The sequence below is a fragment of the Portibacter marinus genome, from assembly GCF_021533195.1.
GTDB lineage: Bacteria > Bacteroidota > Bacteroidia > Chitinophagales > Saprospiraceae > Portibacter > Portibacter marinus.
The window spans coordinates 807401-865071 of sequence record NZ_JAJNKB010000001.1 but is presented as its reverse complement, the minus strand read 5'-3'; the positions used below and the strand labels follow the sequence as shown (position 1 = coordinate 865071).

Sequence of the window (57671 nt, the reverse complement as noted above, 5' to 3'; positions counted from 1 at the left end):
TAGAAAAACATATACGACATTGAATATTGAGTATACTCAATCATTGATAAAGTATCCTGATGCTCCTCTTCTGTTTCTGTACAAAATCCTGTAATCACATCGGAAGAAATAGCACAATCCGGTATAATTTCGTAAATTCTGTCCACTTTGTTTTTGTACCATTCGCGATCGTAAGTTCGATTCATCAACTCCAGAATACGGGAGTTGCCTGACTGCACGGGTAAGTGAATATACTTACATATATTTTTATATTTCGCCATGGTATAAAGCACATCATCTGTGATATCTTTAGGGTGAGAAGTGCTGAATCTCACTCTTAACAAAGGATCAACTTGCGCTACCATTTCCAACAATTGAGCGAAAATGGTCACAGCTTCAGTTTCCGGATTGGTCCATTTGAATGAATCAACATTTTGTCCAAGAAGCGTCACTTCCCTGTATCCCCTGTCAAATAAATCCTGAGCTTCAGCTACAATAGTAAAGGGATTTCTTGATCGCTCTCTGCCCCTGGTAAAGGGAACAACACAGAAAGAGCACATGTTATCGCAACCTCTCATAATGGAAATGAAGCCACTAACTCCATTGGAATCCAATCGCAGGGGAGAAATATCTGCATAGGTTTCTTCGCGGCTCAACAACACATTAACCCCTTTCTGACCATCCTCCGCTCCTGAAATCAACTTTGGCAGATCACGATATGCATCCGGTCCTACGACAATATCTACCAATTTCTCTTCATCCAGAAACTTAGCTTTTAACCTTTCTGCCATGCAACCTAGTACTCCTACGAGCATTTCAGGCTTTTGCTCTTTCAGTTTGTCAAAAATTCTCAACCGTCTTCTTACGGTATCTTCGGCCTTCTCGCGAATTGAACAGGTATTGATCAGAATGAGATTCGCTTCCTCCATATTGCGAGTCGCAGAAAATCCCTCCTCAGCGAGAATGGATGCGACGATTTCAGAATCAGAAAAATTCATCTGACAGCCATAGCTTTCTATATAAAAAGACTTCCCATTGGCCTCCAATGGCTCCACACCCGTTAAAGCTTCACCTTGTTTTGACTCATCGATGATCTTAGTGAGTCCTACCAACGTTGGATTATCATTATACATTTCTGTTCATTATCTATTTAAAAAGGAATGCAAAACTACTCAAAATGTTTCTATTTATGACAAAATGACAGGAGGTTGTTTTGCATGAAATATTGATTATTAAATAATTGATTTATCAATATTTTAAAAAATTGTGTAAAGTAAGAGTGGATTTGAACGCAGCAGATCAAACTAAATATCGTTATAGTCACTTGAAATAAAACTCAATCATGAAAGGTCAATTAATTCTAATAGTAATACTTTTAACAGTAATAGTTAAACTATCATCCCAAAATTTATTACAGAAATCAATTCAAAACCATAGGCATGGCTTTTTACTTACTACCAATACAGCACTTTCCGGTAGTGCTATCAAATTTCGACCTGGTTTAGGAATAGGTTATGGTTACTTTAAAGACAAATATAATTTGAAATCACTTATCGAATACAGCCGGTGGAGTGAACAGAAGGAAGAGTATTCAATAAATGAGTTTAGATTTAATTTCCGTTATGAGTACGAAAGATATCTAAGTAATTGGTTTAGTATCACAACATTTTTGACTCCAGACTTTCGCTATAATGATCAATTTTATCCGGATAACGATCCCAGGAATGTTTCAGAAGTCACCTTTGCTCTTGGTTTAGGCATCTGTCCAAGAATTTATCAGGTGAGCGATCATTTTTATTACTCATTTGGTCTTGATTTACCACTTTTAGAAACCGGTTATTTTCAGGGCGATGGTCCAGATCCTGATCTGGATGACCTTGATACTTTCAGACAGGGCATAGATACAAGACTATTATCTAGAGAAGTCAGAGCACACGCCACTTTCGGATATAGGTTCTAGTCAATTTAATAAGTAGGGCAGGCAATTTACTTAACTATTGGACAAATTTCAATCCTTATTTTATATTAAGTACAGAATTTATACCGTCGGATCATTAGAAACTAGCAAGACTGATTTCCCTCCTTACCTATTCATAGCAGGTACTTAAAGACTATCATTATAAGTTCCTGTCTTTATTGATTTCAATCTACTTTATCCATTAGAATCTGTGTCAATCGAGATTTTAAAACCAGCTCAGGTTTATTTTTCTATACCTGTGTATTTAGGATAGATTGCCCTATACCCAAAGGCCCGTGCAGTGGGTGCCAGAACGGAAGCTAAGCCTTTTTGAAACCCTCTCGGTAAGTTTGCTAAAAGGGAAGGACTTTCTAAGTATTTCAAAGTAACCATAGCTTGCAGGAAAGGAAGCTTACCATTCTTTACCTTTCCATCATTGATCATTCCAAAAAAGTTTTCAAGAAAATAATCTACATCAAGAGCAGGTGATATGGTTTGGATATATGTAGCTGGTTTATCATCAATATTGTAGTGGTTATGGGGTACATTTTTAGGTAAGGTTATCTCTTCGCCTTCATTGAGAAAACCTTGATCACCATTAATAAAGTAGACCATTCGACCTGAAAGCATTTTAAAATTTTCTTCTTGAACAATGTGGATATGATCATCGATCGTTTGTCCCTTACTTTTAAGTGTAACTCTTATAGATACGCGTTCGCCATTGGTGTCCTTAGCTGTTTCCAGAAATTCAATGGTGTCTCCTGAAAATTTATCAATTAATACTTGACCTTTAGTTGGCATGACATAAGTTTTAAAAAATTATATATTAAGGTTTAATGTTGCTGATTTGTAAAATGGATGGCCTTCGCCAAATTCGAAATCGCAATCCAAATTTGGCGAATGATGCCAACCATGATCTCTTTTAATCACATATTAATTCTCCTATTGAATAAGACGTAAAAGTAGCTTTGATCGGACCACTTGTCTCATCAAATACAAAATTGGTAGTGAAACAAATTCTGCCAGGGAATTCCCGTAAGTAATTATCAATGACTTCGACAACTCCATATTGCTCTACCTGTAATGAAGCATCTATTATTTCATATTGGCAATTGTCGACACCGAATTGCCTTGTATCTAAGCAAACCTCGATAATTGGGCTAGGGCAAAATCTAATGAAAGTAGGAATACCAACGGTCTCTGTAACATCTACTTCTGTACATTCTCCTACTGGGCCATTATATATAGCAGTTGGCAATAATTCGCACTCTTCATCGCCATTGACACAATCATTGTCTATACCATCACCGCAAATTTCTATAGCGCCGGGATTTATTTCTGATGCGTTGGCACTATCCTCATCACAATCACCCATTCCGTTTAGGCCAGTGAAACCACAACCATTTTCCGGAACATAGCCGTCGCCATCCGGATCGTCTAGTCTAACGTCTCCATGACTCTGGTGATCTGGCCAGGCATTTAAATTGATATATAAAATTTTGTAGGTGCCATCATCTGGACTGAAATGACAAATATCAATTTTTGGAACTTCTTTATACTGCATTTCGAACGAATTTTTCTCAGCAGGTAAGAGGTCTAGACTTCCTTTTTCGCAACTTATGGCGAAAAGCAAAGCGAATAATGGAATAAATAATCTTTTCATTTTAAATTTTTTGAAGTCAATAATATTTCAGCAAGTATGACGGTTCACACCAGTTTAGCAAAGGGATATAGGATGAAACAGGTGAAATATTGAGTGAGTGGCGGATATTTTGAGTGAGTGCAAAAGCTAATCTCACGTAGAATGATAAATAGAATGTATTGAATCTATGGACTATGTATAATGAAGCTATTATTATCAATTTAAGTTTCAACCACTAAATAGTCTGTAGTCGTCTCATTAACCCGGATCGTAGGGATTTACTAATTGGTAATGCTTTTCTGGCGATGACCAAGTGAGTTTCAGCCACTTCATCGATTTGTTTAAGATTGACAATGTAGGAGCGATGAATTCTAAAGAAATGTGAATCAGGAAGTTTAGCTTCCATGGTTTTTAATGTCGTGGCTAAAAGGTAGGATTTTTCTTTGGAGAAGATCCTACTGTAGTTGCTATCGGCTTCGATGTAAAGAATGTGTTCTATTTCAAGCTTTACCATTCTCTCTTTGTGCCTTACGAAGATTCGATCTTTTATTTTAAGCGGTTCATCCTTGACAAGGATAGAAATATCTTTTGGAGCGCTCGATCTTTTTTCCGTCAATGCTACTGAATCAATGGCAAACTTTAGACTTTGTTTGGTAAAAGGATAGCAGATTACATTATGATTATTCTTTTGTTTCATCGCTTCTTCATGTTGCTCCGAATCCATTAAATAACAGATCGGTATGGTCATTTCAGAAATGACCTTTTTGGTTTTGGTGGGCTGAGCGTGATTTTTTTCTCCATCTGCCTCGGCGAGGATATCTTGTAGAAATCCTGTTCTGAAATCAAAAATGACCAATTCTGCTTCAGTATTAGTAATCAGAGCATTGATATTACTTATTGATTCTTCGATACCTGTAATTGAATAACCCATCTGAACCAACCATAGAGATAGCTCTGCAGCTATCTTTTTGTCAATGGTTACTATAATTACTTTTAGTCTATCAGTCAAATTTTTGATCTTTGTAATACAGAAATGACCTTCGAAATACTTCGTTAGGTATAGGTTAGTTTAGTACTTAACTTGATCGTTCTTTTTCTTCCATTTCCTTAATGAGCTCTTCAAATCCTTCGTGCCCATCTAACAATTTAAATTTAACACTTTCCTTGATGGATGTAGATAATTTTCCAATAAGCCATAAAGATTTTAGATTATTCAAACATTCTTCAACCCTTCCTAATCCAGCATTGGCATTAGCCAAACCAAGAAAATCTTCTTCAGTGTTACCTTGCTGGGTCAAGATAAACGATTCCACCTCTTCCGTATAACCTAGTTTACCTTTACAGTAAATCAAACTGCGTTTCACAGAATGCAGATCGGGATTAAGCAGATCAGCTTTTTCATAATGTGCTTGAGCACTATCAAAATCTTCCAACATTAGATAATAATAGCCCCAAACCCAGTGATATGAAAAGAAATCATCAAACAGCACCCTTCCTTTGTCTAATACCGTTTTCGCTAAGTCCGTTCTACCTGCTAAGAGACAAGTTAATGCATGTCCAGAGTGTATTACTGGGTAGAGAGGATCTAACTCCGCAGCAAGAGAACCATATTTTATGGCTTCATTATATCTTTTAAGTTCCCTTAATAATAAACTATACCAATAATTGACTATTGCATTGTTTGGGTTCAGTTGTAATGCGATTTTGAACGCAGATTCTGATTGCACCCATTTTCGTTGCTCATCATACAAACTTGCCAAAACTGCATAGGCAACTTCATTTTTTGAATCTAACTGGATCGCTGCCAAAGCATTTTTTTCGGAAAGTGTAGCGGCTTGTTTTTCATCCATGAAATTAAAGTTGCTCATTAACATATAGATAGTTGCTTTTTCAGCCAGAGCATCCGCATATCCTGGGTCAAATGACAAAGACTCATTCAATCGATTTAAGCCCTCTTCTAAAGCGTCCTTGGTGCGTAAGCCAATTAGATTTCTTCCTTCAAGCAAAGCATTGTATGCTTCATGACTTTTTGTTGGCTTTTTATCTAAATTTGACGAAATCTCAGGGCCGATATTTTCATTCAATGCACTAGCAATCTTTTTAGACACTTCGGATTGAATTTCAAAGATATCTTCAATATTTCTTTCATAGGTTTGAGCCCAAACATGACTATCTTCCTGTGCATCAATTAATTGCACAGTTATCTTCACAATTTCTCCTTGTTGCCTTATACTGCCTTCCAACAAATAGTTCACTCCTAGTTCTTTAGCAATAAAAGGTAGAGATTTTTTCGTGTTTTGATATTGCATGGATGATGTTCTCGAGATGACTTTCATTCCACTATACTTGGCTAAGCTTGTCAAGATATCTTCCATTACACCGTCTGCAAAGTAAGTGGTCGCTTCTTCACTTAGATTCTGGAAAGGTAGTACAGCAATAGAATGTTTTGCATCGTTTTGCGTTACATTAACTTGTGAGGATAATTTCTGTTGGGACGAGAAGTAGTTATAATTCTTTGTTAATAGAAAAAGGCATGAAAGTAAAGCGAAAGATATACCTATGATTGAAAGCCACTTAATTGTCTCTTGTCTCAGTGTAGTCACTTTTCTTGTGCCTAGTGTGCCAAGACTTCTTTCGTTGATTTTAAATAATGTAAAATCTGTGGTTTTTTGTTGATCTTTCTCGTTTTCAACGGGCTCAAAATTGAAAAAGTCAGTGTTAACTAAAATATTTTGCACCCGTGTGCTCAAATAAATCCCTTCTGTGTTTGCTGCACTTACAATAGTATCGCTAAGTATTTTATATCTATTGGATGAAACTCTTTTCTCCTCTTTTTGAATACTATCTACAATCATGGGTAATTGCAAATTTGAATCTTCCTGAAAATCTTTTTGGAGATCTAATGCGAAACTAATTGCCCGTTTAATTTCTGAAAATGTAGCTAGATAACCCTTCTCAAAATATCCATGCGCTATTTGACCGCCATATCGAATTAAATTTTTATCCGTGTGATTTTGATATTTTTGTAGTGTATGCAAAGCAAGCTGTTTATCTTCTCGCATCAATTCTTCGAAGTCTACTATATCGCCTAGCAGCACTATGAATTGATCAAAATTACTTTGCATCTTTAATTATGAATTGCAACCAGCGCATGAATATTAGCGACTGAAAATTCTAATTCTGTTTTGCTGGTTTTGGTCTTGCTCCTTAAATTTAAGAAATTTAAATATAATTGAAGAATTACAACCTTTCTACAACAATCGCACTGGCACCGCCACCTCCATTACATAAAGTGGCACACCCGTATTTCCCATTCTGTGCATGTAAGGCATGAATTAAAGTCGTAGTAATTCTAGACCCGGAGGACCCAAGTGGATGACCCAAAGCTACGGCACCACCATTCACATTGACCTTTGATGGATCGATATCCAATTCTTTGTTAAAAGCCAGGGTCACTACTGCAAAGGCTTCATTGACCTCATACAAATCCATGTCATTTTTAGACAATCCAGCTCTTTTAAGTGCTTTAGGAGCAGCTAATGTTGGTGCTGTTGTGAACCAGGTTGGCTCGTGAGAAGCATCTGCGTATGAAAGTATTTTAGCAATAGGCTTCAAACCAAATTTCTTGACGGCCTCTTCACTTGCCAAAACCAAGGCAGAAGCGCCATCATTAATCGTACTGGCATTAGCTGCTGTGACAGTGCCATCTTTAGAAAAGACAGGTCTCAATGAAGGAATTTTCTCAAATTTCACATTTTTATATTCCTCGTCTTCGCTCATGACGATTGGTTCGCCTCTTCTATGAGGTATCTGTACTGGAGTTATTTCTTCTTTAAAATTTCCATTTTCAGTCGCCGAAGCTGCTTTTTTATAAGAATCAATGGCAAACTCATCCTGCGTTTCCCTTGAAATATCATATTTTTTAGCCGTGTTGTCTGCACTCACGCCCATTGCCTGGTGGTCATAGGCATCTGACAAACCATCCTTCTGCAATCCATCGATCATTTCAGAATGCCCGTACTTCAAACCCCATCTCACTTTAGGTAAGTAGTAAGGAATATTACTCATGCTTTCCATGCCCCCGGCCACGATGATATCGGCATGTCCCAATTGTATGCTTTGCGCACCGAACATAATGGACTTCATTCCTGACGAACAAACCTTATTGACCGTAGTACACGGGACAGTATTGGGAATTCCTGATCCTAAACTGGCTTGCTTAGCAGGAGCTTGCCCAAGATTAGCGCTGCAAACATTTCCCATAAAGACCTCATCTACTTGTTCAGCAGCCACACCTGCTCTTTCTAAAGCTGCTTTGATGGCTGTGGAACCTAAGCTTGTCGCAGAAATACCCGCTAACATTCCTCCAAAACTTCCCATAGGAGTTCTCGTAGCAGAAACTATATATACTTCTTTCATTGATTTTAATTTCTAATGCAAAGATATGATTTTACCTTAATTGCCTTCACTGATTTCAATTTGTCTTTCTTTCACGAGCATTTGACCATCGTTATAATTAGCTACAAAATTGATGATTTCTTCACGAAGTGCAACTTCATGATCCCACGCTGTACCGGGATCTTTTCCGTGAATAAGAATTCTGATTTCGACAGATCTAGGATCTACAGAGGTAACTTCAATTTTTGGTTCATGCTCCATTTCGTAATCCCCTTTTTCTTTCATGATTTCAATGACTTTTTCTCTTACTTTACCAACATCAGTTCTAGGGTCAGCATAAACGGTGATGGTCTTGACAGTGTGAGCAGATCCTTTAGACCAATTTTCAAAAGGCTGTGAAATAAAATATTGCAATGGTACGATCACTCTCTTATCATCCCAGGTTTTAATGACTACATAAGTAAATCTTATATTTTCAATGACACCAAAATGATCTTCAAATTCAATGGTATCCCCGATATTAATGGGATTAGAAAAAGCTATCTGAAGCCCAGCAAACAAATTTCCTAAAGTACCTTGCGCTGCAATTCCCAAAATGATGGTCGCAGCCCCAGCTGATGCAAGCATAGAAAATCCTATCGTTTGTAATGCATCAAATTGTGTTAAAACCATTCCCATTCCGACAATAATGAGAACAAATGTTAAAACCTTTCGACCTACCGATATGTAGGTCAACAACTCTCTGGAAGACTGATTTTCTTCATCAGAAATATCATCAATTCGATACTCTGAGATGAGATTAAAAACGTAATCGACGGTCGTGATGATTGTCCATATCAAAGTTGCTATGATTAACACCGTCATTAAAGAGTAGATGATCGGTGACCAGGAGCCGGATAAAGAAATAACATTTTCAAATACAAAAGAAAACAGGATAAAGCTGGTCAAAAAAGCAATGGGTGTTGCAATCTTTTTTGAAATATTGGAAATCCAGAAGTGATCGAATTTTTTGCCAGCATACTTTAAAAATCCTCTAATTAATAAAAATGTGACAACGCAAAGAATAATGAGTATGATCAAGCCAAGGATTCTCCACAATTGAATTCCCATCACCACCACTTTTGACCAGTCCGGCATCTCCTGACTTAATGGACTTGGTCCAAATTCTTTGTAGAGTTCCTCAATGTGTTCAACCGTTTGGGCTGATATGACCCAGTATGGAGCGGTGTCTTTAACCTTAACTCTTTGTAAGCCAATTTTGACATCCCTCTCTTCAGATTTTAGCGTTCCTATATTAACGTTTCTTCTAGGCTTTCCTGCAATATTATCTTGTCCTGCTCCAGCAATATCTATTTGGCCATCAGGTCTGTCAGGAATATCGTTCCATGAAATCTGTAATCGCCTATTGATGATATAATAAAGTTTTTCGGCTAAAATTTCAGCTTCATTAATTTGAGCAACCTCAGGGAGTAGATTAAGATTAAGAACATGGGCTGCTCTGTCGAATTCACCGGATCGACATGATACAAAAAAAGTTTCCATGGCTGCCTGTGGAGTAAATCGATTCATGGGAACAGGAACATCGCCCAGACCTCTATTAATGTAATCAATTTTGTAATAAGCTTGATCGTACTCATTGAGATAATCGGGAATAATCTCTTTATCGGCAGAGGTATCGATTACCGCCTCTTTGTCGGGCAAATTGTCATCCACCTGTGCCACCAAAAGTGAAGTGAATGTCAGAAGGAGGAATAGGATGGCTTGTATTTTAGACATTATTGTTTTATTAATCTAATTTATTTAGGTGTACGATGTTCGGAAAGAGAGAAAGTCAAAAATTTATATTTTTTTTATTTCTATAGAGCTGTATAATAGATTGCAAGTCATTCCACTACATATATACAAGATAAAAATGTAGAAATTAGTGCTATTTTTTCTTACTTGGAATAGGGGGGAAAGAAGAAAGTGTAGTCTTATATCCAAAGGGTGTTTTATAAAAATTAGTTTTAGGGTAATAAGCGCGTCAAGGTGAGGATCTTGGGCGCTTTTTTTTTGTACCTATGTCATCATCTCCAGACCATATCTATTTTTTCCTTATATCCTCTAGCACTAAAAGTGATATCTTAGCTTCTTTACCATAATTTTTCCTCCTATGAATTTTAGACGTTTACTGGGCACTTTGATTCTTGTTTTGATGGTCAATGTTGCTTTCTCTCAAAATGAAGCCCTATTATTTACCGATCAGAAGGTTCATGCCAATGGCATCATTGAAGAACGATTGGCATTATTAGATCAACACATTATGAACTTCATAGATGATGGCCATCTCCCTGGTGGTGTATTTATGATTTCTAAAAATGGCGAAATCGTTTATTCTAAATCATTTGGAAAGAGAGCCACTAACGAAGCGTATGCCGAGAATGATATTTTCAGATTAGCATCTATGACCAAAGCGATCACTACTGTTGCCATCTTGCAACTCTATGAAAATGGTCGGATATTATTAGATGATCCTCTGCATTACTATTTTCCTGAATTCAAAAATGCGCAGATTGCAACGAGCATTAACAATGAGGATTCAACTTATACCTTAAAACCATCATCTAAACCAATTACTATTCGTCATTTATTAACGCATACTTCAGGAATCACTTACGGCGTGTTCAAGGGTGGAGCCATTCAAGCCATGTATGATGAATTTGGTGCCAATGGCTTTGGTCTGTCTCATGACGAGTTAAGTACTACTGAGATGATTCAATCATTGGCCAAGGTGCCATTGATTTTTGAACCAGGTGATCGCTATAGTTATGGTCTAAACATGGAAGTATTGGGTGGCGTCATAGAAAAGGTGACAGCAATGTCTCTGGAAGCTTATGTACAGAAGAACATCCTTGAGCCACTTGAAATGTATGATACTGGTTACATTATTGCAGAAGAAAAGCATGAAAGAATTGTACCTGTTTATACATTTGATGATCAAGGTCAACTGATTCTGTCAGAAGATGAATCTCTCAATTATCCAATGGCCATTGGCAGAAACCACTTTGCAGGAGGGGGAGGAATGTCTGGTACAGCAGCAGATTATATGAAACTGACTTTAGCCCTTTTAAATAATGGTGAGTGGAATGGAAAAAGGATTTTATCCAGAAAAGCAATTGAGGTCATGACTTCAGACCAAATGATCATGCTAAATATGGAAGGAAAAGGATTTTCTAAGACTCCTGGAATAACTTATGGCTTAGGTTTTCAGCTCAAAACAGAGGCAGGCCAGGCCGCTTCCATGAAATCACCTGGGACTTTTGAATGGGGAGGCTACTTCAATACTAAGTTCTTTATTGATCCAGAAGAGCAGCTTACTTTCGTCGGGATGACGCAAGTAGTCCCATTTCCCAGAGGAGATTTTTGGGAAAAAGCTTATTCAATAGTCTATAGTTCTTTAAAATAGGGAGTTTGCAAAACAGTATTATTGACATAAAGGAGTACTGCAGAAAAAATGTGATTTTTTTTGCAAGTGAATAGGGGGGATTTGATTTAAAGGTTTCTTGTATTCAAAGGGTGTTTTATAAAAATTAGTTTTAGGGTAATAAGCGCGTCAAGATGAGGATCTTGAGCGCTTTTTTTTTGCACTAAAATGTCCCATTGACCAGCCCCAGAAAATCTATCTCCATGACAAGTTACTGCAGAGTTCACCAATGATAAGACGATCTGTAATTATTTATTCTACCTCACAGAAAGTTTATATTGCTGATTATCAATAAGGTATATTGCTGAATAAAGTTTTTCAAAAAAAAATTGCACATTGGATAGGGGGGGCTTATTTAAATAGGTTCTTATATCCAAAGGGTGTTTTATAAAAATTAGTTTTAGGGTAATAAGCGCGTCAAGGTGAGGATCTTGGGCGCTTTTTTTTTGTACATACTAAAATCGCAGTTTAAAATGTTAAACCTTATTTAAGGTAAGATGAAATAGAAACTTAGCTTTCTTTACTTTCGTCTAAAGGTTACAAACAAAGATTGCAAGTATGAAGACCCAAACAATATTATTCGCACTTTCTCTCATCCTTTCATTAATCACGTCAGTACACGCTCAAAGTGTAGAGGAGGAAACAGGTTTCAAATATGTGAAGGGTAATTATCTTTTTGATAGCGGAAGATTTGATGAAGCCATTCAGATTTATAATGATATCGTTAAAGGGGATCCTGCCTTTGAAGAGGTATTGATTTACAGAGCTCGTGCAAAGTATGCACTTGGAGCTTATAAAGGTGCCAAGAAGGATGGACTGGCATATATTGAATTTCACGGTTTAAATGAAGAAGTTTGCCTGATTTTAGGTCAAGCTGAACTTCAATTGGGGAACCCATTGATTGCCATTAGCTATTTGGATTATAGTATCATGAAAAATCCTGCTAATTCTGAAGCTTTACTTTTTAGAGGAAATGCGTACTTTGAAATAGAGGATGATGTGGCAGCTTGTACAGACTGGCACAAAGCCAAAAGACTAGGGTCGGATAGAGCTTCTCAGAATACCTCTACTTATTGCAGTCGAGTCGCAATCCCTATAGAAGACGAACCTGTTAAAAAACCTGAAGTTGTAGCTGAAGATGATGGAGAAGAACTCGGGGAGGATGAGGAAGTAATATCAGCAGGATCACGGGAGGAAGAAGATGACAACATCTTATCTGGAGATGAGGTACTGTCCACAGAGGATATGGATGAACAAGATGATATGAACGATAGTGCTGGAGATGAAATGACTTCTGCTTCGGAAGATGATTATATTTATGAAAACAGTGATGATGATTTAGATAGTCAATTTCCGGATGAAGATCCGGTTTTTGGCGAGCCGCTGGATATTGTTGTTGAGATCATTGAAATCGATGAAGACCTGGATATTAAATTATATGATGGAATCGGCAGTCGCGAAGTTCGAGAGGTACCTGACATATTGATTTTATCAGATAAGGCTGGGCAGGTTGTGGTCAATGTTTGTGTGGATGAAAGTGGAAATGTTTCCAGTGCTACATTAAATAAAAAGAAATCGACAGTGGGATCTGCAGGTTTGATTTCTTTAGCATTGCGTAAATCAAGAGAATTCAAATTTTCGAGGACCAGAAATGGAGAGCAGTGCGGAAAAATTGCTTTTTTAATAAAGAACTAAGGGTCTTCTCGTAGATATTTTTATTGTAGTGGACGTGGAGTATTGCTGGTTTGCATTCTCAATCCTGATGCGAAAAGAAGAGATGGTATTAATATTTAGGTGCACATTGGCAAATGAATTATACCAAGATGGTAGGGAGATGTAAACAGTTCAATATGATTATGTACACCCATTCAGTTCTTAACTTCATCTAAGTTAAGAACGCTAACAATTACTAAAGACCATAATGAGTTATACAGAAATACTGATTCTGATACTTGCTTTTCTCTTACCATTCTCACTTAGTTCAGATGCAATCAAACGTAATCGAAAGGTAATAGCAGTTTTTTTGATTACACTACTAATCGTACAATATGTTTTCGAGGGAGTTAGGTGGCAGTTAATACCTATCTACCTTGTATATCTAACATGTATTTTTCTTGTGGTTAAAGGTCAATCCTTTTTTAATAGTGGTCGTGTACTGAAAATTTTGAAAGGTGGATTTTTAATTTTGATTCTTGTATTAGGGTTTTTGCTAGCCTTTGCTCTTCCTGTTTTTGAATTACCCACGCCAGCAGGTCAGTATCGAGTAGGTGCTCAGTACTTTGTCGTTGACACTAATGAGGAGGAATATATGACAAAGGAAGAAGGAGACAATAGACAACTAATAATGAAAATCTGGTATCCTACGACTGACTCAGAAGGAAAGGTTGAACCATACCTTGATGAAGCGGGGCGAAAAGGATTTGCCAAAAAATACAATCTTCCAGAGAACACATTCAATTATCTCAACAAAGTCAAAACAAACACAATACAAGAAGCAGAGATTGCTAGTGGTAATTTTCCAATATTAATATTTTCTCACGGTTACTACTCAAATGCCTTTGGATATTATGCTTTAATCGAAGAAATTGTGAGCCAAGGGTTTATAGTGTTAAATATTAATCATACTTATGAGAGCGTTGGTTCAAAGTTCCCTCCCAATGACGTGAAATTCTTTAATAAAGTATATGAAGAAGAACACAACAACGAAGAAATGGCAGTCATGGCCTGGGAAGCGACAGAGAAATTTAATATTGCATCAGACCATACGGAAAAACGTGAAGCCATTGACAATCTTCTAAAAAATTACTATGCATCTGAGATATCCGATCGATGGGAAAAAGACATACATGAAATTGTTCGCCAAATTCCTATATGGTCTGAAACCACCTTTTTGACTGGGCATGCTGACATATCTAAAATTGGTGTATTTGGTCATTCACAGGGTGGTTCAGCAATAGGTAAGGCTCTACTTAACAATCCAAAATTATCTGCAGGCATAAACATCGACGGAGTGCAATGGGGGGGAATGGCTGATACAACTCTCAATAAACCTTTTCTAATATTATCCTCGGATTGGGCTGATGATCACCCCGATTTTAATGATATCGCCTATCACAACAGCGGTTCAAAAGATTTCTATTTGGCAGAGATTAAGGGTTCGGGTCATTCAAGTTTTATGGATATACCTTTTATGATTAATTTACCGGTTTTCAATGAAGCAGGTAACATTGACCCAACAAGGGCCATAAAGATAACTTCAGATTTAGTTGTAAAGTTTTTTAATAGATACTTGAATGGTATTGAGGCAGATTTAATTGAATTGCCTAATTTGTACCCTGAGTTGGAAATACATTTAAAACTAAAGCTTGACCTATAGTGTCTTGATATGATTAGATTATTATAAACTACCACTACTGCAATGGATAGGCACAAAACTGTTAAAAGCTTTTTGCAGTGAGGTTAATGCGGAGTTCTATTTATTGCAGATGAACGCTGGCAAATCAATTGTGCCAGGTTAGTAGGCGGGTATCAACGGTCTTGCACGATTTAACCTGAAGAGGTTGAGGAAAGATAATAGAGTGATTCTGGTTTTTGCAGATGAAGGCAGTGCTGAGTTGCGAAGCTTCGTGCTGGCAAATCAATTTTGCCAGACCTAAAAATAGATGAAAATCATTTTAATTTAGCGATTCGTGCGGATAGTTAACCTCAATTATTCGACAAAATAGCTTCTTCCCATACCATCACCACATTTTGAAGCACAGCATCGTTGATTTCGTCAATTTCTATTCCCGCAACCATTTTTCTTCCCCTATCTTTACGAAATTCAAAGCTTTCCTTGAGCACCTTCCCATTTAAAAAAACCAATTCTACAGCATTGGACTTCTTGAGTGGATTAATATAACACACCCATTTTCTGTAGTCGTAAAAAGGAATGTTATATCGAATGAAACACTTCACATTAGGGTAGGAGAGAAACAGATCATGGAGTACACTACAAATTTCAGCAACAGACTCAGATTGACCTTCTACAAACTGAGTAATATTATAAACTTTCCTTTTTGGCACGTGGTCTAAATATGGCTCTGATATTTATAATGAAGAGCAAAACTACGATGGTTAACCAAATGTATTTCCAGACCGTAGCCGGCAAAATAATCATAGTGTCTGCATAGGCAGCAAGATCTGAACTAGGTCCTACGTTGAAATCCTGGATGATGTATAGAATACTTGCTAAGCCAATAAACATAAGAACTTCCCTACCGTATTTAGTCTTTAGACCAATGAAACCAAGCACTATCGCGAAAAGTATTAATATGCCAGTGGTGAAGAATGAATTGAACCAAAAGAAAGCTGTAAACATCATCGCAGCCGAAAGTAAATAAAGCATGGGTTTGATGAGCTTCTGAGATTTTGTCCCTATGTAAAAAAGCAGGTTTCCCAAAATGGCGGATCCAATATATCCTCCCATAATGATGATTGACCTGATACCTCCTCTCGACACGGTATATCCACTTCCATTGGGATTAATTTGGACCTGTTCCACACTGCCACCGGTTAAGACTGCTCCGAGCGCATGACCAAATTCGTGGAGGAATGTAACCAATAAGGTGATCGGATATAGCAATTTTGCTCCAATCGATCCTCCTAAATACTTTAATCCCAAATATATTCCCAGTATCAGAAGAACTCTACCGATAGTGTTTCTCATATTAAAACATTTGCATACATTAATGACCAATTTAATAATAACGTTCCCATTTTCATATTCTTCTCGATACATTGATATATTTGCTCGATAAATTTTTAACAATGAGGTTACTACTTTTATTTTTCATCTTCGCACTAGCTGCCTGTTCCAGTGGCAAGCTGATCAATTATGACTTTCCAAATCCCATTGATACCTCCACCAAGCCCATTGAAGTACAAGAAAAGAGTTCATGGACGATAGATGGTGTCACCGTTTCCAATGATTTCGAAGGTGCTAGAATGAATCAATTCTCGCAAGACAATGATTCTACGTTCAGGGTGCTCATTCTACCGGAGAACAGACCGATCAATAGTAGTCCGTGGTATGCATTTACTATGTCCTCCGAAGAACCCAGGACGGTGCATCTGGTCATGGATTACGGCGAAAACCAACATCGTTACTGGCCTAAATTAAGTTCTGATTTGATCAAATGGACACCCATTGATAGTTCAGCTGCAGACTTTCAAGACGGAAGGGCCGTTTTTACAGTCGATTTAACCACTCAGCCCATTTACTTTTCGGGGCAAGAACTAAGTAACTCAGAAATAGTCAAGGCATGGTTCGATCAGGTGTGCGAAAATACTGCACTAGAGCAATTTGAGGTGGGTAAATCCAAGTTAGGCAGATCACTTTTTGGAGCTGTTTCTGAACCTCTCGATGAGAAAGCTGAAACGGTTGTCTTTATAAGTCGCCAACATCCTCCTGAAGTGACCGGATACAAGGCTTTACAGAGTTATTTAGATGAAGTCATGGGCAACTCAACACTAGCAACAGATTTTAGGAAGAAGTACAGAATATTGGTCTATCCATTGCTCAATCCAGATGGTGTGGATATGGGACATTGGCGACACAATGCAGGTGGAATTGATCTGAATCGTGATTGGCAATACTATCGTCAACCGGAGACAAAGCAGATTGCCCAGCATATCGTGGAATACGTCAGTGATAGAAGATCAGATGTTATTCTTGGCATCGATTTTCACTCTACCCAGGAAGATGTCTACTATACCTATCCGGACGAGCATGAACACCTGATGGATTTTAGAAATTATTGGGTAGAGGCCATCGAAGAGCGGTTAGGCGAAGGCAATGCATATGAAGACCCTGACCCACTGGAAAGCCCGGTCTCTAAGGGTTGGTTTATCGTTCAATTTGGAGCAGAAGCAGTGACTTACGAAGTTGGAGATGAAACCCCTAGGGATTTTATAGACCGAAAAGCTCGAGTTTCAGCTCAGGAGATGATGAAATTACTCATTATGAGATAGCCTTACTATCTTATAATCGCAAGACTTCCGCTTTTGCGATGCCTTGTAGTTCCTGATTTTCCTGTTATCAGACAATTGAGAACATATATGTATTCACCGGTCCCCAGCGCTGATGATAGCATTCGACCATTCCAGGAATCTTCGATATGCTTGCTTTTGAACACTTGATTACCCCATCGATCAAAGATCTGTAGGTCAAATTCATCAATGGCTATTTCTGGAGACGGATATAGTGTAAATCGATCATTTATTCCATCATCGTTTGGTGAGAATGCAGATGGGATATAAATCGGCAACGCTCCATCTTCTCGCAACACCTCTAAATGTAATTCTATGCTTCCACACGCTAAGACCGCTTGAATAATATAGTTGCCTTCAGTGGAAATAGATCTATTGCTGCCCACAAATCCATCTGTCCACTTATATTCGACATCTTTCAGATATTCAATCTCAAAAAATTCAGGAAGATAGACGTCAAGAGGTGCGTTGTCGTTCAAATAGGTGATGGTGTCCAGTCGTTTTGGTAGTTTAATAATTTGGACCTCATCCATTTCGAAATAAAAAGAATAAAAAGTGCCTTGTGTATCGTCTGCGGCACAAGGTGGAAAGGTGCCAAAATTACCGATGGGCATACTCAACGAGAAATATTGGGAAGTAACATCTGGCTTTATGCAAGTGCCAATTGTGGTCCACTCTTCTAATACCTGGTCTGTGGTCAAAACCTCGGATCTTAAAACCCCAATCAAGTCACCATTGCTTGTCGATGTGCCATTGGAAAAGTCGTTTTCAACCTTGATTGAATCGGTGTGGGTATAAATTTCTATTTTCTTATCTGGTTTAAGGGGACATGAAATGACACTAGTGGGAAAACCTTGATAAAACCCTTTACTTCTCACTTTCAATAATACGAAATAAGCCGTGTTGGATTCCAGAGGTTCTGAGAGCTCTGTGGCCAAGCCTTCACTGACATAGGTCTGATTGGCATTGACCCTGCATCGGAGTCCAACAAAATTAGAGCCCTCACCCGCTTGTGATCCATCCGTCCAGAAAACCTCGTTGGTTACCGGTAGGGGACAATCGGATGTAAATAAATCTGGAGTGCCCTGAATAGCATACCAAAAAACAGTTTCATTGAATCCATTTTTAGGATTGATACAATTATCGTTGACAATCGTCTCGAATCCCCCATCAGGAAGAAATTCTTGTGCCAGTCCACTTTGTGTGTGAAAAACAACAAATATTAATATTGTCTTTAACCAATTCAATTATCCTTTAACTGCCTGGATGGTAACATTCCCACTCTCTGAAATCAATCTGAAGTAGTAAACTCCCATTGGTAAATCCGGTGAAATGGTGGTTTGAAATACACCAATTTTGCCTTGCGCCTGATTCACTAAAGTCTCAATCAACCTCCCATCAGCACTGTACAGATTGACAGTAGCAGATTGGGATTCAGGAAGTTCATAAGTAATGGTCACTTGACTTCGAAATGCGGTGGGAGTCACATTAAATGAAACCTCCATTTCCGGATCTATGCCGGTTTCAGTATCTTCTGTTATTTTAATGCGTTGATTGGCATCTACATTTGAGAGCTGTTGTAATGCTCCACCAATCCAATGAACGGTGACACTGCTTACCTCTTCATGATCGCCCAGTCCAAAGTGGGCAATAGTGGTGTTCTGAGATAAATGGCTGGAACCTCCATCGATCTCTCTGATCAAAACCAGATCATCTACTACTACTTCGATTCTTGCTCCAAGACCATTTTTATCAGTATGCATTCCCTCTAATTCTACTTGTAACCAATTGCCATCTGCGGCATCATTTCGTAAGAGCAAACATCTGGCTTCCAATAATTTTCCATTGAGAGTAGTAGGTTGTCTTGGTGCCTGATTGACAACCAGTAAATCTAAATCTCCGTCTTTGTCATAATCGAAAACGACTGATCCTCTTCCTATTCTAAAATCAAAGAGTCCATATTCTTTGGCCACCTCTTGAAATCGACCTCCGTCATTTCTGAAAAACAGATTAGGATTAAGTCGGATGGTAGGATTTAAAGCACCATTACAGACGAATAAATCCTCATCCATATCGTGATCAAAATCGAAAAAATTGGCTCCCCAACTGATGGGTGGTCCCGAATATTCTTCATCCGTAATAGTTGGTATAGCCACATTGGCCTGAACTGTCATATCCTCAAAACCTTCTCCATTTCTTTTATTGTAGACCAGAACACTGGTGGATAAGTTGGTCACAAAATAATCCATCCAACCATCTAAATTAACATCTGCGAAGGCTATTCCCATCGCATTCATGCCATAATTCAGCCTAAGACTATTGCTTCTCTCTAAAAGTTTCTTTCTAGGATATTCATTTCTATACATCCTGTTAGGTGTCTTCTTGAAACCAAAATCATTAACGACATGTAGATCTAAGTCTCTGTCATTATCAAAATCACTGAAAACTCCCTGAAAACCAAATCCTTGGTGATTGACCCCATAGGCTTCACTGACTTCAATAAAGCTTTCTCCTCCCGTATTCAGAAATAGGAAATCGTATGCTGGGACAAATGAGTTGGTGATGGTCGATTCATTATAAATATTGATTCCTATCGGTGATGAAGAATAATAATTAGACACATATAAATCGGGATAGCCGTCCTTGTTGATGTCCCCAAAACTGGCCCCTGTGCTGTTACTGGTGTATTGATCAAGACCCCATTCCTTCGTTTGATCAGAAAATGTACCATCGCCATTGTTGATGAATAAAAAGTTGGGTGCTGAATTTCTTTCGGTTGATAAAAAATTCATGGTCGTAACCAAAAGATCCTTAAAGCCATCTCTGTTTACATCTGCCGCAGTGACGCCTTGGGTGTTGGTTTCAAAAACATTTTCAAAGCCCATTTTGTCAATCACATTCGTAAAACTACCATCTCCATTGTTTTTATAGAGCGCATCTTTAATGAGTCCTCCTGTAATGTATACATCTTCCCAACCGTCATTGTCAAAATCAATCACACACGCTCCACCCCCAAAAGTCGCTTGATCCACAACGAAAGCATGATTAATACCTGCTTCCTTCGAAACTTCCGTAAAGCTGCTCTGGCCAAAAAGGCTATGGGTAACCAATAAGATGAGTATAATAGGATAATGCTTTTTCATTACTTAAAGATTAATTACAATCCAGGTCCATCCTGGACTGTTCGTCATTATTGGGAAAACACAGACCTGAGGGTAAAGACTCAGGTACATATCTTTCCAAATTTGGATCGTACAATGCGTTTTCAACAAAAGCTGTGATCTGATCTACTTCTTCGTCAGTTAGGTTTTTAGGAACAAAACCGGAATACAATTTTTCTGAGGGTACTGCGGGATTTTCTGCTATGGCCTCGTTCTTATAGTTTATAACATCTTCTATACTAGTAAAGCTGCCTCCATGGCCATAAAAAGGAGAATCGGTAAGATTATACAATTGAGGCACCTTAAACTTATACAAATCATTATCATCTCCTGTGAATCCACCTCTACCTTGTGCACTTGTAAAGAAGTCCTGAGCAATGGTAGGGGAGATATGTTCACCACTAAAGTCTTTCATACCCAGTGCGTAAAACTCAGTGGTACTCAAGCTCGGTCCTGTATGACACTGCACACAATTCGCTTTTCCAAAAAATAGGATGGCTCCTTTTTTCTCTTGCTCAGTCATGGCATCAGCATCGCCATCTAACCATAACTGAAATGGAGCTTCGTCAGCTAGTACAATTCGTTCGTAAGCAGCAATAGCCAGACCGGCAATGGTATCATTATATCTCTCCTCAGCTGGAATGTCAGGGAATGCGGTATCGAAATGCTCCTTATAGCCGAGTTCTTCCACGATCCATTCGGTCACTTTTAGTCGATGAATCTTCAGCGCAGCAATGGCCTGGCTTTCTAATCCTTCAAATCCCAGGTAATTAATTTCCTTCGGACTTCGTAATGCCCATTGATCTTCTGTGCCAATGTTGACATCAGTAGCGCCGAATTGTCCATTCCACAACATAACGGTTTGGTAAGCTGTATTTAAGATAGAGGGTGAACGGATAGGTTGAATATCCAGAAAGTCGAATCCATAAGCCTCGTCAACAACTCTGGCTTCCCCATTATTGCCAAATCCAATTCCACCTTCGCCAATACCTTGTTTGATACCTGCTTGAAAACCGGCTTTTGAATGGTGACATGAAGCACATGAATAAGTGCCTGCACTATTTTGATTTTTCGGAATGATCCCGATTCCTGTTTCATGAAACAGCATCTTCCCGAGGTTGATCTTTGCCGACGTCAGATTGTTTTTTGGATCCGCTGGTATATTCTGTAAATCCGTACTCTGTGGTAAACTGAAGTAGTCAACAGAGCCATTTGGTGCTTTCTCTTTCAAATAACTAATGAGCTCCTCATCTAATGTTTCAAATTCATCCGTTGGATCCATAGGCCCAATAATATCTTCCTTACAAGACATCAATATAAAGATGATCGAAACGCAGATAAAAGGTGATTTGTAAGAGAACTTCATTTTCTGAAAATAAGTCTATATTAATGAACAAAATGGAACACTAATTTAATAGTGTTCCACTTTAATATCTTAATTTTTATGAATCTCTGTAATTTTAATAACCTGGATTCTGTGACAAATTTGGATTTAAGTCAATTTCCTTCTGTGGCACAGGCCATAAATAATGCTTAGGTGTAATAAATTGTCTATCATCTAATGATTCACCAAAGAGCGTCACAGTAGGAATCGTTTCAGCTGCTTTTCTCCATCTGATTAAGTCATGATATCTGGTTCCTTCCCAAGGAAATTCGACATGCCTTTCGTGATGAATGACCTCCCTCATTTCATCCTGAGAATGACCTGGCTCATAAGCTGGCATTCCAGCTCTAGTTACCACAGCATTTAAGGCTTCATACACCTCATCAGTGGGCCCGTTCAGTTCATTCATGGATTCTGCATAAATCATTAAAATGTCAGCATATCTGTATAGGATAACATTGGTTTCATTACAAGAACAACCATTTTCACCAATTGTAGCTTCTGGATCTACCCATTTTCTAATGGCGAAGTATGGAGAAAATCCTGCCAATGACGCGTCGAATGTTTCGCCTCTCCATGTACTGATTCCAGGTACAAAAAGATTGTCGTACAACCTTGGATCTCTGTTCATGTAGGGATTATCCGCATCGAAGAGCGGTGATTCATCAGCTGGCAGACCATCACGCATGTAAAATGCATTGGCCAACTGATCTGTAGGCGTAATCGAACCCCAACCATTACCAGGTGTACCTTCTGGTCCCGGAGCCAATGCAACTTGCATGAAATTACCTTCCCCTTGAGTTCCTCCGGTATATTGTATATCAAAAAGAACCTCTTTGTTATTCTCATTGGTAGGACTAAATACATCTATATAATTGTCTACCAATCCGATCAAGTTAGGATTTGCAGCAGAAAGATCCATAATCTTCTTGGCCTCAGCAGCTGCTCCAGCCCAATCTCCATTGTACATTTTAAGTCTTGCCTTTACAGCAATGGCAGACTGCTTAGTAGGTCTTCCTATGTCTCCATTGTTAGGAGTCAAATCCAAGTTAGCTTCAGCAAAATCTAAATCTTCATAAATCTGAGCAAGCACTTGAGCTTTAGGAGCTCTGGTAGCTTCCAGCCCTTCATCTCTGGTTAGGACCGTGGTAATCAAAGGAAGATCACCAAATAGCGTGGTCATCTCCTGGTAAATCAATCCTCTCAGAAATCGCACCTCTGCTTCATATTGAGTCAATGTCCCTTGATCTAAGCCAACATTTCCCATATTTTCCAGAACTGAATTAGCCCTGAAGATTCCCTCATATCCGAAATCCCACTTGAAGTTGATGATTCCACCTGTACCAGGATTATGTTGACCTTCTGCGATCGTAGTATATTGTGCTTCCCAAGGGCAGCATCCCACGCCATTATCAGTTAGAATATCAAAGTTTTGGTGCATCCAATAAAAAGAACCACCCCATATGGATCCCTGAAAAACATCGTAAATACCATTGATGGCTCTAATGACGTCTTCCTGAGTCTCAAAAAATCCTTCGACACTACCCTGGTCTAAAGGTGTTCTCTGTAAAAAATCTTTATCACAGCTCGAAAAGCCAATCAGCACAACGAGCCCTGTGAGTATATATTTATTAAAAATTTTCATTTGAATTATTTTATGTTTTAATTACGATTGATCTTAGAATCTTAGATTTATACCTCCTGTGATGATGCGCAATTGAGGATAAATCGCTGTTCCATTCGTTGTTCTTGGCTCTTGCTCGGGATCAAAACCGATGAAATTCGTCCAGGTCAATAGGTTTGTTCCATTGACGTAAATGCGCAAACTCTCCATGAAATTGTTATCTAACATGCTTTGAGGCAAATTATAGCCTATTTGTAAGTTCTTTAACCTAAAATAAGACCTTTCATTGATAAACCAAGAATGATTCACATTGTTGTTAACACCCCCTTGTGCAATTCTAATTTTTGGTAGGGAGGCATCTGTATTTTCTGGTGTCCAACGATCTCTCCAGATAACAGAAGCTCCACCACTGTTAGCGAATGGCGCATAAAATCTACCTGTTTCGAAGGTCTGTGCATCAGCAATTCCCTGAAAAATCGCTGCAATATCAAAATTGGCAAAATTGGCACCCATATTAATTCCATATAACCAAGTAGGATTATCTTGTCCAAGCACATGTCTGTCGTCTGCCGTAATGACACCATCATTATTGAAATCTTCATACTGAAGATCACCGGGGGTAGGTGTACCAAATGCGCTTTGATCAGGTGCGGCTTCAATTTCAGCTTGTGTATTGAAAATTCCGACTGCATTTAATCCATAAAGAGCATTAATAGGAGCTCCTCTTTGAATAATAAATTGTCCTTGAATTACTCTGTCAGCATCTCCAGCCAGAGACGGATCTATACTTAAAACTTCACTTCGTACATTGGTGACGTTTCCTCCGATATTAAATCCGAATTTGTTGATATTCTCTCTATAGTTGACAGATGCTTCCCAACCTGTATTTCTTACTTCAGCAATATTCACAGTAGTTGGTGATCGCACACCTGTAACTCCTGGATTATTCTGGTTGAATAAGATATCGGAAGCATTTCTGATGAAGTAATCTCCTTCAATACTCACTTTACCATTCAATAAAGACATGTTTACACCTAAATCAGACTGAGTGGTGGTTTCCCATCTTATATCTGGATTACCCAGGGAAGTCTGCGCTGCTGCACCTACAATTTGTCCTCCAAAGCTATAGGCAGGACTGAAAGAAATAGCCGAAGCAAAAGGATAGTTACCGATGTTCTGGTTACCTAACTGTCCCCATGAAGCTCTGATTTTAAAGAAATCAATTACTGTAGAATTAAAAAATGGCTCTTCTGAAATAACCCATCCAGCTGAGAATGAAGGAAAAGTGGCCCATCTGTTATTAGATCCGAACCTCGATGATCCATCTCTTCTGACATTGACTTCAAATAAGTACTTGTTCAAAAAATCGTAATTAATTCGACCAAAAATGGATCTCATGGCCCATTGTCCAACGAAATCACCATTTGTGGAAGTTTCTGGATTACCCGTATCCAACGCAGCTAATGAATTACTCGGTAACTCACTTCTACTGGCCTGAAACTGCTGATCATTGTAGCTTTCCTGATTTGCTCCAAGTATTACTTTAAAGTTGTTGGCACCAATGGATTTTTCATAGGTAGCCTGTAACCAGGAAGTCAATTGTAGTCGCTCACGACTTTGAAGTGTAAGATTTCTATTTTCAAGCCAAATTAGGCCCAAATCACCCGTTTCGTGGTCAAATGTTTCGATTCGGCGATTGAAAAACCGATTGTTGTTCTGGATGTAATTAGCAGCAAATGTGCCTCGAACTGTCAAGTTCTGAATAGGCTCATATTCTGCATAAAAATTACCCAAGAATGTGTTTTCTTTTAGTAGTCTATTTAAAGCCAAGACTTCAGCAAGGATATTAGGAGTCGATAATTCGATGGCATCCAGATCTCTGGCTCTATCAGCTATTCGTCCATCATCCGTGTATGCAGGAAAATTCGGTCCTAAACGAGTTGCTCGTGCAAGAACACCTCCATCCTGGCCCACATTGTCCAAATCGGAAACTTGTCTGCTGATGTAAAAACTACCACCCATACCAAACTTGTCGGTAACATCAGTGTCGAGATTTAACCTGGCATTATATCTTTCTGTTCCTTGTACTCCAGTAACAACACCTTGGTTTTCAAGGTATCCAATCGAAATGTTAAAGTTCGTATTTTCACTTCCTCCTCTGGCAGAAAGGCTATGTTGTTGAATTCTGCCTGGTTTTAAGATAGCATCAAACCAATTGGTATTGGGAGCATTTGAACCAGAGTATTTATTGATGATCTCCTGAGGATATAAAGGTTGATTTCCTGAGTTGACATCTGCTTCATTTCTCAGCTCCATAAATTCCTGAGTGTCCCAAATATAACCTGGAGTTGAATTGACTTCAGAGGTTCCACCATAACCTGTATAATTAAAGACAGGCTTTGAGTTTTTCTTTCCTCTTTTAGTAGTGACCAATACCACACCATTAGCTGCCCGAGAACCGTAGATAGCAGCAGAAGCTGCATCTTTCAAAACAGTAATAGAAGCGATATCATTGGGGTCAACACTATCAAAAGGCGCTTCAATACCATCCACCAAAACCAATGGATTAGGATTATTCAGTGTTCCAATTCCTCTGATCCTGATGGTTGCACCATCCTGACCTGGTTCTCCAGAAGCCTGATTAATCCAGACTCCACTCACCTGACCTTGTAAAGCTTGTGAAGCACTTGTGATCGGCCTGGCCTCAATGGTCGCGGCATCTACGACACCTACAGAACCGGTTAAATTAGATTTTTTCTGACTGCCATAGCCTGTAACGACAACTTCTGCAAGTTGTGCTGCATCGAGTGTAAGACTAACATTAATGTTGCTTTGCCCATCAACGGCGATCTCCTGTTCTCGATAACCAACATAGGTGAAAACCAGAGTCGCATTATTTCCAACGGAAATGGAATAGGTACCGTCAATATCAGTAACGGTTCCATTGTTTGTGTTTTGTTCCAACACAGTGGCACCGATGAGTGGTTCTCCGGAATTATCCGTAACCACACCTGAAACGGTCGTCTGTGCATGCATAAAATGGCATGATAAACACAGAAAAAGTAAGTAGAGTGTGTAATGAAATTTTCGTGAGAGTTTAGCTCTAAACATAAGTAATAAAATTTAAGTGTTCAAAAGAATTAACCAAATCTATTGTATGCTAATGGTTTTCATATCGAAATATTACTAACACTTATACGGTCATTGGACAATAGAATTCTAATGTATCTTAAAATTTTATTTTAAAGTAATCTTAAACCAAATATTTTTGAGTTATTATACAGAAATAGAATATATAAGTAGCAAATATGGACTATCTGACTATTATCATGGATAAAGCTCGCCACATTAGCAAATATATAGCCTATTGCTCAGGAATGAATTTCATACTGATAGAGTTTACGCAATGTCTGGTGTTCTTTTGCGTCAACCGCTCTCCTTCAAAAACATGACCTAAATGTCCTCCACAATTCTCACATATAATTTCTACCCGCCTTCCATCAGCATCTTTCACTCTTTTTACAGCCCCTGGTATTTCATCATCAAAGGATGGCCACCCACAGCCTGAATCAAACTTGTCTTCTGATTTATACAACGGTGCTTCACACCTTCTACAGATGTACGTTCCTTTCTCAGTGTGCTTATCGTACTCTCCTGTAAAGGGTCTCTCTGTTCCTTTATGAATGATAACTCTTTCTTCCTCTGGTGTCAGGTCATTGTATTCTGCCATTATGCTGCTTTTATTTTGTTTGCAAATTTTTGTCGGGCTTTAGCCACCTTGGGAGCGACCACTACAGCGCAATAACCTACATGTGAATTACGCTTGTAATAATTTTGATGATAAGGTTCTGCCGGATAAAAGATTTTAGCGGGTTTTATTTCAGTGACGATTGGATCATCCCATATTTGAGTGGCCACCTCCTTTTTAGATTTTTCAGCAATATTTTGCTGTTCATCAGAATGTGTATATATTCCAGACCTGTACTGAGTACCCACATCATTTCCCTGTCGGTTTAAAGTAGTGGGGTCATGAGTAGTCCAGAAAATTTCCAATAGCTCTTCGTATGTAATGACTTCGGGATCATAGGTGATTTCAATGGCCTCTGTATGTCCGGTCGTGCCACTGCATACTTCACGATAACCAGGTTCTTTAACATGTCCATCAATATAACCTGATACCACCTTTTCTACTCCTATGATATCCTGAAAAACGGCCTCGGTGCACCAAAAACAACCTCCTGCCAATATAGCTTTTTCCATAAATCAAATTTTATTCTAAACGGATGGTGGTCAGATAAGTTCAATCACCCTGTGATTCCAACCATTGGCAAGATGATGCTTTGGTGAAAAAGGTATTACTGCTAAGTGAGAGATTCAGTATTGATTTGAAATCCAAAAGGTCCTTATAGGTATTCCCTAATATCTATGAGTTTAAAGCCACCTTCTTTTGCAGCCTTGATACCTGCAGCACCATCTTCAAGGACCATGCATTCTTCTGGTTGAAAACCAAAATACTGGGCACTCCGCATAAAAGTTTCTGGATGAGGCTTAGGATTTTGAACATCCGATGCAGTAACGATGATATCAAATAAATCAACGGCCTCAATATCTTCCAATGATTTTAAAGCCCCAGACCTGGTCGAGCCAGTACCTACTCCCATAGGCAACTTTCCTCGATATTGATGAGCTATTTTGAGAATGGGTTGAATAGGTTGCACCTTGCCATGCTTTATTTTGATTCTCTTATAGTTGGCCAGCTTTGCTTCCGTAATAGTTTCAGGGTCAATGGTCCAATGGTACTCTTTACCTAAAATTTCTGCCACTTTGATGGTTGGTGTTCCCGAATGATCAAGGATCATTTCTTTAGTAACGTGAAATCCAAGCTGAGAGCCAGCCTCTTGCCAGGCCTGGAGATGCAAGGGGATAGTATCTGCCAGAGTTCCATCCAGATCAAAAATCAAGGCTTTGATATCAGGTGTGATTTGTTTAATTATCTCTTCGATCATGCAAATATGGTTTGAAAGCTATTAGAACTGCCATATGCGATAAATGTTGCAGATTGGAAACGGCTATTCCCAAAATTTTGGAGAAATCGAAGGTCTGCGCTTATATCGATTGGCTTGTTTAGAATAATCTTTGCTCAATTCCTGACCGACATCACCATTGTGAATGGCATCGCAAGCATCTTTTACCGTAAGAAAGAAATTTTCCTCTCCCAATTTCTCAGTGAAGCCGACCCTTTTAAAGTGGTCCCTGACAGGTCCTGTGAGGTCAGTGAAGATGAGACGTAAGTCATTCGAACGGCAATATGCTTCAAGCCTGAAAAAATAGAAAGTGGCCGTTGCATCCGGCACCGCAAATGTTGGAAATGAAATAATCACGTATTCAATTTCTTGGTAAACTCCTCTTTCCTTTTGCAATGCATCGATCATCATGCTTGCATTGGCAAAATATAAAGATTGGGAAAACCTAAAAATCAAGATGTCCCGGTGTGGAATGGCTTCAGGATAACGGTTGATATTTCTATAAACTGAAGTGTTTTCAAGTTTGCCCAATATGGCATATGATGGCTTGCGAGTTCTAAACATAATATCAGTAAAAGATGACAAAACACCCATGATCACTCCCGTTGTGATTCCGAAGAGTAATGTAGAAATAAAGGTGATAAAAAATACGATGAAATCTCTGCGATCAATCAGATACAGTCGACGAGCCTGATTGATATCGATCAGGCTGAAAACAGAAGTGATCACTATTCCTGCCAAAATGGGTTCCGGCAAATAATAAAAGGCATTATTGAAATAAAGCAATGTAACGACCAATATTAACCCAGTGATGAGACTGGATATCTGAGTTCGCGCGCCCACTTCATAGTTGATGGCCGAACGGGTAAAAGATCCCGTACTTGGCATCGCAGAGAAAAAACTGCCAATCACCTTGGAAAGACCCAAGGCAAACAATTCTCTGTTGGGTTGAACGGCTAGCTGCTCTTCTAATCTGCCTACTGTCCTGGAAATTGAATAACTGCCTACAAAACCGATCAATGCGATGATTAAACAAGTAGGTAACAATTCGATGATGTTTTTGGACTGAAAGAATGCAAGACTGACATCTGGTAGACCGCGAGGCATTTCACCAATAATGGGGACCCCTTCTTGTTCTAAATCGAAACCTGTCAATAAGATGATGCCTAAGATCACTACGATCAGAGCGCCTGGAATGGCTTTGTGGATTTTCTTTAAAAATATGATGATCAACATGGCTCCTAAACCTATTGCAAGTGAAAACCAATTAACATTGGTAATATCACCTGCAAGGTCTTTTACCATATTGATAACTGACACTCTTCTGGGAAGTTCCAGACTGAATAAAAATTTAAGCTGGCTGATGGCTATGATTACTCCAGCAGCAGAAATAAATCCACTCATCACAGGTTTGGATAAAAAGTTGGTCAGGTTGCCCAATTTCATAAAAGAAAAGGCAATCTGAAATATTCCTGCAATAAAGGAAGATGCGATGACCAGGCCAAGGTATTCCGAAGTTCCCGGTTCTGCTATTGCTGAAACTCCACCCAATATGATAATGGACATCAATGCTACCGGCCCGATAGATAAGTATTTTGAAGTCGTAAGAAATGGAAAAATGAGCAATGGGACTAAAGCCGCGTATAAACCATAAATAGGTTTTAGACCGGCCAACAAACTATAGGCCATCCCCTGTGGTATAAGGATCACCGCCACTGTAAGACCTGCGATTAGATCTCCTCCTAATTTTTTAAGACTGTAGCGCTTCAAATCAGCAAACAAAGATGTTTTCATCGATCTTCTATTTGTAATTGATTGACGCTCCCTTGGAAAAAACAATGTCAGCACTCATCTGCGTGAAAATAAAATCTTCAACTCACAATTCAAACTTAGTGCGTTCCAATCTTCTTACTTTGAAAGGCTAGCTAACAGCAGCTACCAGTTCATCAAGCTCTTCCTGCGTCATATCGCTGGGACATTGGTAGACACTGAGTGGTATATTTCCGTTTTCTTCCAAGCCTTTAAATCCTTTTTTGATGTCAACGATGTTTCTGACACCTCTGGCCTGTAGAATGGATGACATAATCATAGATCGATACCCTCCTGCACAATGGATATAATAAGTACCTTGGTCCGATAACTTATCCATGTTCTTGTTGACATAGTCCAACGGGAAATTTACAGCTCCCTTGACATGATGAGCGAGATATTCAGATGGTTTTCTGGCATCCAAAATATTTTCAATCTTACCCTTATTCATCCTTTGCTCAAATTCCTCAGGACTTATAGATTCAATATGATCTACTTCTTTGCCTGCTTTTTTCCAGGCCTCTAAACCACCTTCCAAGTAACCCAAAGTGTTGTCATAACCTACGCGCGCCAATCTGGTCACGACTTCTTCAGCTTTTCCTTCATTTGCTATGATGACTATGGGTTGATTAATATCTGTGATTAGAGCACCTACCCAGGGCGCAAAACTTCCCCTGATTCCAATGTAAATTGAATTGGGAATATGCCCTTGAGCAAACTCATCAGGTGTTCTGGTGTCTAACATGAGCGCATCCTGATGTTCAACTATTTCTTCAAATTTGGCTGGTGTCAACGGTACAGCTCCACGCTCAAGAACCTGGTCAAAGCTGGTGTAGCCAGCCTTATTCATCATGGCATTCTTTGGAAAATACTGTGGTGGAGGAGTTAGTCCTGATGTCACTTCTTCAATAAACTCAGCCTTAGTCATATCTTCACGCAAAGCGTAGTTGTTTTTCTTTTGATCGCCTAAGACGCCCCAGGTATCCTTGCTTAAGTTCTTGCCACAAGCAGATCCAGCTCCATGAGCAGGATAAACTAAGACGTCATCCGCAAGTGGCATAATCTTATTTCTAAGACTGTCGTAAAGGTATCCGGCGAGGTCTTTTTCAGTTACAGATCCTTGTTTGATAGCCAGGTCAGGTCTTCCCACATCACCTAGAAATAAGGTATCACCGGTGAAAATGGCATAATCTTTACCATCTTGGTCTTTCAGTAGGTAGACAGAACTTTCCATAGTGTGTCCAGGTGTATGGAGCACAGTGAATGAGACATCACCTACCTCTAATACTTCCCCATCCTTTGCTGAGTATATATCATAGGAAGTCTCTGCCATAGGACCGTAAACAATGGTTGCTCCGGTCTTTTTAGCAAGGTCTATATGTCCTGAGACAAAGTCTGCGTGAAAATGGGTCTCAAAAATATATTTAAGTTTGACGCCATCTTGTTCTAATTTTTCGATATAAGGCTGAGTCTCTCTTAGTGGATCTATAATAACGGCCTCATTGGCTGACTTTATGTAATATGCTCCTTGTGCAAGACAGCCCGTGTATATTTGTTCAACTTTCATTTTGAATAATTTCTATGTATTAAAAACTTGTTATGTACATTTAAGTTCAATCTATATTTTAGCATAACGCAACTCATTTCTTTGTTTGCGTTACGTACTTCGTATAATCTTTTCTTTCTTTAAATATGATATCTCTGAAAACCTGATAATTCGAGAGATAAAAACTGTCCTTATTCTCATCCTTCATAATTCTATTTTTCTTGAGTATATCTCTGACAGGCCCCTTCACATTGGAGAAAATGACCTTTATGCCTCCTTTAGTCAGTTCCTCTATGATGTCTTGAACCAAATGGACTGCACTTGAGTCTAAATTGGTTACCGCACTGAAGTCCAGCACAAGAAATTCAAGTTGGGGTTTTTCCTCGATCTTCTTTTGTATGAATTGATGCAACGCACTGCCATTGGCAAAGAATATCTGTCCATCAAATCTAATGACCAGAATGTTTTGATAGGTGATGAGGTCACTAAAACGATTGACATTCCTGAATTCTTCGCTATCGGGAACCAATCCCAGTTCTGCAATGTGAGGATTGGAACTTTTATAGATGAGTATGATGAGGGACAATACTACGCCCACAGTTATGCCCTCTTCGATTCCCAGAATTAAAGTTGACAACGCCGTGACCATAAATACAACAAAATCCTTCTTGTCATTTTGCCATAGGTGAAGGGCTTCTTTAATGTCAATTAATCCTATCACCGCTACAATAATGATGGCACCTAGAACCGCATATGGCAAATAGAAAAAGTAGGAAGTGAGAAATAATAGCGTAGTTATGACCAAAATTGCACTTATGACACTGGCCAGTCCAGTCCTGGCACCAGCCTGATCATTTACCGCTGTTCTGGAAAATCCACCGGTGACTGGAAAAGACTTGAAAAATGATCCCACAATATTGGCTATACCCAAACCAATCAATTCCTGATTGGGGTCAATTTTATAATTCTTATGCTTAGATTGAATGGCCTTAGCTATGGCAATCGATTCGATGAACCCTACAAACGCTATTGCAAACGCAATCGGTGTTAATTTAAGAATGCTTTCCAGATTGATTACTGGTATAGAGAAAGATGGAAAACCTGATGGCACATCCTTGATGATTCGAACGCCCTCTTCTTGCAAACCACAAAAATAGACCATTGAAATTCCTAATATGACGGCTAATAGAGCTCCGGGAATTCTTCCACTAATTTTCTTAAATATGATTAATAAAAAAATGGAAGCTAAACCTATCACCAGCGTTGCAATGTGAATATTTTGTACTTGACTGCCGATACTGTTGATGATCTCATAAAACTTACCGTTTTCAATGTTCAGTCCCAATATATGTTTGAGTTGAGACAATCCAATAATGATGGCTGCTGCAGATGTAAATCCGGAAATCACAGGATGGGACAGAAAATTAATCAGAAATCCTAATTTAAATATTCCCATCATGAATTGAATCAAGCCTACCAATAAGGCAAGCAAAATGGCTAATAAAATGTATTCCGCAGTGCCTTGAGCAGCCAGGGAAGAAACTCCACTAGAAATCAGCAAAGCTACAATGGCTACAGGTCCAATCGCCAGATGTCGTGAAGTTCCGAATAAAGCATAGATGATGAGCGGAATCGTAGATGCATACAAACCATAGATAGGAGGCAACCCTGCTAATAGGGCGTAGGCCATTCCCTGGGGAATGAGCATTACACCAACTGTTAGTCCGGCAGATAGATCTCCCGGGAGAAAAGATTTTTCGTAAGATTTAACCCACTTTAGAAATGGAAATAGCTTTTGCATCTTAACAGTTCAATGCAAAGATATTCACTTATCTCAGATATTCATGAATATATGATCATTTTATCATATAAAGACACTACACTTCCATTTCCCTCAAACTTTCAACTCGATTTCTTTCTAGAAAGTCATCAATAGTTTCAAAATGCTCGATCACACGTTTATCCTTGAATTCAAAAACTTTTTCGGCCAAACCTCTGAGAAAGTCCCTGTCGTGTGAAACCAAAATCAATGTGCCATCAAAGGCTTTTAGCGCTTCCTTCAAAACATCTTTAGACCTGAGATCCAAATGATTTGTTGGCTCATCTAAGATCAAAACATTCACGGGTTCGAGCAGTAACTTAACCATAGCAAGTCTGGTCCGCTCGCCTCCTGACAATACAGAGACTTTCTTATCGATCTCTTCGCCGCTAAACATAAATCCTCCTAGAATATTCTTTAATTGCGTCCTGATTTCGCCTCTGGCTACCTCATCGACTGTTTGAAATACCGTGAGTTCTGGATCCAATAAAGCAGCTTGATTTTGTGCAAAATATCCTACTTTCGCATTGTGGCCTAATCCACAAGTACCCTCAAATTCAATTTCACCCATGATGGCTTTTATCATAGTAGATTTTCCCTCACCATTTCTTCCCACAAAGCAAACCTTTTCACCTCGTTCAATAGCTAAAGAAGCATTTCTAAATACGACATGATCTCCATAAGATTTAGACAAATCTTTAGCGACAACTGGATAATCCCCCGATCGAGGAGCTGGTGGAAAGCGAAGCTTCAAAGAAGCAGTGTCCACTTCGTCTACCTCAATGATTTCTAGTTTTTCTAACATTCGCTCAACGGAAGATACTTGGTTGGTTTTCGAATAAGTGCCTTTGAATCTTTCCACAAATCGCTCTTGCTCGGCTATGAATTTCTGTTGCTCCTTAAAAGCCTTGAGCTGCTGTTCTCTTCGTTCTTGTCTTAGTTGGAGGTAGTGTGAATAGTTGGCTTTGTAGTCATATATTCTACCCATCGTGACCTCTATGGTCCTGTTGGTAATATTATCTATAAAAGCTCGATCATGCGATATCACGATGACAGCCTTGGCCTGATGTACCAGAAATTGCTCTAACCAGATAACCGATTCAATATCTATATGATTGGTAGGCTCATCAAGTAAAATTAAATCGGGTTTCTGAAGCAGTATTTTGGCCAATTCAATTCTCATTCGCCAGCCTCCACTAAACTCAGATGTGGGTCTTGTGAAATCTCTCCTTTCAAACCCCAAACCCAATAAAGCTTTCTCTACTTCCTTGTCGTAATTTACTTCTTCTAAAGAGTAAAACTTCTCACCTAGATCAGAAGACCGTTCGATCAATTTCATATAATCTTCAGAATCGTAATCAGTCCTGGTTGCAAGTTGCTTATTGAGTGCATCCAACTCATGCTTCATACTAAAGTAGCCTTGAAATGCCTTCATTGCTTCATCGAAAACAGTACAATCGTCTTCCGTCAGAAGGTGCTGAGGTAAGTAAGCTATGACCGCATCTTTGGGACTGTGAACCCTTCCTCTGGTTGCTTTCTGAACCCCTGCGATGATCTTCATCATGGTGGATTTTCCAGCTCCGTTCTTGCCCATCAAAGCAATTTTGTCATTATCGTTTACCACAAAGCTGACATCGCTAAAAAGAGTTTGTCCACTAAATTCGACGGCTATGTTATCTATTGATATCATTAAAAATTTAATTAAGCGCGCAAAAATATGGAATTCTAATGATTAGAATCACTAAAGTGTAAATGTGTATGAATATTTCACGATAAGGGAGGATTGATTGGTAGCTGGTAACCGGGGCTCATATATATTCCGCTGTGAATTCGCATCTGTATTGTAGACAATGAATAGGTCGTTTCCTTCCCGGGGGTTATATCTGATCCGAATATTTCCCAAAAATAAATGATCCAGACTGTTATACTGGATGAAACTGGAAATACTAAACTTGGTTGAAAACATCAACTGAGCCTTAACTCTGGCAATGTGTGCGGTAAATTCCTGCGAACGACTCTGAAAAACGACATTGTTGAATTCATAGTCTGCACTGAGACCCAAACCAGGAGAAACATTCCATACCGGTGAAAGGGTCATGGAGTGGCGGTAACCATCGAAAAACTGACCACTGCTTAATTCCCCTCTGAAAATGTAAGGTCTACCGGTTCTTGTTCCAAACTCTAATTGAACATTGTTGTAAAGGTATTGATCGACAGGAACCAAGGCCACATTTGCCAACTCAAAGGCTTCTGTAATGTCATCGTATTGCAACCTCATGCCTAATTCCAGCCTAATCCCATTTTTCCATTGCCAATTGTATCCCAAGCCATAAAAACAGGAGTTATAAGTGTTTCCGGTATTTTCCCAGAAAGAAACCCCTCGTAAGCTCACTCCATGTCGCAGAAAGCTGGACGCTTCGCCTGGAAACCAATTGTATTGCACCCTTGTACCCAATCGGGTATAGTCCGATCTTTCAATAAAACCTAATTCAGAATTAAAATCAGTACCTAAACGGGAAATACTTGCACCATAGGTAAACCCTTTCTCAGTGCGTCTGGACATACTCATCCAAAATAAACTGGGATCCACAGATGCCAAATTGGGCTCTATACCGGATGAAAAGGATTGCGCAAATTTGAAGGTCAGAAAATCATCTTTTAGTATCCTGATGCTAGAGTCAAATCCGTAAACTGCGTTATAGATTCCTTCCGAATTAACATTATTGGTAAATAAGAAGCCGACCTGAGAATTTTCATTGATGACTTGTTTCTTCAGACGCAACACGGAATAATTATTACTCAAGAATTCATCAGTCTTTTGAGTTTGCATGGAAATGACACCTACATCCAGTCCACCTGATCGACCAGTTAGTCTCGCTCCTCCTAATATAGGAATGGTATTGCCGTCAGAATCAATTCCTATTCTCCGACTGTAAAACAAGTTGTTTCTCGAGCCAAAACTAAAATCAAAAATTCCGGACCTTTCCTGAAAAAACAACCTTTTTTCTGGAAAAAAGAGGGAGAATCTGGTGAGGTTAATTTGTTGATCATCCGCTTCCACTTGTGCAAAGTCAGTATTCACACTCAAATCGAGAGTGTAATTGTTTTTTAATCCCAATTTGACATCAAGTCCTGCGTCAGCCAGTATCTTTCTATCTGCTTCATAAGCCGTTCCACCAGCATTGATGGATTGGATATTATTGAATCCACTTAATACATAAGGAGTAATATAAAATGGTTTTTTCTGTTTGACATTTTCAAAAACATATTCTTTGGCCTGAGAAGGTCTGAATCCGCCCATTTCACCCAGATCCGGGGAGATGTCCGGCGATATATGCAATTCATTGTTTCTGGCGATATACCGCCATATGGTAATGCCCATTACTACCTTGTCATCAATAACTTGATATTGCAAACTGCTGAACGGAATACGCATTTCTGCAAACCAACCCTCCTCAGTGATGGACGTCTTAACATCCCAGAAATTGTTCCAACTAAGGTTCATAGGATTTCGGCCATTGGCATCATTTAAAATAGCGGCGTCGAAACGCGAACCTGTAGGGGTGGTAAAAAAGCTTAAGGCATTTTGCTTGTCATTATAACTGTCTATCACCAATCCGAACCATTCTGTACTTTCATCCCCACCATCTCTTAGCTTATTATTAGCGAGAATTTTTTCAGGTTCATCATCATACAGGGCGCCAGATAAATAGATGTAATCTTCATCATAAGCCAATTTAATCACTGTTTCCTGTGTGGGTTCTCCATGATACACAGGGGTTTGGACAATGAGGTCAATCGGAGGAATGTCGGCCCATTCCAATTGATTTACCTTGCCATCAAATTTGAAGGAAGGGGTGATTTTAGGTGCCGGTACGCCCTCATTGGCAAGTAATAAGCACGAGCAGAAACAAAGGCTGATGATTAAAAGCAGTCGCATTTCGCAAATTTAATGAAATACAGTGTATTCGACCAGGTATTCGCTTTGTATTATGAATTACTTATCTTTCCATCAAAACTCATGATGTTCAGATTAGATGACCAGGTGGCAATAATTACCGGAGCAGCAAAGGGCATTGGTGCCGGAATTACTAAAATTTTTGCTAAAGCAGGTGCCCAGGTGGTGATTTGGGATATCCTTGATGAAGGCCAGGAGCTGGCTAATAACTTAACCTCAGCCGGCTTTAAAACAATGTTTCAGAAAGTAGATGTTACCTCCACTGAACAGATCAATCAAGCAGTGGATACCATCATGGAAACGCTCGGTAGAATTGATATTTTGATCAATAATGCTGGGATCATACGGGATCGATCATTTCTGAAAATGTCAGAGGAGGAGTGGGGTACAGTCATAGAGGTCAATTTGAACAGTCTCTACAAAGTGACGAAAGCGGTAATTCCTCACATGAAAGCTTTTAACTACGGGCGAATCATTAGCGCCTCCTCAGTTAATGGAAGTTCAGGTGCATTTGGTCAGACCAACTACTCCGCCACCAAGGCTGCAGTGCAGGGCTTTACACGATCATTATGTAAAGAGGTAGGAAAGTATGGCATAACGGTAAATTGTGTGGCCCCCGGATTTATTGAGTCTGATATGACCGCAAGTATGCCCCAGGAAGTAATCGACAAAGGGATTTCGATGATACCTGTAGGAAGAATTGGGACTCCTGAAGATATGGCTTATGCATACTTGTTCCTTGCTTCGAAAGAAGCGGCCTTTATCAGCGGGATTACCTTACATGCAAATGGAGGAGCTTATGCCATCTGATGAAGTTAAAAAGACGGAATTTAATTCAATCGAATTATCAAAACTAAGGCCTTTTGTTGGCCATGAAATAGGCGTATCTCCCTGGCACAAAATCACCCAACAACAGATCAATGAATTCGCAAAAGTGACAATGGATCAGCAGTGGATTCATGTGGATGAAAAAATGGCAGAAGAGCATTCACCATTTGGAAAAACGATTGCGCACGGTTATTTAGTGCTATCCTTAATCCCGAGATTGACTTCGGAAAGTGTGAAATTTACAAATGCTGAAATGGGTATCAATTATGGATTGGACAAGGTCAGATTTACTCATCCTGTTATTTCTGGCTCGGAAATCAGAGCTAGAACTACACTTTTAGAGGTGATCGATGTCAATGGAGGCGTGAAGATCAAGTATCAGGTGACCATTGATGTAAATGGCGAAGAAAAACCAGCATGCGTCGCACAAACAATAGCACTCATTTTAAAAAAAGCCAAATGACGGATAAGCGTAAATTGGAATCCCAGCCCAACAATCCATTGCATGGAGTCAAATTACTGGAGATGTTAGAGTACCTGGTTGCTGAACATGGTTGGGATAATCTTGCCCATAAAACAGGTATCAATGTGTTTGAAAATAGGCCAACCATTAAATCCAGCCTAAAGATGTTGCGAAAGACGCCCTGGGCCAGAGAGAAAATAGAGATGCTTTATCTAGAATCCTTTAGGCGATTAAAATGAGACAGCTAGGTTTGATCCGCCATTAGAATTTTACCTGGGCACAAAAACAACTGATAGCATTGTGGAGAAATAAATGAAGACTGGTCGCTATTCCCTGATCATTTCCAATACTACATTTCCCGTTTTTTTCCCGGAACTTACATATTCATAAGCTTCCTGTATATCTTCCAGAGGATAATTGCGATCTATGACAGGTCTAAATTTATCCATCTGCATCAATTCTCGCACGACTTTAAGAGAGTTTTTGATACCTATGGGAAAAGGGAATTTGACTTGCTTATTGGTCATTGCCAACCAAATATTGACGCCATTTTTTCCTAGTTCTGTGGAAATATACACGCCCTCTTTTTTTAGCAAGTTCTTACAAGCCTTATATGAAGTTTTACCTACAGCATCAAAAACCAAATCATATTGATGACTACTCTCAGTGAAATCTTCAGTTTCATAGTTATACACCTTTGCTGCTCCCAATTTCTTGATCAAGTCCAAATTTTTAGTATTAGCAACGGCGTGCAATTTATCAACTTGTAAAGGTTTCGCCAGTTGCACTGCTGCTGTTCCGATAGCGCCTGTCGCTCCGTAAATGAGAACATCCTGACCTTTTCCTACATGGGCATGCCTATACACATTGAGTGCATAGTGTGCACCTTCTATACTTGCCGCAGCTTGCTGATGTGTTACGTTGTCAGCTTTGTGCTCGACGTTGCCCTCTGATTGTATCACTAAGTATTCTGCCTGTGAACCCAGAATGTTATCGTCAAAACCAAAAACTTCGTCTCCAATCTTAAACCTGGTCACTTCTGATCCAACTTGTTCCACAACCCCGGAGAAATCTGTTCCTGGCGTATTCTTACGAGGTTTAAATAAACCCGTAAAAAATCTACTGACAAAGTACATAGCAGAAGTCATTCCTGTATCCGTTCTGTTCACGGTGGTGCAGTAGACCTTGACCAAAATCTGGTCTTTAGCTGGTTCAGGTTTGATCTTCTCTACTACTGAAAAAACTTCAGGACCCCCATACTGTGTATAATGCGCTGCTCTCATATCTGCTCAAAATAATGAAAAGGTTTTCTATCATAAATAAAATTTATACCAACCCTACACTTCATTCGATGGAACACAATGCAACATCTTCACAAGCAAGAAATGAAATTTTGACAGTCGATTGCCAAATTGACATATAGGTTTAAAGGATATATGTAAAATTGTCAGGCATAGGGCCTGTGGAATAGATTTTGCATTATATGTAAGTGAAAAAATTATTTATTAACCATTTAAATTTTGAGTTATGTTACCAGTAAAAAATAGTTTGCTACCAACCGTCTCAAGATTTTTTGACGATGATTGGAATAATTTATTCGATTGGAATACAGGAAGTACTTTAGCAAGAAGTATGAACATGCCAGCAGTTAATATTCAAGAGAATGATGAAGATTATTTTGTAGAAATGGCTGCACCTGGACTTGAAAAAGAAAATTTCAAGGTAGAGTTAGACAAAAATCGTTTGACCATCAGCTACCACAATGGTAAGAACAATGAGGAAAAAAATGAAGATGAGCGATTTGTTAGAAGAGAGTATAGCTACACTTCATTCTCAAGATCTTTCCACTTAAACAAAAATGTGGTGGATGAGGACAAGATAGAAGCTAAATACCATAATGGTGTGCTCAACATCACGATTCCTAAAAGGGAAGAGGCTAAAGAAAAGCCAGCTAGACTAATCGAAATATCATAAGATTAATGATAGGGCGAGGAGTTCTCCTCGCCCATTTTTGTTTCACTTAAATTTTACAAGATGAGTAAGAATTATTTATATTCTGCCTTAATCGCCTTGCTCGTAAGCTTAATGACCATCGGCGCATTTCAGGTAATAGAAAAGGATGGAACCCCTATCCAAATTGAACACATAAATAAAACTCCATCTTCAAGTGCCGTTTTCACATTAAATGAAAATAATGAGATCGTTCCTCTGGATTTTACGAAAACAGCTGAGAAAGTCATTGATGCAGTAGTACATATCAAGTCTACTCAGCTCAATTCAGCCAGAGAAAATGCGCAGTTTAGACAGCCACAAATACCTGATGCATTCAGAGAATTTTTTGGTCCTGATCTGCGATTTGATATGAGGCCGGGTGGACCACAGCAAATGAATCCACAACCCCGAGTAGGCTCAGGTTCAGGTGTTATAGTAGGCTCTGATGGCTACATTATGACCAATAATCATGTGATTGATAATGCTCAGGACATCGAAGTAACACTACATGATAACAGAACTTATAAAGCGGTTCTTGTGGGAACAGATCCTACTACCGACTTAGCCTTGTTGCAGATTAAAGAAAAAAATCTGCCTACCGTTTCATTTTTAAATTCAGATGAAATTAAAATCGGAGAGTGGGTGCTGGCTGTAGGAAATCCTTTTAGTCTTAACTCCACAGTAACTGCCGGAATAGTTTCAGCTAAAGGAAGAAATATCAATATTCTAAAGGAAAGATATGCAGTCGAAGATTTTATACAGACAGATGCGGCTATAAATCCAGGAAATAGTGGAGGTGCATTGGTCAATCTAGACGGAGGATTAGTAGGTATTAATACTGCCATTGCCAGTCCAACAGGCGCTTACAGCGGGTACGGATTTGCAGTACCTTCTAATATTGTGCTAAAGGTGATGGAAGATTTGATGGAATATGGTGTTGTTCAGAGAGGTGTTCTGGGTATCATGATCAGAGATTTGGATGGTAATCTTGCGAGAGAGAAAAACCTCGACATTGTTAAAGGGGTGTATGTGGATACTTTGATGGAAAACAGTGCTGCAGCCGATGCCGGAATGTTGGCGGGTGACGTTATTGTTGAAATAAATGATGTTGAAGTCACCACCACTCCACAGTTGCAGGGTATGATTGCCAGATATAGACCTGGAGAAAAAGTTGAGATTACCATTGATAGAAATGGCCAGGAAAAGACTTTGGATGTAATTCTTAAAGACAGTAAAGGCGGTACCGAACTGGTTTCAAAAGAAAACGTAGAGGTGCTTAAAGTGCTTGGACTCGATCTGGAAGAAACTGATGGTGGTGTTATGGTCACTAAAATCTATCCAGGTAAAATCCGACGTCAAACTATGATGCGGGAAGGCTTTATTATTCAATCAGTTGATGGTAAGAAAATACGATCAAAGGATGATTTGATTAGAATCTTAGAGGGCAAGAAAGGTGGTGTGATGATGGAAGGTGTTTACAAAGACCTGCCCGGAGAACATTATTATGCTTTTGGAATGTAAAAAGATTGTTTATGGAACCCAACAAATATGATTCAACCGCGAAACCTGCGGAAACGATAGGTATCAAAGACGGAAAGTATTTAGTCAAGTTTCCTTTTCTGGATATTCCTGTTGAAATAGGAGATCACTATTACAAGAAGCATTTGGATAATTAAATACAAAGCCTGCTGGAATCAGCGGGCTTTTTCTTTTTTTCACTTAGCTTTGCATCATGCCGGATGTCTTGCTCATTACGCCTCCATTTACTCAATTAAACACGCCATACCCGGCCACTGCTTATATTAAAGGATTCCTGAATACTAAAGACATTGAAGGTTTTCAAATGGATTTAGGAATAGAAGTCATTCTCAAAATTTTTTCTGCGGGTGGACTTCGACAAATGTTTGGTACCACCAAACATTTGAGTAAAAAGGCCAATAGAGTAAATGCTTTAAAGGAAGATTACATTCGATTAATTGATCCGGTCATCGCATTTCTGCAAGGAAAAGCTCCCAGCATGGCAAGACAAATAGCAAGTGAAGAATTTCTACCCCGCGGGCCACGTTTCGACCAGGTGGACGATTTGAATTGGACTTTTGGAACCATGGGTTTTCAGGACAAGGCAAAACATCTTGCTACTATGTTTCTGGAGGATATATCAGATTTTATCATAGAGCATGTAGATCCGCATTTTGGATTCAGCAGGTATGCTGAGCGTTTGGGAATGAGTGCACATTCATTTGACGAATTATATACAGAATTACAAAACGATCTGACTTTTGTAGATCAACTTACATGGGAGATTTTAGGTCAATGTTGCAAGGCACAGGCTCCGAAATTGGTTTGCTTGTCTGTTCCATTTCCTGGTAATCTTTACAGTGCTTTGAGGTGTGGTCAGTTTATCAAGAAGCACTATCCACAAATAAAAATAGCGATGGGAGGCGGTTTTGCCAATACAGAATTGCGATCAGTGAATGATCCCAGGGTATTTGAATTTTGGGACTTTATCTGTCTTGATGATGGCGAACTTCCCTTAGAGCTCATTATCTCTAACATCAAAAACCCTCAACCTTCCAATCCTGACTATCAATTGTATAAACGGACCTTCTTGCTAGATAAGAAAGAAGTGGTTTATAACAACTATTCTCTGAGGAAGGATTATGCACAGAAAGACTTAGGAACGCCGGATTATTCAGATTTACCCCTCGATAAGTATATATCGGTTATTGAAATTGCTAATCCCATGCACTCCTTATGGAGTGATGGACGGTGGAACAAACTAACAATGGCACATGGATGCTACTGGGGAAAATGCACTTTCTGTGATGTTTCTCTGGCTTACATAAAGGATTATGAGCCTGTAGCCGGACCATTGCTCGTAGACCGAATGGAAAAGATGATAGAGCAAACCGGTGAGTGTGGATTTCATTTTGTAGATGAGGCCGCTCCACCTGCGTTGATGAGAGAGTTGGCCATGGAAATCATAGAACGGGGATTGGTCGTTTCATGGTGGACCAATATTCGATTCGAGAAAAGCTTCACGGGAGATTTATGCCGCTTGCTAAAAAAGTCAGGTTGTATAGCAGTATCAGGTGGATTAGAGGTGGCTTCAGATCGATTACTCAACCTTATAGACAAAGGAGTTACAGTTGAACAAGTGGCCCAGGTGACTAGAAACTTTACGGATGCTGGGATCATGGTGCACTCTTATTTAATGTATGGCTATCCTACACAAACTATCCAGGAAACCATTGATAGCCTGGAAATGACCCGGCAACTTTTCGAACAGGGCATTATTCAGTCAGGATTTTGGCACCAATTTGCACTAACAGCTCACAGTCCCATTGGCCTGGAGCCTCAAGCTTATGGGGTAACCCCACACATTGAAGAAATTACCTTTGCCCATAATGATGTGCAATTCACGGATGAAACGGGATTGGATCATTCCATTTTCAGTGAAGGACTGCGAAAATCACTGTACAATTATATGCACGGCGTCGGAATAGATTTTCCGTTGCAAGATTGGTTTGAGTTTTCAATTCCTGAAACGACCATCGATCCAAATTTTATTGCAGAAGCCTTAGAAGTGCAAGAGCATATGATTACTAAACCCAATGCATTGATCTATTGGGTCGGTAGTGAATTGACAATTGAGCAAGAAGGGAATAAATCTGTAATAAGGGTGTTTTCTAACGATGCAGAGGAAAGGGTCATTTTGAAAAGTGAAGATGCCTTTTGGTTGCAAAATTTTGTAAAAGATCGAGAGCCTCGAAGATTCATTGACCTGAAAAAAGATTACGAGCGCAATCTCGATCACTTCGAAGGATTTTGGTATAGTGATGAGATGTATGTCATGAGAGATTTTGGATTGTTAATCCTCTAATCGGATTTGGGTCAATATTATAACTACTGAGATTTTGTGTGAACGTTAATTGAAAGAACATTGAAAGTAGCAATTATAGGTGGTGGAGCAGCAGGTTTCTTTGCAGCGCTTTCTGTTAAGGAACATCATCCTAAAGCAAAAGTCCAAATATTTGAAAAGACTTCTAAGCTCCTGAGTAAGGTAAAAGTATCAGGTGGGGGTAGATGTAATGTCACCAATGGTACCACTTCCATTAGTGAGTTATGGAAAGCTTATCCACGCGGAGGGCGGCAACTCAAAAAAATATTTCACATTTTCAATACCAAACACTGTTTCGAATGGTTTGAGTCCAGAGGAGTGCCCCTCATGATCCAAGAAGACCAGTGTGTTTTTCCGGTATCTCAAGATTCGCAATCAATTATTGACTGTTTTCTCACGCAGTCTAATCTGCACAAAATTGAAATTCACCTAAAAAAAGCAGTCAGCCAGATCTTCGCAGATGATCAGTTTCGAATAAATCTCCAATTTAAGAAAGGAGATACTTTGACCTTCGACAAAGTCATCATCGCAACCGGTGGGTCCCCAAAGCTATCGGGTTTGAAATGGTTAGAGGAATTAGGGCACCAAATTGAAACTCCAGTGCCCTCCTTATTTACCTTCAACATGCCATCTGAGAAGATCACCGAACTGATGGGTATTGTGGTAGAGAAAACTTTAACTTCCATTCAGGGAACAGCGCTTAAATCAGACGGACCTTTGCTTATCACGCACTGGGGTATGAGCGGACCTGCAATATTAAAACTTTCAGCTTTTGGCGCAAGATATCTTTCTCAATGCAATTATCAGTTTAAGGTTCAGGTCAATTGGGTCAATGAAAGGAATAACGATGTGGTTAGAAAAGAGTTGGAAAGCATTGTCGAGCAAAATGCTCAAAAGAATCTCAGCAATTACAGGCCATATCAACTTCCGGATCGACTTTGGCAGTTTTTACTCGATAAATTACAATTGAGCGGAGAGAAAAAATGGAATGAGCTTGGAAAGAAAGGAATGAATCAATTAGTTGTTTTGTTAACCAATGATACCTACCAAGTTTCAGGAAAGACCACCTTCAAGGAGGAATTCGTGACCTGTGGAGGAGTTAGCCTGGAATCCATTAATATGAAAACAATGGAAAGTAAGGCAGTCAAAAATTTGTACTTTGCGGGTGAGGTAATGGATATTGACGCAATCACTGGAGGATATAATTTTCAGGCTGCATGGACGACTGCTTATATCGCAGGTATGTTAAAATAATAAGATGAAATACCTATTATATGGTGCCAATGGATATACTGCTAAACTTATCATAGAAGAAGCACTTCGAAGACAACATGATATTATTTTAGCTGGCAGATCCAAAGATAAGATTCTGGCAGTAGCCAGGCAATACGACTTGCCTTACCGAATATTCAACCTGGATGGGGCTACCAAAACATTTATAAATGACGTTGATGCAGTGCTCAATGCAGCTGGACCTTTTGCCAAAACTGCCGAACCGTTAGTAAAGGCATGTCTTGCAAGTGGAACTCATTATCTGGATATAACCGGTGAAGTCGAGGTTTTCGAAACGCTGAAACAATATCATGATCAAGCTAAGGAAAAAGACATGATGATTTTACCGGGCATAGGCTTTGATGTGATACCCACCGATTGCCTGGCGGTATATTTGAAAGAGCAAATGCCAGATGCAACACATCTTCAACTGGCATTTACTTCAGAAAATAGTGTTATGTCGCACGGAACAGCCATCACAGCCGTAAGTAAATTGGGCGAGAATGGTTTAACTAGAGAAAATGGTGTGCTGAAGGAGGTTCGTATTGCGCACAAGCACATGGAAGTAGACTTTGGAGAAGTGAAAAGAATAGTTGGAACTATTCCCTGGGGAGATGTTTCTACAGCCTACACATCCACTGGAATTCCCAATATTGAAGTTTATACTGCCATGCCTGCTTCTACTATCAGAATGATGAAATTATCCTGGTTGATCAATCCCATTTTGAGAACTTCCTGGGTTAAGAGTTTGGCAAAAAAATGGGTCAATAAAAATCTAACGGGTCCTGATGAAGAGCAGAATCAAAAGGGTTTTGCTTTGCTCTATGGAAAAGTGTGCAACAACCACAATGAAATCGTAGCGAGGCTGAAATGCCCAGAAGTTTACCGTTTTACCGCACTTGCGTCTTGTGAGATCATGGACAAGGTGTTGAAGAGCAAAATTAAAGTAGGATATCAAACGCCGGCCACAACTTACGGTTGGCAATTCATCAATGAAATAGAAGGATGCAGGTTTTATGAAATCTAAACTACACCCCAGAAATAAACATCGAGGCAGATACGATCTTGAAAGTCTAGTGAAAGCAGAGCCTGAACTTGGCCAACACATTTTTATCAATGATCACGGGGTGGAGTCGATTGATTTTTTCAATCCGGAAGCTGTGAAATTGCTGAATAGATCTTTGCTCATTAAATACTATGGCATTCAATTCTGGGACATTCCAGACGGATATTTATGTCCTCCGATTCCCGGCCGAGCTGACTATATTCACCATCTGGCAGACTTACTAGGCCAGCCGAAAGGGTCATCTATAAAAGTACTTGATATTGGAAGTGGGGCCAATTGTATCTTTCCGATCATAGGACATCAGGAATACGGTTGGAGTTTTGTAGGCAGTGAACTTGATGAAACCGCATATCTAAATGCCCTTAAAATAGTTGAAGAAAACAGTGTACTGAAAGGAAATATTGACATCAGAAAGCAAGACAATAAAAATCGATTCTTTCAAGGAATCATTAAAAAAGACGAGTTATTTGAATTCTCGATGTGCAACCCTCCATTTTATTCGTCAGCCAAAGAGGCTAAATCATCTAATCGCAAGAAAATAAAAAGTTTGAATCCAAAGTCAACAAGAAGCAAAAACTTGAATTTTGGGGGACAAGCAACAGAGCTTTGGACACCCGGAGGGGAGGAAGTCTTTATCCATAACATGATTCATGAAAGCAGGCAGTTACCCAACTCATGTTATTGGTTTACAACGCTGGTCTCTAAAGAGTCAATCTTGCAATCCATTTTCAAAGCTTTCCGAAGAGCAAAGGTAAAAGAATATAAAACTGTGGAAATGCAGCAAGGCAATAAGAAGTCGCGCTTTGTAGCATGGACTTTCTTAGATGACAAACAAAGGACCATATGGCAAGATGTCAGACTTGGAAAATAAAATCTTGGACTGGTAGTGGACAGAAAAATACATCGTACAATTTTTTAGGAATAAAAAAACCCTATAGCGAGCTTAAAGCCGCTATAGAGTTTTGAATTAGTAGGTAGACTTTTTATTTACTTAAAAATCATACTCACTTTTTTCTTCATGGAATTACTAACAGGTATAATTTGATTATTTAAAAGCTTCAATCCTTCGGAATAGCTATATTCCCTAACATGTAGAATATTAACGATATAAGATTGATGTACTCGCACAAATAGATGATTTAATTTATCTTCCATTGACTTCAAGGTTTTTGAAGCTACGTGCTGCCTGTTATCATCTGTATGAATTTCAGAATAATTGCTATCCGATTTTAGAAAAATGATTTCTTTAAAAGGAACGATAGTACAGCCTTCTCTGCTTTTGATCACAAGCCGATTAAGCTCTCTAAAGTCTATTTTCTTTAGAGGATTGGCAATTTCATCCTTGGAGAGCTTTACTACTTTCATTTCCGTATAATTAAATAATGTTCAAAAATTGTTTTAGATTCTTAGGTAAACATTATTCTGGTTCAGTAACTCTTATTTGCGCATTTGGCCCTGTAATTACAGTTGCTCCGCTTTCTATAGTTAATGTATGTATAGTCGCAATTTTGTCTGCGCCGATCCTTACAGTAACACCGGAAGGAATGGTGATGTCTTCACAAAACTCTGGATATCTGTTACGTGACCAATAGCTTTTATTGTCATACCAATTTGCTCCCTCACTGGGCCCGACCCAGGTTGTGGGTAAGTATTCTGTACAAATGTAATCAGGCTTTGAAGTGACTGTTCTGGCAATGGTTTCTGTCTTGGCACCATAGCCACTTGTCGCCGCTGCGGCGGATGCAGCTGCAACTCCATATGCAACTTCTGCTTCTGCTTCTGCTTCTGCTTCTGCTTCAAGTTCAGTAAAACTATTATCTAAAGTATCAGTTGACATCTCTGTACTGTCAATACTTCCTTCATTATTATTATTGTTGCTCACTTCATTGATTTCCACTGTTTTAACCCTAAACATATTGGCTTCATCAGTTTGAATAGTAACAGAAACACTAGCATATGAAGCATGTTCCATTTCTGCTTCCATTTCATTATCAGTGGTATCTTGTGTTGGAACGCCTGCTACTGCAACTGCCACTGCTACACCTCTGCCCTCGGGGTCCCAAGCTGTAGCTGTCGCAACAACATCTCCCGAACCGCTTGCTGGTATACTCACTGAAAGCTCCACATTTGCTCCGGCCCCTGAAGCCACTGCCGCTGCAAATTCATTGATGGCATAATCTGTATCAACTACAATCTCATCATATCCAACTGCTGCTGCAGAGGCTGCAATGGCGGCTGCCTGGAAGCCTACTTCAGCTTCAGCTTCTGCTTCTGTTTCTACTTCCGCCACAAAATCATTGTACGTAAATTCACCTTCTGGAAAATCTCCTAAATCTCCTGGTAATGAAGGACCTTCATCAACTATTTCCTGTCTTAAATTTTCAGGATTGTCATAGACTCTGGTCGAAGTTGCCGTACTAGCCGCGGCATCAGCATATATTGGGAAATTTGTATTTTTTGCTTGAATACCTACCGCTGCTGCAGATGCAGCTGCTGCATTGTATCCTACTTCTGCTTCTGCTTCTGCTTCCGCTTCAGCTTCATCTTCCTCTTCAAAATTTCCGGTTGAGGATCTGGATCCAGCTTTTTGTCTTTTGCCCTTGGCCTTGGCGGTTCGTGGATGTCTATATTCGTAGTATTGAGGTCCGTCTGCTTCATTACTCTGAGGAGCCTCATCCTTTGCTGTGAATGATATAGACGCACCGGATGCAGCATCTCCCGTTGAAGTTGGAGTGGCACTTGCAGTTGCTGCAAAAACAGTATCGGTGTCAGCAAAAGCTTCGGCTTCTGCTTCTGCTGAAGCAAAGATTAGTCCGAGGTCATAAGAATCGTAGGTGTCACCTCTTACGATCGTCTGATCATTTCTTCTCTGCTCATCACCTATGCTTTTTTCTGTACTGGTGGATGCTGAACTGGCAGTAGCTGCTTTTGCAGTGGCTCCCAGACCGTTGGATCCACCTGATCCTACAGCAACTGCAGATGCAGCTGCTGCATTGTTATCGACTTCTGCTTCGGCTTCTGCCTCTGCTTCTGCTTCTGCTTCTGCTTCAAACAAGCCTTTCCCATTACTTGTAGTAGGCTGATTTGTGTTAGAATTGAAATAATTCTCTTTTGTATAACTTCCTGAATAGCTGGCATTATTAAAACTTCCAGGTTCGTTATTACCCATAGGTGCATTTACAAATGGTGGTTCTAGAGGTACTAAGATATTCACTTCATCAGTAACTGCAGATGTAGCCACACTTACTCTACTGTCGGCTCTGCTAAAGTCACCAACTGAAGAAGTAGCTCCTCCACCTGATGCAGCTGCTGCAGCAGCACCGTACTGAGTCTCTGCCTCTGCTTCCGCTTCGGCCTCTGCTTCAACTTCAGCCTCTACATCAGCTTGCAAAAATGGAACTATTGTACTGTCTGCATATACCTGGTTTCCACCTCCAGCAGGAGGGTCGTTGACCTCATCATCTGGAGCCTCAAAAACAGGTGGATCACTTGAGTCCGGCGTTTCTGCAACAGGCATAGGTAAAGGAACATTTATTTTAGATGTGCTTGTAGATGTTGAAGTTCGTGCATCTCCCGAGAGTGCGATGTCAGCCGGATAAAGGTAGTATTTTCCGTTAGTAGCTACATAGAGCGCTCTTCCAGCTGCTGCCAAACTATAAGAAGTTCCACCACCGGCAACTGCTGCACCGTTATTTACCTCAGCTTCCACTTCTGTTTCAACCTCAGATTCGGCTTCCGCTTCTCCAAAGCCTAATATATCTACACCTGGATTCGGAGAGGAGGGTTCAAATCCACCTTCTGCAAAATTGGCAATGAAAGCCTTTTTAATAGCTGGTTCTTGTGTATCTGAAGAAATGGACCCACTGACTCCATTTAGTACTGAACAAAATGGGCTAGTTGCTGCTGAAGCAGCTGCTAAAGCCACTGCTGCTGCAATTTTACCAACTCCAGCTTCAACTTCCACTTCAGCTTCAGCTTCTGTTTCAGCCTCTACTGCTTCCAGAACAGTATCCCCTGGATCTTGCGCTAACGCGAAGGAAAAAGTAAGGCACAATAATAGGATGGTCGTGTAAAATTTAAAATTGATCATAAGAATGATTTAAAAGTGTTTTTCAAAATAGTCAAAAGTTTAAGTTCACTAGATGTGAGTAGTTTTAACATGATCGGCTAATGTAGATATAATATCGTTAACAATGTGAATATAAATAACCCTACAATTGTTTGATATTAAGTGAAAATATTTGTTTTTAATTAAAACAAACAGGTGGGGTATATAGTATATATAGCCTTTCTCACTAAATTAATATCATAGTTATTAGCACAATACATATATTAAAAATACATATATAATTTGCAAAAAATTTTGGTATTTTATGACAAGTGCTTAGTATTTGTCATTATTCGCCAACATAAAATGTTTGATTTGGTGTATAATAATTACGATTTGGTCAATTCTAGATTTTTTCTAGCGTAAAGTTATTTAATTTGTCTTTTAATCAGCTGAATGCTATCTCATTAATTTACAATCATTTAAGTAAAATCAAAAAACGTTTAGTTCATGGTGCTGGATCATTTTGAATAATATTCTTATTTATTCGAAGCGAACACTATTTAATGTTTTAATGTTGAATTAATCAACAATTACTATTAAACATTAAATTATGAAATTACTTTTACCATTTTTATTATCCTTTCTTTTTATTCACTTTTTAAGTGCTCAGCTTATCACACAATCTGATCCACTAATTCTTATTGTGGACAATAATACAGATTTAGTGGGTGCGCGGGATATGGTTCCCGGAGATGGCAAGTGTATGGATATGGATGGAAACTGCACATTAAGGGCAGCGATCGATGAAGCTAATGCTAGTACTGGAGATGTTCTTATTGTATTGCCTGGTACATTACCAGGGGGTGTAAGTGGAACATATGAAATCGCAAGAAGTCCATCCAGTGAATCCGTAAGTTTATATGAGGACAATAATGAATATGGAGATCTTGATTTAAATGGAAGTTTCACAAGCCTACATATACAAGGAACAGGTACACCTGGTCCGCAGATCAGAGTCAATTTTAGCAGCCAGGAAAGAGGTTTTCATATAGGTGATGGTAAATCCGTAAAAATTGAACGAATATACTTCAATCAATTATCCAGTAGACGTGGATCGCAAGGTAATCAGGATGGAAGTGGTCCAGAAGGTGTAAATGGGACAGATGGTGATGATGGTGGAGCTATTTATGTGGGTGCTAATTGTACTTTTGAAATGGATCAAGTGACATTTGTTCAATGTACCACCGGTGGGGGTGGACAAGGTGTTACACCAAGTTCTGAAGCTGGCACTACTACAGGTGGCGATGGTGGAGATGGTGGTGATGGAGGTGCTGTCTATATAGGTTCTGGTACCACTGCACAAATTACAAGAGCGACTTTTCAAGGTTGTGCTACCGGTGGAGGTGGTGGTGCAGGAGATGCCGGCGGACCGGATGGCGGAAATGCTGATGGTGGAAACGGTGGTAATGGCGGTAATGGAGGAGCAATTTATTGTGCCGGAAATCTAACACTTTTAAGTTCTACACTAGTAGGAAACAATGGAGGTGGAGCCGGTGGAGCTGGTCAACCTAAAGGTGACGGTCAAGCTGGAATACCAGGTAGTCCTGCTCAAGGAGGAGGTGTGGCTGTGGCACAAAGGATACCCGGAACAGCCGAAGTCACGAATGAAGGAACATTGGATTTTCAGAATAATGTAATAGCCAAAAACGAACCTGCAGGAGCAGCGCAAGATTTATTTCAAGATACAACTGCAAGTGAATCGGCCTTAATCAGTAATGGTTATAACATGATCGGTATTACCGCTGGTTTAGGAACTATATTTATGGAGCAGGAGACAGATACTTTGGGTGGAATGTCCAATAGTCTTGATCCGCAAGCAGGAGGAATTCAAAACCAGGATACCTATGCAGTACCTATATTAGAATTTGGATCTAATAGTTTGGCTATAGATAATGGTACAACCATAGCTACATTTGATTATGATGGTAGAGGATTTGTTCGTGGAGCAGATGGAAATATACCAGATAGGGGAGCCTGGGAATATCAAGCACCTCAAAGAGTAGATTCTTTAAGAATAACTGAAGTTGATCCAAATACCAGCGATGGAACTGGAGAGTTTATTGAAATATACAATGCAGGTAACTACAATGTGCAAATAGATGAATATTTGACAGTAGCTTTTGACGACCAAGGCATGTCATGCTTTATGGGAAAAATGTTTGGTGAAATTGCACCAGGAGAGTACTTTGTTTTTGGTGACTCTGCAGTCAATAATCTCGACCAACCCTTTGACTATGCTGGTGCACCAGATGAGTGTGGAGGAGCAGATGAACAGTTTCTCAATTCACAAGGAGCGGTTGCACTTTATATTGGTCAAAAGCCCGATGCCTTTACTGCCGGAGACCGATCGATGCAGAGGGTGGATGAGGTTTCCTATGACAATACTGCTACTAGATCAAGTATGATGTTTGACTTTTGTGCAGCTTTTGGCAAGTCAGATGGATGCGAAGGGTCAGATTCAGGAGATGGTGAGAGTATTCAGATTGAATCTGATGGTACCAAAGTCTCTGGTACACCCAATCCTGGTACAAGCGGTGCGACAGTGCCGGTTGAATGGTTATCCTTTGAAGCTTATTCTCATAAGCCAGAGCAAGTGGTTGTGGAATGGGCCACAGCCTGGGAGGTTAATAATGAAGGCTTTTATATTCAAAGACTTGATAATAGGGAGTGGGTTAATGAGTACTTCGTGACTCCAGGAGTGAATAGAGCGCAAGAAAATACTTATAGAAGCGTGTTGTTTGACATAAAACCTGGGAATCACTATTTTAGAATAAAGCAAGTGGACTTCAACGGGGAATATTCTGTGACTGAAACGAAATCTGTATTGGTTCGAGGGAAAGGTCATATCGTTATAGCTCCAAATCCGGTGTCTACGTATTTAAGCATTTCGTTGGATGATATAAAATCGCAAAAAAGCGAAGTATATGATGTGATGATTAGAACTATAAATGGTCAATTGGTTTCTAAAAATACATTAAGAATATCCTCAGAACCAAATAATATTAATATACAGCATTTTAATAAAGGGATATACGTTATTAGTATTTCCAATGGTATTCAAACTTCAAACATGAAATTTACTAAATTGTAATCAAGCTACAAGAGCCATAAAGTAAAGAGGATGTCGAAGCAATGGACATCCTCTTTTTTTATTTTAACATTTCATTTTCAATGCTTCGTATTTTCTGATCCAATCTCGATTCGACATCAACAAGACTTTCTCCTTCTTCCACCCCTTCCTGAACACTGATATAAAACTTTATCTTTGGCTCAGTTCCGGACGGTCTGGCTGCCACCTTGCTGCCATCTTCCGTATAATAGATCAGTACATTAGACTTAGGAAGATCAATTTTCATCTCCGATCCATCCAGGCGGTTATATGCCCTACTTAGTTGATAATCTTCGACTAAAACTACTTTCGAACCATTGATCTCCTCCAGTGGATTTTCCCTTAGATTTTTTAGAATTTGCTTGATCTCTTCTGCTCCTGAAATTCCTTTCTTTACCAAAGAAATGAGATGCTCTTTAAAATAACCGTATTTACGATAGAGTTGTTGGAGCTTTTTATAGAAAGAACTGCCTTCCGCTTTTGCTTGCGCAGCAATTTCACAGGCCAGTAAAGTGCTGGTGACCGCATCCTTATCTCTGACAAAATCGCCAACCATAAAACCATAGCTTTCTTCTCCTCCGCCTACAAATTGCAGCTCAGGATGATCTTTGATCAACTTAGCGATCCATTTAAATCCGGTTAAGACTTCTTTATACTCTACATTATAATCTTCGGCTATGACTCGCAGCATGGGAGTTGAAACGATGGTGGAGGCAATAAATTCATTGCCTTCAAGTCCTTTCTCTTTTTTCTTTTTAAGCAGGAAATCTACCATTACAATCATGGTCTGATTGCCGTTGAGGAGAACCATCTCATCCTTGTTATTTCTCACAGCTATGCCTAAACGATCCGAATCAGGGTCAGTGCCGATTAGTATATCCGCTCCCACTTTGTTGGCTAATTCAGTGGCCATGGCCAACGCCTCTTTTTCTTCCGGATTGGGCGATTTGACCGTGGGAAAATTCCCATTGGGTTCTCTTTGCTCTTCTACAATATGCACTTGGCTATATCCTGCCCGATCCAGTGTTTCCGGAATAGCCGTGATAGAGGTTCCATGAAGGGAAGTAAACACGATATTCAAATCATCCTTTGCAGCCTTTGAAGTACCAAAACTACCATTTTCAATACATGCATCAATAAAATCATCATCTACCTCTTTATCGATGACATTAATCAAGCCATCATTGGCCTCAAATTTAATTTCTTCGTAGCCCAGAGCATTAATGGTTTCTACAATGGCTGAATCATGCGGAGGTACCAATTGGCCTCCATCATTCCAATACACTTTATACCCATTGTACTCCGGTGGGTTGTGACTTGCGGTCAATACAATACCCACATGACATGCCAAATGCTTTACAGCAAAGCTTAACTCAGGAGTGGTTCTCAGTGCGCTAAATAGGAAAACCTTAATGCCATTGGCAGAAAAAACCTCTGCAACAGTCCTGGCCAGCGTATCACTATTATTTCGGCAGTCATAGGCAATGACGGCTCTTATCTCTGAGTCTTCGATGTTATCTTTCAAATATTGACATAATCCCTGAGTGCTTTTACCTAGTGTATATTTATTGATTCTATTCGTTCCGACACCCATGATTCCCCGCATACCACCTGTCCCAAACTCTAGATTTTTATAGAAACTTTCTTCCAGCTCAGATGGCTCCTCGTTTTGAAGCCTTTTGACCTCTGACCTTGTATCTTCATCAAATACGGTGGAGGTCCATTCCTTTACTTTTTCTGATATATCTGCCATATTGTTTTCGTTGTGATACTAAAATACTAAAAGCTAGTTAATATCAGAGTTCGTCATTTACTTTCTTAAAATCTTTCCATATTTTAGACCTTGAAATGGACACATATGCCCAGGTTTTATTAGTTGCCATCCCATTTTTTTTGGGACTGATTGTATTGGAAGCCTTATACTCATGGAGAAAGGGTGTGCTCTCTTATAATGGGATGGACACCATCTCTAGTCTCAGTTCGGGTACGACAAACACTCTTAAGTCGATTTTAAAGCTTTCCATTGTTATTGTTAGTTATGCCTGGGTCGTCGATCACATTGCAATTTTCGAAATAAAGAACACCATTCTGGTCTATATTTTAAGTTTTATAGCGATTGATTTTGCAAGTTACTGGAGCCATCGACTGAATCATCATGTCAATATTTTTTGGAACCAACACATTGTACATCATAGCAGTGAAGAGTTTAATCTGGCCTGTGCACTTCGTCAGCCTATCTCTAATATCATTGGCTACGGATTCCTATTTCTGTTGCCGGCGGCTCTGCTTGGTTTACCTGCTGAGGTCATTGCTGTGATTGCACCGATACACCTTTTTTTGCAGTTCTGGTATCATACCGTACATATCCCTAAATTAGGCTGGCTTGAATATGTCATTGTCACCCCTTCGCAGCATCGCGTACATCATGCCATCAATGACATTTATATCGACAAGAATCTGGCGGCGATTTTTTCAATATGGGACCGAATTTTTGGCACTTTTCAGGAAGAGCTGGAAGAGGAGCCATGTGTCTACGGGGTCAAAAAGCCTGTTTCGACATGGAATCCAATTAAGATAAACTGGATGCATGCATGGCAGATTACAAAAGACTGCTATTACGCTTCGGATTGGAAAGATAAGTTGCGGGTTTGGTTTATGCCCACAGGGTGGAGGCCGGATGACGTGGAGGAAAGATTTCCTTTACATTATGAAAAGGATCCTCAAAAACAGATGAAATATGCGCCTGAAAGTTCTAAATATAAGAAGGCCTGGGCTTGGTTTCAATACGTCGTTACCACGGCTATGATGCTTCATATGATGGTTAAAATAGGCGATATCGGATTCCCAAATTTGTTCATCTACGGAGGGTTTCTTTTTGTTTCAGTGTATAGCTATACTTCTTTAATGGATAATGAGAAAGAAGCGCTATGGGTTGAGATTTTGAGGTCAATGTTGGGATTAAGTATCGTGTTATATTTCGGTCATTGGTTTTATTTGACGGATATCATCCCTTTTGGCAATTTCCTGCTACTTGCTTATTTATTCACTTCTTTGGTTGTCACCATCTATCTGGTCCATTTTGAAGAAAAAGCTTTACCCCATTTGAATCGATCTACCTATCAAAGACCATAAGGA

Annotated in this window: 43 protein-coding genes (1 of these 43 cut by a window edge); 17 read left to right on the top strand and 26 right to left on the bottom strand. The window is 39.4% G+C overall.

Annotated features, from left to right (window positions below):
• Positions 1-1112, bottom strand: partial view of a tRNA (N6-isopentenyl adenosine(37)-C2)-methylthiotransferase MiaB gene (gene miaB / locus L2567_RS03580; protein ID WP_235296325.1) — the 5' portion only. It extends 322 nt beyond the left edge of the window; only the first 1112 of its 1434 coding nucleotides appear in the window; the start codon lies at positions 1110-1112; its stop codon lies off the left edge, out of view.
• A 209-nt stretch (positions 1113-1321) separates the two neighbouring features.
• Here miaB and L2567_RS03575 point away from each other — a divergent pair, with 209 nt between their 5' ends.
• Positions 1322-1939, top strand: coding sequence for a hypothetical protein (locus tag L2567_RS03575; RefSeq protein WP_235296324.1), 618 nt, complete (start codon positions 1322-1324; stop codon positions 1937-1939).
• Positions 1940-2179: 240 nt separating this feature from the next.
• On the opposite strand, the gene L2567_RS03570 is transcribed toward L2567_RS03575, so the two are convergent.
• The 6 genes from L2567_RS03570 to L2567_RS03545 all read right to left on the bottom strand — a co-directional run bounded on the left by L2567_RS03570 (position 2180) and on the right by L2567_RS03545 (position 9752).
• Entirely contained in the window at positions 2180-2737 is a 558-nt protein-coding gene (locus L2567_RS03570) for a cupin domain-containing protein (RefSeq protein WP_235296323.1), read from the bottom strand.
• Positions 2738-2858: 121 nt separating this feature from the next.
• Positions 2859-3599 (bottom strand): putative metal-binding motif-containing protein, encoded by a 741-nt coding sequence (locus L2567_RS03565; RefSeq protein WP_235296322.1) that lies wholly within the window; start codon positions 3597-3599, stop codon positions 2859-2861.
• A gap of 214 nt (positions 3600-3813) precedes the next feature.
• Positions 3814-4587 carry a LytR/AlgR family response regulator transcription factor gene (locus L2567_RS03560; protein ID WP_235296321.1) on the bottom strand — a complete coding sequence of 258 codons (774 nt, stop codon included), beginning with the start codon at positions 4585-4587 and terminating at the stop codon, positions 3814-3816.
• 67 nt (positions 4588-4654) lie between these two features.
• Entirely contained in the window at positions 4655-6703 is a 2049-nt protein-coding gene (locus L2567_RS03555) for a hypothetical protein (protein ID WP_235296320.1), read from the bottom strand.
• A 115-nt stretch (positions 6704-6818) separates the two neighbouring features.
• Complete coding sequence (locus L2567_RS03550) at positions 6819-7997, bottom strand: thiolase family protein (RefSeq protein WP_235296319.1); 1179 nt, start codon at positions 7995-7997, stop codon at positions 6819-6821.
• Between the two features lie 36 nt (positions 7998-8033).
• Positions 8034-9752, bottom strand: coding sequence for a mechanosensitive ion channel family protein (locus tag L2567_RS03545; RefSeq protein ID WP_235296318.1), 1719 nt, complete (start codon positions 9750-9752; stop codon positions 8034-8036).
• Between the two features lie 376 nt (positions 9753-10128).
• Between L2567_RS03545 and L2567_RS03540 the strand changes: the two genes are divergently transcribed.
• From L2567_RS03540 to L2567_RS03530, 3 genes are all read left to right on the top strand, one after another.
• Positions 10129-11421, top strand: a complete 1293-nt coding sequence (locus L2567_RS03540; RefSeq protein WP_235296317.1) for a serine hydrolase domain-containing protein — start codon at positions 10129-10131, stop codon at positions 11419-11421.
• Between the two features lie 576 nt (positions 11422-11997).
• Entirely contained in the window at positions 11998-13134 is a 1137-nt protein-coding gene (locus L2567_RS03535; RefSeq protein WP_235296316.1) for a tetratricopeptide repeat protein, read from the top strand.
• Positions 13135-13360: 226 nt separating this feature from the next.
• On the top strand, positions 13361-14815 hold the full coding sequence (locus tag L2567_RS03530) for an alpha/beta hydrolase family protein (RefSeq protein WP_235296315.1): 1455 nt from the start codon (positions 13361-13363) through the stop codon (positions 14813-14815).
• A gap of 329 nt (positions 14816-15144) precedes the next feature.
• On the opposite strand, the gene L2567_RS03525 is transcribed toward L2567_RS03530, so the two are convergent.
• Positions 15145-15504 (bottom strand): DUF1801 domain-containing protein, encoded by a 360-nt coding sequence (locus tag L2567_RS03525; protein ID WP_235296314.1) that lies wholly within the window; start codon positions 15502-15504, stop codon positions 15145-15147.
• Positions 15482-16147 carry a M50 family metallopeptidase gene (locus L2567_RS03520; protein WP_235296313.1) on the bottom strand — a complete coding sequence of 222 codons (666 nt, stop codon included), beginning with the start codon at positions 16145-16147 and terminating at the stop codon, positions 15482-15484. The genes L2567_RS03525 and L2567_RS03520 overlap by 23 nt, the downstream gene beginning before the upstream one ends.
• A 101-nt stretch (positions 16148-16248) precedes the next feature.
• Between L2567_RS03520 and L2567_RS03515 the strand changes: the two genes are divergently transcribed.
• On the top strand, positions 16249-17451 hold the full coding sequence (locus L2567_RS03515; RefSeq protein ID WP_235296312.1) for a M14 family metallopeptidase: 1203 nt from the start codon (positions 16249-16251) through the stop codon (positions 17449-17451).
• Between the two features lie 5 nt (positions 17452-17456).
• Here L2567_RS03515 and L2567_RS03510 read toward each other — a convergent pair whose 3' ends face one another.
• The 13 genes from L2567_RS03510 to L2567_RS03450 all read right to left on the bottom strand — a co-directional run bounded on the left by L2567_RS03510 (position 17457) and on the right by L2567_RS03450 (position 37776).
• Entirely contained in the window at positions 17457-18716 is a 1260-nt protein-coding gene (locus tag L2567_RS03510) for a T9SS type B sorting domain-containing protein (RefSeq protein ID WP_235296311.1), read from the bottom strand.
• Positions 18717-20612 (bottom strand): FG-GAP-like repeat-containing protein, encoded by a 1896-nt coding sequence (locus L2567_RS03505; RefSeq protein WP_235296310.1) that lies wholly within the window; start codon positions 20610-20612, stop codon positions 18717-18719. It lies immediately after the preceding gene.
• Positions 20613-20622: 10 nt separating this feature from the next.
• A complete protein-coding gene (locus L2567_RS03500; RefSeq protein WP_235296309.1) occupies positions 20623-21996 on the bottom strand; it encodes a cytochrome-c peroxidase in 1374 nt (457 codons plus the stop codon).
• 94 nt (positions 21997-22090) lie between these two features.
• Entirely contained in the window at positions 22091-23659 is a 1569-nt protein-coding gene (locus tag L2567_RS03495; RefSeq protein ID WP_235296308.1) for a RagB/SusD family nutrient uptake outer membrane protein, read from the bottom strand.
• 33 nt (positions 23660-23692) lie between these two features.
• Positions 23693-26674 (bottom strand): SusC/RagA family TonB-linked outer membrane protein, encoded by a 2982-nt coding sequence (locus L2567_RS03490; RefSeq protein WP_235296307.1) that lies wholly within the window; start codon positions 26672-26674, stop codon positions 23693-23695.
• Positions 26675-27002: 328 nt separating this feature from the next.
• Positions 27003-27368, bottom strand: a complete 366-nt coding sequence (locus L2567_RS03485) for a methionine-R-sulfoxide reductase (protein WP_235296306.1) — start codon at positions 27366-27368, stop codon at positions 27003-27005.
• On the bottom strand, positions 27368-27898 hold the full coding sequence (gene msrA / locus L2567_RS03480) for a peptide-methionine (S)-S-oxide reductase MsrA (RefSeq protein ID WP_235296305.1): 531 nt from the start codon (positions 27896-27898) through the stop codon (positions 27368-27370). The genes L2567_RS03485 and msrA overlap by 1 nt, the downstream gene beginning before the upstream one ends.
• A gap of 143 nt (positions 27899-28041) precedes the next feature.
• Positions 28042-28644, bottom strand: coding sequence for an HAD family hydrolase (locus tag L2567_RS03475; RefSeq protein ID WP_235296304.1), 603 nt, complete (start codon positions 28642-28644; stop codon positions 28042-28044).
• A 63-nt stretch (positions 28645-28707) separates the two neighbouring features.
• Positions 28708-30456 (bottom strand): SulP family inorganic anion transporter, encoded by a 1749-nt coding sequence (locus tag L2567_RS03470; protein WP_235296303.1) that lies wholly within the window; start codon positions 30454-30456, stop codon positions 28708-28710.
• A gap of 127 nt (positions 30457-30583) precedes the next feature.
• Entirely contained in the window at positions 30584-32038 is a 1455-nt protein-coding gene (locus L2567_RS03465) for an MBL fold metallo-hydrolase (protein WP_235296302.1), read from the bottom strand.
• A gap of 73 nt (positions 32039-32111) precedes the next feature.
• Entirely contained in the window at positions 32112-33818 is a 1707-nt protein-coding gene (locus L2567_RS03460) for a SulP family inorganic anion transporter (RefSeq protein ID WP_235296301.1), read from the bottom strand.
• Positions 33819-33894: 76 nt separating this feature from the next.
• A complete protein-coding gene (locus tag L2567_RS03455; RefSeq protein WP_235296300.1) occupies positions 33895-35526 on the bottom strand; it encodes an ABC-F family ATP-binding cassette domain-containing protein in 1632 nt (543 codons plus the stop codon).
• A gap of 51 nt (positions 35527-35577) precedes the next feature.
• Positions 35578-37776: a DUF5916 domain-containing protein gene (locus L2567_RS03450; RefSeq protein ID WP_235296299.1), complete on the bottom strand. Its 2199-nt coding sequence runs from the start codon at positions 37774-37776 to the stop codon at positions 35578-35580.
• 84 nt (positions 37777-37860) lie between these two features.
• On the opposite strand from L2567_RS03450, the gene fabG reads away from it, so the two are divergent.
• The 3 genes from fabG to L2567_RS03435 are packed head-to-tail and all read left to right on the top strand — an operon-like array spanning position 37861 to position 39324.
• Positions 37861-38604: a 3-oxoacyl-ACP reductase FabG gene (gene fabG, locus L2567_RS03445; RefSeq protein ID WP_406626649.1), complete on the top strand. Its 744-nt coding sequence runs from the start codon at positions 37861-37863 to the stop codon at positions 38602-38604.
• A complete protein-coding gene (locus L2567_RS03440) occupies positions 38582-39085 on the top strand; it encodes a MaoC family dehydratase (RefSeq protein WP_235296297.1) in 504 nt (167 codons plus the stop codon). Before fabG ends, L2567_RS03440 begins: the two co-directional genes overlap by 23 nt.
• Positions 39082-39324, top strand: a complete 243-nt coding sequence (locus L2567_RS03435; RefSeq protein ID WP_235296296.1) for a VF530 family protein — start codon at positions 39082-39084, stop codon at positions 39322-39324. Before L2567_RS03440 ends, L2567_RS03435 begins: the two co-directional genes overlap by 4 nt.
• Before the next feature lie 87 nt (positions 39325-39411).
• On the opposite strand, the gene L2567_RS03430 is transcribed toward L2567_RS03435, so the two are convergent.
• Positions 39412-40368, bottom strand: a complete 957-nt coding sequence (locus L2567_RS03430) for an NAD(P)-dependent alcohol dehydrogenase (protein WP_235296295.1) — start codon at positions 40366-40368, stop codon at positions 39412-39414.
• 244 nt (positions 40369-40612) lie between these two features.
• Here L2567_RS03430 and L2567_RS03425 point away from each other — a divergent pair, with 244 nt between their 5' ends.
• Genes L2567_RS03425 through rlmF form a run of 7 tightly spaced genes read left to right on the top strand, consistent with a single transcriptional unit; the run spans position 40613 to position 48187 of the window.
• Complete coding sequence (locus L2567_RS03425) at positions 40613-41059, top strand: Hsp20/alpha crystallin family protein (protein ID WP_235296294.1); 447 nt, start codon at positions 40613-40615, stop codon at positions 41057-41059.
• A gap of 60 nt (positions 41060-41119) precedes the next feature.
• The gene (locus tag L2567_RS03420; RefSeq protein WP_235296293.1) at positions 41120-42598 is read left to right on the top strand and encodes a Do family serine endopeptidase; all 1479 of its coding nucleotides are present in this window, start codon (positions 41120-41122) and stop codon (positions 42596-42598) included.
• 11 nt (positions 42599-42609) lie between these two features.
• Positions 42610-42753 (top strand): hypothetical protein, encoded by a 144-nt coding sequence (locus L2567_RS03415; RefSeq protein ID WP_235296292.1) that lies wholly within the window; start codon positions 42610-42612, stop codon positions 42751-42753.
• Between the two features lie 56 nt (positions 42754-42809).
• Positions 42810-44960, top strand: coding sequence for a B12-binding domain-containing radical SAM protein (locus L2567_RS03410; RefSeq protein WP_235296291.1), 2151 nt, complete (start codon positions 42810-42812; stop codon positions 44958-44960).
• A 60-nt stretch (positions 44961-45020) separates the two neighbouring features.
• Positions 45021-46232, top strand: a complete 1212-nt coding sequence (locus L2567_RS03405; protein WP_235296290.1) for a BaiN/RdsA family NAD(P)/FAD-dependent oxidoreductase — start codon at positions 45021-45023, stop codon at positions 46230-46232.
• Between the two features lie 4 nt (positions 46233-46236).
• The gene (locus L2567_RS03400) at positions 46237-47277 is read left to right on the top strand and encodes a saccharopine dehydrogenase family protein (protein WP_235296289.1); all 1041 of its coding nucleotides are present in this window, start codon (positions 46237-46239) and stop codon (positions 47275-47277) included.
• Positions 47267-48187 carry a 23S rRNA (adenine(1618)-N(6))-methyltransferase RlmF gene (gene rlmF, locus L2567_RS03395; RefSeq protein WP_235296288.1) on the top strand — a complete coding sequence of 307 codons (921 nt, stop codon included), beginning with the start codon at positions 47267-47269 and terminating at the stop codon, positions 48185-48187. The genes L2567_RS03400 and rlmF overlap by 11 nt, the downstream gene beginning before the upstream one ends.
• A gap of 116 nt (positions 48188-48303) precedes the next feature.
• Here the strand turns inward: rlmF and L2567_RS03390 are convergent, their stop codons facing one another.
• Positions 48304-48681 carry a LytR/AlgR family response regulator transcription factor gene (locus L2567_RS03390; RefSeq protein ID WP_235296287.1) on the bottom strand — a complete coding sequence of 126 codons (378 nt, stop codon included), beginning with the start codon at positions 48679-48681 and terminating at the stop codon, positions 48304-48306.
• A gap of 52 nt (positions 48682-48733) precedes the next feature.
• Positions 48734-51406 (bottom strand): hypothetical protein, encoded by a 2673-nt coding sequence (locus L2567_RS03385; RefSeq protein ID WP_235296286.1) that lies wholly within the window; start codon positions 51404-51406, stop codon positions 48734-48736.
• Between the two features lie 571 nt (positions 51407-51977).
• On the opposite strand from L2567_RS03385, the gene L2567_RS03380 reads away from it, so the two are divergent.
• Positions 51978-54518 (top strand): T9SS type A sorting domain-containing protein, encoded by a 2541-nt coding sequence (locus tag L2567_RS03380; protein ID WP_235296285.1) that lies wholly within the window; start codon positions 51978-51980, stop codon positions 54516-54518.
• 58 nt (positions 54519-54576) lie between these two features.
• Here L2567_RS03380 and L2567_RS03375 read toward each other — a convergent pair whose 3' ends face one another.
• Positions 54577-56289, bottom strand: coding sequence for a phospho-sugar mutase (locus L2567_RS03375; RefSeq protein WP_235296284.1), 1713 nt, complete (start codon positions 56287-56289; stop codon positions 54577-54579).
• 95 nt (positions 56290-56384) lie between these two features.
• On the opposite strand from L2567_RS03375, the gene L2567_RS03370 reads away from it, so the two are divergent.
• On the top strand, positions 56385-57668 hold the full coding sequence (locus L2567_RS03370) for a sterol desaturase family protein (protein WP_235296283.1): 1284 nt from the start codon (positions 56385-56387) through the stop codon (positions 57666-57668).
• Positions 57669-57671: the final 3 nt, after the last annotated feature.

Coding starts and splice junctions, on each gene's coding strand:
- L2567_RS03495 (WP_235296308.1), bottom strand. CDS start 23,659: ATGAAAATTTTTAATAAATATATACTCACAGGGCTCGTTGTGCTGATT.
- L2567_RS03410 (WP_235296291.1), top strand. CDS start 42,810: ATGCCGGATGTCTTGCTCATTACGCCTCCATTTACTCAATTAAACACG.
- L2567_RS03380 (WP_235296285.1), top strand. CDS start 51,978: ATGAAATTACTTTTACCATTTTTATTATCCTTTCTTTTTATTCACTTT.
- L2567_RS03500 (WP_235296309.1), bottom strand. CDS start 21,996: ATGAAGTTCTCTTACAAATCACCTTTTATCTGCGTTTCGATCATCTTT.
- L2567_RS03375 (WP_235296284.1), bottom strand. CDS start 56,289: ATGGCAGATATATCAGAAAAAGTAAAGGAATGGACCTCCACCGTATTT.
- L2567_RS03540 (WP_235296317.1), top strand. CDS start 10,129: ATGAATTTTAGACGTTTACTGGGCACTTTGATTCTTGTTTTGATGGTC.
- L2567_RS03370 (WP_235296283.1), top strand. CDS start 56,385: ATGGACACATATGCCCAGGTTTTATTAGTTGCCATCCCATTTTTTTTG.
- L2567_RS03550 (WP_235296319.1), bottom strand. CDS start 7,997: ATGAAAGAAGTATATATAGTTTCTGCTACGAGAACTCCTATGGGAAGT.
- L2567_RS03575 (WP_235296324.1), top strand. CDS start 1,322: ATGAAAGGTCAATTAATTCTAATAGTAATACTTTTAACAGTAATAGTT.
- L2567_RS03450 (WP_235296299.1), bottom strand. CDS start 37,776: ATGCGACTGCTTTTAATCATCAGCCTTTGTTTCTGCTCGTGCTTATTA.
- L2567_RS03470 (WP_235296303.1), bottom strand. CDS start 30,456: ATGAAAACATCTTTGTTTGCTGATTTGAAGCGCTACAGTCTTAAAAAA.
- L2567_RS03565 (WP_235296322.1), bottom strand. CDS start 3,599: ATGAAAAGATTATTTATTCCATTATTCGCTTTGCTTTTCGCCATAAGT.
- L2567_RS03455 (WP_235296300.1), bottom strand. CDS start 35,526: ATGATATCAATAGATAACATAGCCGTCGAATTTAGTGGACAAACTCTT.
- L2567_RS03425 (WP_235296294.1), top strand. CDS start 40,613: ATGTTACCAGTAAAAAATAGTTTGCTACCAACCGTCTCAAGATTTTTT.
- L2567_RS03420 (WP_235296293.1), top strand. CDS start 41,120: ATGAGTAAGAATTATTTATATTCTGCCTTAATCGCCTTGCTCGTAAGC.
- L2567_RS03465 (WP_235296302.1), bottom strand. CDS start 32,038: ATGAAAGTTGAACAAATATACACGGGCTGTCTTGCACAAGGAGCATAT.
- L2567_RS03475 (WP_235296304.1), bottom strand. CDS start 28,644: ATGATCGAAGAGATAATTAAACAAATCACACCTGATATCAAAGCCTTG.
- L2567_RS03555 (WP_235296320.1), bottom strand. CDS start 6,703: ATGCAAAGTAATTTTGATCAATTCATAGTGCTGCTAGGCGATATAGTA.
- L2567_RS03460 (WP_235296301.1), bottom strand. CDS start 33,818: ATGCAAAAGCTATTTCCATTTCTAAAGTGGGTTAAATCTTACGAAAAA.
- L2567_RS03440 (WP_235296297.1), top strand. CDS start 38,582: ATGGAGGAGCTTATGCCATCTGATGAAGTTAAAAAGACGGAATTTAAT.
- L2567_RS03415 (WP_235296292.1), top strand. CDS start 42,610: ATGGAACCCAACAAATATGATTCAACCGCGAAACCTGCGGAAACGATA.
- L2567_RS03435 (WP_235296296.1), top strand. CDS start 39,082: ATGACGGATAAGCGTAAATTGGAATCCCAGCCCAACAATCCATTGCAT.
- rlmF (WP_235296288.1), top strand. CDS start 47,267: ATGAAATCTAAACTACACCCCAGAAATAAACATCGAGGCAGATACGAT.
- L2567_RS03530 (WP_235296315.1), top strand. CDS start 13,361: ATGAGTTATACAGAAATACTGATTCTGATACTTGCTTTTCTCTTACCA.
- L2567_RS03430 (WP_235296295.1), bottom strand. CDS start 40,368: ATGAGAGCAGCGCATTATACACAGTATGGGGGTCCTGAAGTTTTTTCA.
- fabG (WP_406626649.1), top strand. CDS start 37,861: ATGTTCAGATTAGATGACCAGGTGGCAATAATTACCGGAGCAGCAAAG.
- L2567_RS03535 (WP_235296316.1), top strand. CDS start 11,998: ATGAAGACCCAAACAATATTATTCGCACTTTCTCTCATCCTTTCATTA.
- L2567_RS03390 (WP_235296287.1), bottom strand. CDS start 48,681: ATGAAAGTAGTAAAGCTCTCCAAGGATGAAATTGCCAATCCTCTAAAG.
- L2567_RS03505 (WP_235296310.1), bottom strand. CDS start 20,612: ATGAAAAAGCATTATCCTATTATACTCATCTTATTGGTTACCCATAGC.
- L2567_RS03385 (WP_235296286.1), bottom strand. CDS start 51,406: ATGATCAATTTTAAATTTTACACGACCATCCTATTATTGTGCCTTACT.
- L2567_RS03515 (WP_235296312.1), top strand. CDS start 16,249: ATGAGGTTACTACTTTTATTTTTCATCTTCGCACTAGCTGCCTGTTCC.
- L2567_RS03545 (WP_235296318.1), bottom strand. CDS start 9,752: ATGTCTAAAATACAAGCCATCCTATTCCTCCTTCTGACATTCACTTCA.
- L2567_RS03520 (WP_235296313.1), bottom strand. CDS start 16,147: ATGAGAAACACTATCGGTAGAGTTCTTCTGATACTGGGAATATATTTG.
- msrA (WP_235296305.1), bottom strand. CDS start 27,898: ATGGAAAAAGCTATATTGGCAGGAGGTTGTTTTTGGTGCACCGAGGCC.
- L2567_RS03485 (WP_235296306.1), bottom strand. CDS start 27,368: ATGGCAGAATACAATGACCTGACACCAGAGGAAGAAAGAGTTATCATT.
- L2567_RS03570 (WP_235296323.1), bottom strand. CDS start 2,737: ATGCCAACTAAAGGTCAAGTATTAATTGATAAATTTTCAGGAGACACC.
- L2567_RS03490 (WP_235296307.1), bottom strand. CDS start 26,674: ATGCATGCACAGACGACCGTTTCAGGTGTGGTTACGGATAATTCCGGA.
- L2567_RS03400 (WP_235296289.1), top strand. CDS start 46,237: ATGAAATACCTATTATATGGTGCCAATGGATATACTGCTAAACTTATC.